This is a genomic window from Empedobacter brevis (genome assembly GCF_965118635.1).
GTDB lineage: Bacteria > Bacteroidota > Bacteroidia > Flavobacteriales > Weeksellaceae > Empedobacter > Empedobacter brevis_A.
The window spans coordinates 288,358-331,654 of record NZ_CBCPHV010000004.1 but is presented as its reverse complement, the minus strand read 5'-3'; the positions used below and the strand labels follow the sequence as shown (position 1 = coordinate 331,654).

Sequence of the window (43,297 nt, the reverse complement as noted above, 5' to 3'; positions counted from 1 at the left end):
GCCTAACTTACTGGTATAACGCAAAATATTTTTTAAACTTTTTTAGTTTAATTCCTTTTATAAGCCTTTTTAAAGCGAAAATGCTCTTCTATATAATGGAAAAGTGGGAGATGTTTTCTGAAGAAAGGAGCTATTATATGTCTTTGTTATCTCTTTCAAGTATTTTATCAATGCTATGTTTGATTAGTCAAACCTGTTTTTAGAAAATATTCTTACTATAAAGTATAGGCTTTACATTTTTAATAAAATTTATTAAAGAAAACTTATTAATCATTTTTTATATACTCGACAGATTCAATACAATGATTAAATAACTTCAGCTACTACGAACGTACTTCCTCCTATATAAATCATATCATTTTTTGCTGCATTTGCCTTTGCTGCAATTAATGCTTTCTCTACAGAATCAAAAAAATGTTTGTCCTTGATACCTTCTGGAATGATTTTATACAATTCATCAATATCATATTTTCTAGGAACATCTGGTTGACAAAAATAATATGTAGCTTTTTTAGGAAAGAAATTAAGAATTGATAAAATATCTTTATCATTTACAAATCCTAAAACCAAATGCAATTGATTATAAGGTTGTTCGTCTATTTGTTTTGAAACTTCTACTAAACCATGTGGATTATGCGCCGTGTCTGCAACAATTAATGGATGTTCACCTAGAACATCCCAACGACCACGAAGGTTTGTATTTTTTACAACGTTCAATAATCCATTTGTAATATTTTCTGAAGATATTGTCCAGTCTTGTCTTTGTAATTGCTCGATTACGGTTAAAACAGTACGTTTATTTTTAATTTGATAAGATCCTTTCAAATCTGAAGGTAAATCTTGAAAGTGTTTTTCCTCTGCAAAAATAATTTCTGCATTTTTTTCTTTCGCAACTTCTTCAAAAACTGGTTTTGTTTCTGCGGTTGTTTCCCCAATTACAACCGCTGTGTTCGGTTTTATGATTCCTGCTTTTTCAAATGCAATCTTATCTAATGTATCACCTAAAAATTGTGTATGATCTAAACCTATATTAGTAATAATAGAAAGTTCTGGCGAAATAATATTCGTAGAATCTAATCGTCCTCCCAAACCAGTTTCAATAATCGCAACATCTACTTTTTGTTGTGCAAAATATTCAAAAGCCATTGCTATTGCTATTTCGAAGAAAGAAGCTTTTTGATCAATAATTTTTTGCTCGTGTTTATATACAAAATCAATTATAAAATCTTCTTCAGCCATTATTCCATTTACACGAATACGTTCGCGGAAGTCTTTGAGATGTGGTGAGGTTGTTAACCCTGTTTTATATCCTGCTTCTTGAAAAATGGAAGCTAACATATGAGATGTACTTCCTTTACCATTTGTACCAGCAATATGAATTGACTTAAACTTTTTTTGAGGATTTCCTAAATATTCGCACAATGCTGTGATATTCGTTAAATCTGCTTTCATTGCTGATGCTCCTACTCGTTGAAACATTGGTAAATTTGTAAACAACCAATCGATTGTTTCTTGATACGTTCTCATTTATTCAAAAAATTTATACGAATATACAACGCCTGAATATAAAAAAATCGAATTCTTCCGAAGAAAAATTCGATTCTATTCTATCTTATATCATTTATATAAAATGATTTTATTAATCTGAATAATCTTGTTTTGCTGTCAATAAGATTTTTAATACTATAAAACCTACAATCGCCGCGGTTAACGAAGCTACTAAAATCATTAATTTTGCTTCGTTGATATAACTTGGATCTTTGAAAGCTAACATGGAAACAAATATTGACATTGTAAATCCAATTCCTCCAAGAATACCAACTCCGAAAACGCGTTTGAAATTAACCGCTGTAGGTAATTCGCACAAGCCTAGCTTAACCGCTATCCAAGTAAATAATGTAATCCCTACTGGCTTTCCAACAACTAAGCCTAAGAAAATACCTGAAGCTAAAGGAATACTAAAATGTGCTAATCCACCTCCTTCTATCGTGATTGCTGTATTTGCCAATGCAAATAATGGTAAGATAACAAAAGCAACAGGAATATGTAAAGCATGCTCCATTTTTGCAGAAAGAGATTTTGAATCGTCTTTATCAAATGGAATTGTAAAAGCCACCAAAACTCCAGCTATTGTAGCATGAATACCAGAATGTAACATAAACCACCAAACAGCTATTCCTCCTATAATATATAAGATCATCGATTTTACTTTTAGTTTATTCAATGCAAAAAGACCTAACAAAATAGCGATTGCGATACCAAATTGTGTAAAATCTAAAGGTAAATCTGGGTTTGGATAAAACAATGCAATAACTATAATTGCCCCTAAATCGTCTATTACAGCTAATGCTGTTAAAAATACTTTCAGTGATAATGGAACTCTTTTCCCTAACATTGTTATAATAGCTACAGCAAATGCAATATCTGTTGCCATTGGTATTCCAAATCCATGAATAGTATCTGTTCCTCTGTTTGTTAAAAAGAAAATAAATGCTGGAGCTAACATCCCGCCTAATGCTGCGAAAACAGGTAAAATAGCTTTTTTGGTATCTGATAATTCGCCAACAAAAACTTCTCGTTTCAATTCTAAACCAATTAAGAAAAAGAAAACAGCCATTAAACCATCATTAATCCAATGTGCAAAAGAATGACCAAACATATCTGTTAGCCAAATACCATCGTAAGATTCTGCAAATGGAGAATTAGCTAGTAATAGAGAGAACGCAGTACAGAAAATTAGTAGTATTCCGCCTGAGGTTTGGCTATGAAAAAATTTATTAAAAAGTTTAGAAACAATCATTATATTTTTTTTAGAATCGTAAAAATAATGAACTCGTTTTTAACCACCTAATTATCCTTTAAGAATCAGAACAAATTTTAGGTTTAAAGAATTCAGCGTTATATTATTATAAAAGTTCAAAAATTACACCAGAAGAATGATCTTTGCTCGCTCCTGTAACAGAAGATAAGCTGTTAATTTTATTCTGAACACGACGAAATCCTAAGAAAGCAAAAATTAAAGCTTCTTTAAAATCGATTAAATTATCATTTGGAATAATGATTTCAACAGAAGTCAATGCTCGTAAACGATTGATAAAAAATACATTTCGAACGCCTCCTCCAGTTATCAACACATTGTTAATATCATAAAAAGAAAAGATCTTCTGCATTTGATGCGCAAAATGTTCTATACAACTACACAGTTTATCTTGTACAGAAATATCATACTTATCAACAATTGTTAAAAACTCAGCTTCTACCCATTCAAATCCTAATGACTTTGGGAAAGATTGTTTATAAAACTCAAGCGAATCCAATTCCTTTACTAGTTCAATATTTATCTTTCCTTGTGCTGCAAAATCACCATTCTCATCATATTCCTTTCCCAATTGTTTCGAATAATGATTCAACACAATATTAATCGGGCAAATATCAAATGCAATTCTTTTTCCTTCTCTATTCAGCGAAATATTCGAAAATCCACCAAGATTCAAACAAGCATCATATTCATTAAACAACAACTCATCGCCTATAGGAACCAACGGAGCGCCTTGTCCACCAAGAACAACATCTTGCGTACGGAAGTCGGAAACAACCTTTTGTCCGCAACGCGAAGCAATTGCCGCTCCATTTCCTATTTGCAAGGTAAAGAACTTTTGAGGCTGATGAAAGATCGTTTGCCCATGAGAAGCAACAAAATCTAATTGTTCTATCCTATATTTTGCAATAAAATCCTGCACTTGTTCACCAAGAAAATAGCCAAATTCTACATCCAATTCGCATAAATCCATCGCAGAATATGCATAAGCTTTTGCTAACTTATTTCGCCATTCGTCTGAATAATCAATTGTTTCTGCTTGTAAAATCTCGAAATGTTGATCATCATCAAATCGAACATAACAAATATCTAAACCATCTAAAGAAGTTCCAGACATTAAACCTATGCAAAAAGTAGAATTTATCATGCTGTAAATGTAAAGAAAATAGAAAAAGAAATTATCTTTCAAAAAGCAGCTTTCTAACATTTTAAATCTTGTCCGAAAATCTTATATTTGGCTTATTATAAATACAAACAAAACATGACAACAAATGTAATCTTCGATTTGATTGAAGAAGAAAAAGAAAGACAATTAAACGGAATTGAATTAATTGCATCAGAAAACTTTGTTTCTGACAATGTAATGCGTGCAATGGGTTCTGTTTTAACAAATAAATACGCAGAAGGTTATCCTGGAAAACGCTATTATGGAGGATGCGAAATAGTAGACGAAATAGAAACAATTGCTATAGATCGCTTAAAAGCATTATTTAATGCTGAATATGCAAACGTGCAACCTCACTCAGGTTCACAAGCAAATGCAGCAGTTTACTTAGCATGTCTAAAACCAGGAGACAAGATCTTAGGATTCGATTTATCGCACGGAGGACACCTTACACACGGTTCTCCTGTTAATTTCTCTGGGTTAACTTACCAAACTTCATTCTATGGAGTAAACCAAGAAACCGGGACAATTGACTACGAAGCTATGGCAGAAACTGCTCGAAAAGAAAAGCCTCAAATGATTGTTTGTGGTGCTTCTGCATACTCAAGAGACATAGATTATGCTAAATTTCGCGAAGTAGCTGAAGAAGTTGGTGCATTGCTTTTAGCAGATATCTCACATCCTGCTGGGTTAATTGCCCGCGGAATCCTAAACGATCCTATGCCTCATTGTCACATTGTTACCACTACAACTCACAAAACATTACGTGGACCTCGAGGAGGAGTGATTATGATGGGGAAAGACTTTGAGAACCCATTTGGAGCAAAAACACCAAAAGGTGAAACAAAAATGATGTCTCAATTATTAAATGCAGCTGTATTCCCAGGAACACAAGGTGGGCCATTAGAACACGTAATCGCCGCTAAAGCTGTTGCTTTCGAAGAAGCATTGTCTGACGGTTATATGGACTATATTGTACAAGTCGTGAAAAATGCGAAGGCATTAGCTGCGGCATTAGTTGCAAAACAATACAACATTGTATCTGGAGGAACAGATAATCACTGTATGTTAATCGACTTGCGCAACAAAGGTATTTCTGGTAAACAAGCAGAAAACGCATTAGTTTTAGCAGAAATCACTTGTAACAAAAATATGGTTCCTTTCGATGATAAATCACCTTTCGTTACATCTGGTATCCGTTTAGGTACGGCAGCTATCACAACACGTGGTTTGGTTGAAGAAGATATGCAAACAGTTGCTGATTTGATTGACGAAGTATTAATGAACATAGAAAACGAAGATGTTATCGAAATGATTGCAGATCGTGTAAACGACTTCATGTCTTCACGTCCATTATTTCAAATGAAATAAATAGAAACTAAGTTTCTTTAATAATAGAATAAAAGTCCTAAGTAATCTTAGGACTTTTATTATGCTATAAAATGTCAAGACGTTTTTATTAAAACCTCTGCATCTTTTTACTAAAACCTTTCGAGGTTTTTGGATAAACCTCTTGAGGAAATAATTCCTTCTATTTTAAAATTTAATTTATTAATCAAATTATCATTCTAATCATGATATAACCTACAGAAAAAATCAAGAAAGATAATCTAAAAGTAATTTTAATTAAACGATCAAATCTCCTTGATAAGATTTAATTTTCAATCAGTAATTTTATTTAATTTATTTAAAATAATAAGTTATAAATTCTAATGAAAATAAATACTTATACTTCTTAAAATTCATTAGAATTCATATCATAAAAAAAGCAACCTCGAGATGAAGTTGCTTCTATATTTAAAATAAGATAAATCTTTTTTCTTATGCATTCAATGCTTCGGCACCACCAACGATCTCTAAGATCTCGTTTGTAATGGCAGCTTGACGAGCTTTGTTGTATTGGATCTTTAAGTTCTTTTGTAACTCGGTTGCGTTGTCCGTTGCTTTATGCATTGCAGTCATACGTGCTCCGTGCTCAGAAGCGTTTGCATCTAATACAGCTTTGAATAATTGAGTTTTCAATGTTTGAGGGATTAAGTCTTTTAGAATCTCTTCTTTCGAAGGGTTAAAGATATAATCTAACTCTGCTGAATTGTTTGCTTCTTCTTTAGTTTTATCTAAAACAACTGGTAAGAATTGTTCGTTTTGAACGATTTGTACAGCAGCATTTTGAAATTGATTGTAGATAATTCTGATTTGATCAAATTGACCTTCTTCAAATTTAGCAACTAAATCGTCTGCAATTTCAGCTACATCTGCAAAATTAACATTATCCCAAATGCTTGACGCATTTTTGTAGATAGTTTGTGTTTTACTAAAAGTATCGTATGCCTTTTTACCAATTGTTAAAAGTTCTACTTGTTTACCAGCTAATTCTCCAGCTAATAAAGCATTTACTTTTTTGATAATGCTTGAATTGTATCCTCCACATAAACCTCTGTTAGAGTTAATAACGACTAAAAGTACTTTATTAACTTCGCGCTCTTCTGTTAATGCACCTCCTACTTCAGCTTCTAAAGTAGAACTTACATTTTGTAAAAGTTCACGTAATTTATCTGCATAAGGACGTAACTGAACGATAGAATCTGTAGCACGCTTCAACTTTGCAGCAGAGACCAATTTCATAGCACTTGTAATCTGCATTGTAGAACCTACAGAAGTAATTCGGTTACGTATATCTTTTAAATTTGCCATAATTATTTTTGAGATGAAGGATTAAAAGAAACTTGAAGATTGGAAACACCTTCAAGTTTCATTTATATATTTCTTAGTACTTAGAAGTCGTTTCTGTAATAACTTTCTTCAATACATCCATAATTTCATCAGTCCATTTACCTAAACGGATAGATGTTAAAGTTTCTGCATATTTATTGCGCATTAACTCAATAAAATCTGCTTGCCACTCTTTCACTTTATTAACAGGAACGTCTTTCAACATACCGTTAGTACCCGCATAAATAACTGCTACTTGTTCTTCTACTGGAATTGGAGAGTTTACACCTTGTTTTAATAACTCTACGTTACGTTCTCCTTTTCCAATTACACTCATTGTAGCTGCATCTAAATCAGAACCAAATTTAGCGAAAGCTTCTAACTCACGGTATTGTGCTTGGTCTAATTTTAATGTACCAGATACTTTTTTCATTGGTTTTGTTTGTGCAGAACCACCAACACGAGATACAGAGATACCTACGTTAATCGCTGGACGAACTCCTGAGTTGAATAAATCTGACTCTAAGAAGATTTGTCCATCTGTAATCGAAATTACGTTAGTTGGGATATATGCAGAAACGTCACCAGCTTGAGTTTCGATAATAGGTAATGCAGTTAAAGAACCACCACCTTTTACGATACCTTTCATAGATTCTGGTAAATCGTTCATTTGAGATGCAATTGCATCATCTTTGATTACTTTTGCAGCACGCTCTAATAAACGAGAGTGTAAGTAGAAAACGTCTCCAGGGTATGCTTCACGTCCTGGTGGGCGACGTAATAATAAAGACACCTCACGGTATGCAACAGCTTGTTTAGATAAATCATCATAAACAATTAATGCTGGGCGACCAGAGTCACGGAAGAATTCTCCGATTGCAGCACCTGCCATTGGAGCATATACTTGCATTGGAGCAGGATCAGATGCATTCGCAGCAACGACTACTGTATATTTGTCTGCACCGTGGTCTTGTAATGTTTTCATAATTCCAGCAACTGTAGAACCTTTTTGTCCTACTGCAACATAGATACAGAAAACTGTTTCACCTCTATCGTAAAATTCTTTTTGATTTAAGATTGCATCTAAAGCAACAGAAGTTTTACCTGTTTGACGGTCACCAATGATTAACTCACGTTGTCCACGTCCAATCGGAATCATCGAGTCAATAGAAACGATTCCTGTTTGTAATGGTTCGTTTACTGGTTGACGGTAGATAACTCCAGGAGCTTTACGCTCGATAGGCATTTCATATAATTGTCCTTCGATAGGTCCTTTACCATCGATAGGATTTCCTAACATATCAACAACACGTCCTAACATTCCTTCACCAACATTGATAGAAGCAATTTTGTTCGTACGTTTTACTGTGTCACCTTCTTTAATACCTTTTGAAGGTCCGAAAAGTACAATACCTACGTTATCTTCTTCAAGGTTTTGTACCATTCCTTCTAACCCGTTTGAGAATTCTACTAATTCTCCGTATTGAGCATTGTCTAACCCGTAAACACGAGCAATACCATCCCCAACAGTTAGAACGGTTCCTACTTCTGCTAATTCAACTGCTGAATCAAAGCTTGTAAGTTGTTGTTTTAAAATAGCTGAAACTTCAGCTGGATTTATTTCTGGCATTTCTGAAATATTTAAAATTTAGGAATGTATTCGTTTTTCGAAAAATCTTTTTTTAATGTAGCTAACTTTGTTTTGATAGATGAGTCTACTTGATTGTTTCCGATTTTTAATACGAAACCTCCAATTAAAGAAGCATCAACTTTGTTTTCTACTTTTACTTGACTATTTGTAGCTAAAGTTTGTTTTGCTTTTGCTATAATATTATCAATTGTATTTTGATCTAATTGTACTGCCGAAGTAATTTCTGCTGTTACAATATTATTTGCTTGATCGTATAATGAAATAAACTGATCTGCAATTTTAGACAAGATATTCTCTCTACCATGTCTTACGACTAATGAAATGAATGTTAGAGTAGTTCTTGATAAAGATTTGAAAATCTCGTTCAAAGCAACTTCTTTTTTCTTCGCGTCAATCACTGGAGAATTTAAGAAGATTCTTAAATCATCATTCTCTTTAATGACTTTGCGAACATCATTCATTTCAGCATATACTAAGTCTGTTTGGTTTGCTTCATTTGCAAATTCCATCAAACCTTTAGCATATCTATGTGCTGCTCTGAATCCTGCCATGATTAATTGAATTTAACTTGATCAATAACATCATTCACTAAAGCTTCTTGAGCAGATTTATCTGTCAATTCTTTAGTTAAGATTTTTTCAGCAATTTCTATTGACAACTGTCCTACTTGATTTTTGATATCAGCCATAGCTGATGCTTTTTCATTTTGGATAGCTGTTTTAGCATTTTCAATTAATTTGTTTGCTTCTACAGTTGCAGAATTTTTTGCTTCGTTGATGATATTTTCTTTCATTTCACGCGCTTCTTTCAAGATTGCATCACGTTCAGCACGAGCTTCTTTCATGATTTTCTCGTTTTGAGCGTTTAATAAAGCCATCTCTTCTTTTGCTTTTTTAGCTGCGTTTAATGCATCTTCGATAGATTGTTCTCTTTCTTTAACTGCAGATAAAATTGGTTTCCAAGCTAATGATCTTAACAATACTAATAAGATGATAAATACGACCGCAGTCCAAAAAATAAGACCAACTGAAGGTGTAATTAAATCCATTGTGTGTATGTATTAAATTTTATTTTTTACTAATTAATTTTTTAATGAATTAGCTTCAACAACCAACCGTTATTGAAGCTAATTTTTAATTCAAATATTATCCGTTACCTAATAACGCAACTACGATACCGAATAAACCTGCACCCTCGATTAAGGCTGCTGCGATAATCATAGCTGTTTGAATTTTTGAAGCCGCTTCTGGTTGTCTTGCGATTCCTTCCATAGCTGATCCACCGATTTTACCGATACCTAAACCAACTCCTAAAACTGCTAAACCAGCTCCGATTGCTGCAATACTTCCTGTCATGATAATTGTATTTAATTATTAAAAAATTATTTCTTGTTTATTTTCTATTTTTAATGGCTATCGTGTTCTGCTACTGCTGTTCCAATAAATAATGAAACTAACATTGTGAATACGAAAGCTTGTAAAGCCGCTACTAACAACTCTAAACAGTAGATAAATAATGCTAACGGAATAGATCCTGCAGACATTGCTTCTGTTTGGAAGATGAAAATTAATGAAATTAACGACATGATGATGATATGTCCTGCTGTAATGTTCGCAAATAAACGAATCATTAAGGCAAATGGTTTCGTAATAATACCAACTAACTCAATTGGAGCTAAGATTAACTTTACTGGAACCGGAACACCTGGCATCCATAACATATGTCCCCAGTAACCTTTGTTCCCTGAGAAATTAATTACAATTAAAGCGATTAATGCTAATACAAATGTAACGGCGATATTACCTGTAACGTTCGCTGCACCTGGTAACAATCCTAATAAATTGTTTATCCAGATAAAGAAAAATAACGTTAATAAATAAGGCATATATTTCGCATATTTTTTCTCCCCAATATTTGGAATCGCTACTTCGTCACGAACAAAAATAATAATTGGCTCAATGAATCCTGCGATACCTTTAGGTACCATATTTCCTTTTTTGTAGTTTGATGCAACAGCAGAGAAAACTAAGATCAAAATCACGAAAGATAATAACATTGATGCTACGTTTTTCGTAATAGAAAAATCGAATGGTTTTGCATTTTCTAAATGAAGAGCACCTTTTTCATCAACATGTGGAGTTATTGCTCCTTGTGCATCTGTTTTGTAGATTTTTTCGTGAAAGTTAATGTAGTAGTTACCGTTACTTTCAACAATTGCTTCATTGTGGTGAAATTTAGAAGACATAAAAACATTCAACCCATTGTCGTCCCATAAAATAACAGGTAATGGAATTGTAACACTTTTTTCACCTTCTCCCCATAAATGCCAATCGTGAGCATCAGCAATATGATGCATAATAACTGGAACTGGGTTAAATGTAGATTCGCCAGATTTCACTTTAGCAGCTTCCTCTTGACTCTTTGTTTGCTCACTTTTGATTAACTCCTCAAATGTTTTTGGAAGATTCTCATGCGGAACCGCTGTAGAGGCGAATCCGAAATTGAAAAGTAACAAAAACGCTAATAACGCTGAAAATTTCATGTATAATTCCTTTGTTTCTAAATTGCGTGCAAAATTATAGTAAATTAACCACTTACCAAAGTCAAATGCTAAAAATCATTAAACTTTTTTTAACTTTAAATTAATTAAGCGAATAAACACTAAAACTTCGGCAAACAAAATTACAAAATAGCTTATAATTAATTGCACAACATTTGATTTAATTTCTTGATTAACAACAACCAAAGCTAAAACAACTGCCATCTTCGCAATCATCCCGCCCATAAAGGCAAAACCAACGTACTCAGGGAACTTTATCTTCACAAAAAAGCCTACTTGTAAAATCATCAATGTAAGTAAACCTATTATTAAATAAATTTTTGGCACAATTAGCGGATTTTCGCTAAAATGATAATGTGCTACAATTCCATAATGAATTGCACAAAAAAGTACAAGTATGGCGATAAAAGTTATTGCTAAAAGAAGAAATTTCTTAATCATTAAAATTATTTTTTTGGTAATTGCTTCAACATCAAATATAAACTTGCAAAAACACCTAGCAAAGATAAGCCAGCCGTCCATAATGGTTTATCTGTTTCTAATTTTTTATCCAAAAAAGTTCCTAACCAAGCAAATAAAGCTATCGTAACTGCCATCTGTATTCCCATGGCAGAAAACTGTAAATATTGATTTACACTTTCTGACTTTCCTTTTTCTTTCATAAGTTTTATGTAATTTTGCAAAAAATTATTTCGTGGTAAAGATAGGAAACATAGAATTACCAGACTTCCCTTTATTGCTTGCACCAATGGAAGATGTGAGTGATCCTCCATTTCGTCGTTTATGCAAAATGCATGGTGCAGACTTGATGTATACAGAGTTTATTTCTTCTGAAGGATTGATTCGTGATGCAATAAAAAGTCGTCAAAAATTAGATATTTTTGATTACGAACGCCCAATTGGTATTCAAATTTTTGGTGGAGATGAAGAAGCAATGGCCATGTCAGCCAAAATTGTCGAAACAGTTCAACCTGATATTGTTGATATTAACTTTGGATGTCCTGTAAAAAAAGTTGTTTGTAAAGGCGCTGGAGCTGGAGTATTAAAAGATATAGATTTAATGGTACGTTTAACAAAATCAGTTGTTGAAAGTACACATTTGCCTGTTACAGTAAAAACACGTTTGGGTTGGGATTCTGACTCAATTAATATTTACGAAGTGGCAGAACGTTTACAAGAAACCGGAATCAAAGCATTGTCTATTCACGGTAGAACGCGTACACAAATGTACAAAGGACAAGCTAATTGGGAACCGATTGCCAAAGTAAAAGCTAATCCTAACATCGAAATTCCTATTTTTGGAAATGGAGATATTGATTCGCCACAAAAAGCAGTTGAATATAAAGAAAAATATGGCGTAGATGGCGTAATGATTGGTCGTGCTGCAATTGGTTATCCATGGATTTTTGAACAAATAAAGCATTATCGTGAAACTGGAGAATTATTGCCTGAGCCAACAATCTTAGAAAGAATGGAAGCTGCCAAAAACCATTTAAAATGGGCCGTTGAATGGAAAGGTGAACGTACCGGAATTTTGGAAACACGCATGCATTATACCAATTATTTCAAAGGTGTTCCTAATTTCAAACCATTTCGAACAAAATTAGTAACTCAAGATAATCTTACTGATTTAACTCAAACATTTGAAGAAATAGAAAAAGAATTTATTTCGAATTTAGAAGTAAAATAGTTTCTTTACATCATATAAAAATCCACCAATTTCTTGGTGGATTTTTTATTTAAACTTAGGACTATAAATTAGTTACAACTATTCACAAGCAGCACTTCTTCTGGATTCAGTGTATCATATTTCATTAATACAATTTCATCCACATCTGCTCTCGATCGTAATGTAACTTCATAAACTTCTTCATTCACAGGATATTGTATTGTCGCTTTTGGACGCTTAAATGTTCCACTTGTTTCTACTACAACTCCTTCTACACATTTTCCAGTTTTAGCCAATTGATCTTCCAATTGATTTTTTTGATATTGACTAAATCCAAATGCCATAACTCCTAAAACACCGACGATGATATAAAAATATTTTTTCATAGAATTAACTTTTAAGTTTCTTATTGGTTTTTATTAGAAACAAATTTAAAAGCAATTCTACCCGAACAAAATCCCTATTATTAGCTAATTTTCTGTTTCGTGCTTCGTTTTCAAAGCATAAAGCGCAAAAGTTCCCAACCAATGACTTCCCATATAATCGTCATTAGAAATATTATTAAACGAGTAATTAAAATGATGATTCGCCCAATCTTTCAAATAACTTAATTCTGGTAATTTTGCAGAAATCTGATATAAAGCTGTAGCACGACTAAAATTTAATCCATCCAAATGCACCAAATGTCCATCAGTTCTATCTGAAACAATTCCTGGTTTCAACTCATGTTTCTTATCAAATAATTGAGGCAAAAATGATTTTAACCATTTTTTATATTCATTATTCGGCTGAATTTTCGACATTAATAAAGCCTCTTCCAAACAAGCCGACAAAAAATCAGATCCACTTGGCTCGAAAGCAATGTTACATTTTTCGTCCTTTTCATATAAACGATTTGCATTGTCTATAATTATTTTTTCGAACAATTTATCATTCACAGAACGTGCATAATCTATTGCCAAGCTCAATCCAAAAGCTGTATTATCATGCGTTCCTGTTCTTATTGGATAAACTAATTTTGGCAAATATTCTTTATAACGAACAATAATCAAATCACTTAAAGGTTGTAAATTTTTAGCCCAAACTTGCGCATCTTTATCTTGCCAATTGTTCAATTCCATTTGCAATTGTAACAACCAAGCCCAACCATAAGTACGCTCAAAACTTTTGTTATTTTTATCATTGAAAAAAGCCATTTCAACCGCAACATTCTCTGTTGTAATTAATTGATTTAATTCATTTCTAACAACATTATTCTGATCCAATTCAGGAAAATCTTTCATCAATTTTACAATCGACCAAAATCCATGTACAGAAGAATGCCAATCGAAACAGCCATAAAAAATTGGTCGAAATTGTTTTGGTGTTTTCAGATCTTGTTCACTTCCCAAAACATTTCCCAACTTATTTGGATACTCAATTTTGATGCAATGAGTCGGTAATTCAAATATTTTTTTTGCTTGATCGATTTGTAATTCTTGCGCAAAAGAAATTGTTGTAAAAAGAGTTGTAAAAAAGAAGATTTTTTTCATCGAAATATTTTTATCAAATTACTAATTTTTATTTGATTCTAATATTTTTTTCAATTCTTCTTTTGCTTGCAAACTTTCTGGAAAATTTTTAGCATTTTGTTCATAAAACTGCTTTGCCAATTCGTATTTCTTTTGTTTTACAAGATAATTTGCTACATTGTTAATGTATGTTTCTGTTGGTTGAAATGGATAATTCAACTTTTTTGAAATCGCTTCAAAAGAATCTTTCACTAAATTCGGTTGATTCGGAATAGCTTTAATATTCACGCGATATCCATCAAATTGCCAACGCAAATAATCAATAGATCCAATCATTGGAACTGAACCATGTTCTTCATCTGCATATTGTTTGTAATAATAATTCAACGATTTATTCTTTGAAGATTTCAAACGTTCATCTACTTTTTTGATACTTTGATAATGATCGCGTAAATGATCTGTATTTTGACTTTCTCCAACTTGAGTAATCATCAAAAAACGATTCTCAAAATTATGATTTTCCAAATTTTGATATACATTCAACAATTCTTTATCATTAAACCAAATACTTGGATCATGAGCAACATATCCATTAAAAATTTTCGGATGATTATACAACGTTTTCAATGCAAAATATCCACCTAAAGAATGTCCAATTAACAATCTAAAATCATTTACTCGGTAATTTTTTTGTACAAATGGAAATAATTCTTTTTCAATAAAATTTAGGAAATTAACATCATTTACATGAGTAAAATCCTTTGCTCTATCTCCATTTTTATTCGTTATTCCAACAATTATCGATTCTGGCATTTCTGGATAAAATCCCGATTCAAACTTATTAATAACTCCTGTTAAAAACGTAAAATTTGATTCGGCATCTAACAAATAAATCACAGGATAATTTACTTTTTGAAGTTTAGAATTATGATAAGATTCTGGAAGATTGATCAAAATTTCTCGTTCTGATCCTAATATTTTTGAATTGATTTTTTGTATTTCACCAATTGATAATTTCTCTTGAGAAAAACCTATTTGTGCGAAAATTAAACAAAATAGAAATAGTAATTTTTTCATGTATAAATTTTTTCTAAAAATAACTATTTAGAATAATTCTACACAAATGATTTTAGACAGAAAAAACGACCTCATCATGAAGTCGTTTTTCTATATAATTTGTAATTTTTTAACTAAAAATATTCCATTTCAAACCAAGTTGAAATTTGAAATCTCGGTACGGAACATTTGGTGCAGCAAAATAATCAGGTTGTTTTGTAAACGATGCATTAAAATGCTCGCCTCGAATGTAAAAACGCATATTACGAACCTTGAAGTTAATAAAAAGATCCAAAACCGGATAACCTCCAATCTCTTGTACTTTTGTAGGATCTTGCAATGCAAATTCATTCAGAATTGGGATATAACGCAAACCATTGTATTTAGTAAAATAAGTTGCATTAATACCAGCTTGCAATTGTGCATTTTTATTAAATAATTCGCCTTGCCAATATAATGTTTCACGAATTAAGAAATCTGGCAAAGGCATAATTTCTTCGTTTTTCGTAACTTTCTGATATTGTGCAGTCGAAACCAAATTTATTTTTCCGAAACGTAGATGATTTTCTCCTTTTATCTTAAAATAATTGATATTATCTGCCAATTGTTTATAAGTTAAATCAGAATCTAAATAAACTTTGTTATCAAGATTATAAATCGAAGCTTCTAAAGTTGTATTGACTTTGTCGAGCTTTAATTTTGCAAAAATATTTTGAACATTTTCGGTTTCAAATTTATTCGCATAATTAAAATTCACAAAGAAACTTTGATTATAAATAGCATTCAACGACGGAATTTTTGACTGAATAACTCCTCCCGCACTCAATGTATATCCTTCTATTGGTGTAATATCTAAAACAGCATCTACATTATAAACACTATTATAATTATCAGATTGCAGAAACTCTACATTACCGTAAAGTTTCAGTTTTTCATTCCAATCAAAATCTACTTTTCCAACAACTCCAAAAAGATTTTCTTTTATTTCTTTAGGATTGTAAATATTTTTGATCACTAGATTCTCATAATTTGGATTCATTATAGGATAATTTAAAGGTTGATCAGAAAAAACCCTTAAACTTTGCATTTTTATCCCTGCTTCTATTTTTACACGATCTGTCCACTGAAAACCAGCCGTTGTTGTATTTGATAAATCGGTAAAACTTTTTTTGTTTTTATAAGACAATCCTGCAACAATTGGCGTAGAATATAATGTTCCATTTGGATTAGAATCTTCGTATCGATATTTTTGTTTTTCGTAAGAGAATTTATTTTTCAATTCAATAGGATTATAAAAAGTTGAATCTTTAACATTCATCTTTTTTAAGATTCCATACGAAGCATTTACCTCAACTCTTCGAGCATCAAATTCGGATTTTGCGCTTATAGAATTAACTGGAATATTACGAACATTCGTCATTCTACGATCATCTTGAAAAATAAAATCGTTGATATCTTTTATTCCTCCGTTTTCGTTATTTTTAAAATTTTGCGCTGCATAATTCCACCATAATTTAAAACGTTCTGTTTTGTTTTTATAATTTGATGAAAAAACAAATGTATTATTCTGAGCTTTTTCGTTCTTATAACGACCTTCAGAAATTAATCCACGGTAATGAAACGTATAATTGAATTGCTTATTAATGTTATGCGAAAATGTAGAAGATAAAAAGTTCCCTTCTTTTACTCCATTCTCGTAAATAAACTCTGTATATGGCGTTTTGACATCATAGTATTTGATATCATTGGCGTAATAATAATTGTATTTTTTACCAGTTGGCAACATCGACGGATTGAATGGCGAATTTTGATATTCTAAATCGACCACTACTCCACCAACATTCGGGAAAAATAATTTTCCGAAAGCATCGCGTCTAATAAAATTTTGGTTGTAATAGTTTTTGATACTCAATGTTGTATCCAATACTTCTGGCTTTCTGCCATTTGTCCAAAATTTATAATCGCTTATTTTGGTTTTAAAATATGTAACCGAATCATTTGCTGATGATCCTTTTAATGGTTTTAAAATTTTTACCGAATCTTCCTGAGCTTGTGCTATTACAGCTCCTAATAAAAATAAACCAATGATTGTTTTTTTCATCCTGTTGAATAAATCCTTACAAAAGTAATCTAAAATTAAGAGATACAAAAAACCCACTTATTTCTAAGTGGGTAAATATTTTATAATCTTTTCTTAAAACGTGAAAGTTGTTCCATCAGTTCCGTCTTTCAATTGGATACCTAATTCGCTTAATTGATCACGAATTTGATCAGATAATGCCCAATTTTTATCAACACGCGCTTGTTTACGCATTTCGATTAGCATTTTTACAACACCATCTAATTTGTCGGAACTTTCATTTACTGCTTCTGTATCCAAACCTAAAACATCGTGAACAAAACCATTCATAATAGCTTTTAGGCGTTCTAAATCTTCAGCTGTAATATTTTCGAAGCTATCTTTGATTGAATTAATCATTTTCACAGCATCAAATAAATGTGCAATCAATATTGGTGTATTGAAATCATCATCCATTGCGCTGTATAATTTTGCTTCTAATTCATCAATATTAACAGTAGAAGTTTTCTTTGGAGTGATTGTTTCTAATGTTTTTAATGCTTCGACCAAACGATTATACCCTTTTTCAGAAGCTAACATTGCATCATTCGAAATATCTAAAACACTACGATAATGCGCTTGTAAGAAACAAAAACGCACAACAGCTGGATGAAATGGTTTTTCGAAGAAATCATTCTCGCCAGTTACTAATTGCATTGGCAAAATATAATTTCCTGTCGATTTGCTCATACGCTGACCATTCATAGTTAACATATTTGCATGCATCCAATATTTTACTGGTTCGTGTCCATTAGAACCTTTTGCTTGCGCAATTTCACATTCGTGATGAGGAAATTTAAGATCCATTCCTCCTCCATGAATATCGAAATAATCACCAAGATATTTTGTACTCATCACTGTACATTCTAAATGCCATCCTGGGAAACCATCGCCCCAAGGTGAAGCCCAACGCATAATGTGAGCAGGTGAAGCGTTTTTCCAAAGTGCAAAATCTACAGGATTTTTCTTCTCGCCTTGTCCGTCTAAATCTCTTGTATTATTGATTAATTCTTCGATATTACGGTTGCTCAATTCTCCATAATCAAGTCCTTTTTTGTTGTATGCTTCCACATCAAAATAAACTGATCCATTTACTTCATAAGCAAATCCTAGATCGATTAATTTTTCTGCTAAAGCAATTTGTTCTAAAATATGTCCTGTTGCTGTAGGCTCGATTGTCGGAGGTAGTAAATTAAATTTCTCTAAAACTTTATGAAAATCAACCGTGTACTTTTGTACAATTTCCATTGGTTCTAGTTTTTCTAATTTAGATTGTTTTACAAAACGATCATTTTCTACATTTCCGTCATCTGTTAAATGTCCCGCATCAGTAATATTACGAACGTAACGAACTTTGTAACCCAAAAATTTTAGGTAACGATAAATCATATCAAAAGACATAAATGTACGTACATTTCCTAAATGCACATTACTATAAACGGTAGGTCCACAAACATACATTCCAACATTATCTTGATTAATTGGTACGAATATGTCTTTTTGTCCCGTTAAGGAATTATGTAATTTTAATTGATTTTCTTTTACCATTTTATAGGATTTATAATTTAAACATTGAAAGGAGTTTTCATTCCGATATACGAAATAAACTCTTTTCTTAATTGCTCACTTTCTTTAAAAGCTCCTCCAAATTCAGCTGTAACTGTACTTGATTCGATATCTTTGATTCCGCGCGAATTTACACATAAATGTTTCGCATCAATAATACATGCAACATCGTCTGTACCTAATGCTTCTTGCATTGCTTTTACAATTTGCATTGTCAAACGCTCTTGTACTTGCGGACGTTTTGCATAATATTCTACAATACGATTCATTTTAGACAATCCGATTACTTTCCCTTTCGAGATATAACCAACATGTGCACGTCCAACAATTGGTAAAAAGTGATGTTCGCAAGTCGAATAAACTACGATATCCTTTTCAACCAACATTTGATTGTAGTTGTATTTATTTTCAAAAGTTGACATTCCAGGCTTACGCTCTGGCAATAAACCACCAAAAATTTCTTTTACGAACATTTTCGCAACACGTTTTGGCGTTCCTTTCAAACTATCATCTGTTAAATCTAAGCCTAAAGTTTCCATGATGTTACGGAAATCCGCTTCTATCTTTTCCACTTTTTCTTCAGCAGACAACTCAAATGCATCAGCTCTCAAAGGCGTTTCTAAGTTTGCTGACATATGGTCGTCCCCCATTTCGTCATGAAGATGTTTATCACACATTACATAAAAATTTTAGCAAATTTATAAAAGATAGTGTTATAAAACCTTATCAAATATCAATTATTACAATTGAAATGATTACTATCTTTTATCAAATCAATGAAAAGGTTATCTTTGATGTATCACAAATTAAAAAAATGATGAAAAAAACTTACGGTATCGATTTTCTTTCCTTTGAGGATTACAAAGGAATCAAAGAAGGAAAAATTGAAATTGAACTTAGCGAAGCAAGTAAACAACAAATTTTAAAATCGCAACAAAATGTTGCTAAAATTGTTGCTTCTGGACAAACTGTTTATGGAATTAATACTGGTTTTGGACCTCTTTGCGATACAAAAATATCTGAAGAAGAAACACGTCAACTTCAACATAATTTGTTAATAAGTCACGCTGTTGGTGTTGGAAATCCTATCAAAAAGGAAATTTCTAAAACTATGCTAATCGCAAAAGCACATGCTTTATCAAAAGGATATTCGGGTGTAACGCTAGATGTAGTAGAACGAATTTTATTAATGGTTGAAAAAGATATTATTCCTGTTGTTCCAGAAAAAGGTTCTGTAGGTGCTTCGGGAGATTTAGCTCCTTTATCCCACTTATTTTTACCTTTAATTGGAGAAGGAAAAGTTTGGGATGGCGATACAATTATTTCGACTAAAGAAGCTCTAGCAAAACACAATTTGCAACCTTTACAACTTTCAGCAAAAGAAGGATTAGGATTAATAAATGGAACACAATTCATTTTATCTCATGCTTTAAATGGATTAGAAAAATTCGAATATCTATTGAATTTAGCTGACGTTGCAGGAGCTTTATCTTTGGAAGCTTACGAAGGTTCTCCTCGTCCATTCGAAGAAGAATTGCATAAAGTTCGTCCATTCAAAGGAACATTATTAGTTGCTGAACGCATGCGAAATTTATTAAAAGGTTCTGAAATCGCTTTTTCTCATGCAGAATGTGGTCGTGTACAAGATCCTTATTCGTTACGTTGTATGCCACAAGTTCATGGTGCATCTCGAAATGCATTTTTTCATTTACAAGAATTGGCTGAAATTGAATTAAATTCTGTTACAGATAATCCAATCGTTGTTTCGGACGAAGAAGCTATTTCAGGAGGAAACTTCCATGGACAACCATTAGCAATGGTTTTGGATTATGCAACAATTGCGGCTTCAGAATTAGGAAATATTTCTGATCGTCGTCAATATTTATTAATCGAAGGAAAATATGGTTTGCCTAAATTATTAACTGAAAGTTCTGGTTTAAATTCTGGTTACATGATTCCTCAATATACTTCAGCTGCACTTTGTACAGAAAACAAAACATTATGTTTCCCTGCTTCTGCAGATAGTATTCCAACTTCTTTAGGACAAGAAGATCATGTTTCTATGGGAAGTATTTCTGGACGAAAATTCAATCAAGTCTTAGATAATGTAGAACGTATTTTAGCAATCGAGTTAATGTATGCTTGTCAAGGATTAGAATTTAGAAGACCACGTAAAACAAGTCCTTTCTTGGAAGAAGTTTTTACGAAAGTTCGTTCTGTTTGTCCAAAATTAGAAGACGATCGTTTAATTGGAGATGATATTAACAATATTATCGATTTATTACAAACTGATGATTTCAAGAAATTAATTCTAAGTTTTTAATTTCTTTTGTATTCAAATCTCTAAAACCTATAAAATATAAATGTTCAAATTCGATAAAAAATCATTCATCATTGCAATTATAATTTTCTTGATAGAAGTTATCATTGCTTTATACATCAAAGACAAAATCATTCGCCCTTTCGTGGGAGATATTTTAGTTGTTATTTTTATGTATTATTTCATCAAAGCATTTATCAACACAAAAGCCATTTACATTGCTATTTTCACATTAATATTTTCTTTTATTGTAGAAATTCTTCAATATTTCAATTTTGTAGAGCTGATTGGTTTAGGACATAATAAAGCTGCTCGAATAATCATCGGAACATCATTTTCATGGATCGATTTATTATGTTATTTCATAGGTTTTATCCTATTATTTTTGATCGATAAAGATTTAAAAAAGACAAAAGTTTAATTTTAAATCATTCAGAATTTATATTTTTATAAAAAACACAAAAAATGACTTTTCAAGAACAAATAAAACAAGGAATCCCTTCTGTTTTACCTCAAAAAAAAGACAGAGATCCTAATATAAGTCACGCGCCAAAGCGTAAAGAAATATTATCAGAAGACGAAAAAAAATTAGCATTAAAAAATGCTTTACGTTATTTCGATCCAAAAGATCATGCAGAATTAATTCCTGAATTTAAACAAGAATTAGAAGATTACGGAAGAATTTACATGTATCGATTGATGCCTGATTACAAAATTTTCGCACGTCCAATTACAGATTATCCAGGAAATTCTGAACAAGCAAAAGCTATTCAATTAATGATTCAGAATAATCTAGATCATGCTGTTGCTCAGCATCCAGAAGAATTAATTACATATGGTGGAAATGGTGCTGTTTTTCAAAACTGGGCACAATATCTATTAACGATGAAATATCTGTCTGAAATGACAGACGAACAAACCTTGGTAATGTATTCTGGGCATCCAATGGGATTATTTCCTTCGCACAAAAATGCTCCGCGCGTTGTTGTTACAAATGGAATGGTGATTCCTAATTATTCGAAACCAGATGATTGGGAAAAGATGAACGCTTTAGGCGTTTCTCAATATGGACAAATGACTGCAGGAAGTTATATGTACATTGGTCCTCAAGGAATTGTTCATGGAACAACAATTACAGTTTTGAATGGTTGTCGTAAAATTGATAACGAAGGTACTGCTGGAAAACTATTTGTAACTGCCGGACTTGGTGGAATGTCTGGAGCACAGCCAAAAGCTGGAAATATAGCAGGAGTTGTTTCTGTTACAGCTGAAGTAAATCCTGCTGCAACTTACAAAAGACACGAACAAGGCTGGGTAGATGAAGTCATTACAGATTTAGATGAATTGGTTGATCGTGTTCGTAAAGCCAAAGAAAATAAAGAAGTTGTTTCAATCGCTTATGATGGAAATGTAGTAGATGTTTGGGAAAAATTTGACCAAGAAAATCTATACATCGATTTAGGTTCAGATCAAACATCATTGCATAATCCTTGGGCTGGTGGTTATTATCCTGTTGGTTTATCATTTGAAGAAGCCAATGAAATGATGGCAAATAATCCAGAATTATTCAAAGAAAAAGTACAAGAATCATTACGTCGTCATGCAGAATCTGTGAACAAGCATACCAAAAAAGGAACTTATTTCTTCGATTATGGAAATGCTTTTTTATTAGAAGCTTCTCGTGCTGGCGCTGATGTAATGGCTGATAATAATATTGATTTCAAATATCCTTCATATGTTCAAGATATTATGGGACCAATGTGTTTCGATTTCGGATTCGGACCTTTCCGTTGGGTTTGTACATCTGGAAAACCAGAAGATTTACAAAGAACAGATGAAATTGCTTGTCAAGTTTTAGAGGAAATCATGCAACATTCCCCAAAAGAAATTCAGCAACAAATGCAAGATAATATTACGTGGATAAAAGGTGCACAAGAAAACAAATTAGTTGTTGGTTCGCAAGCTCGTATTTTATATGCTGATGCAGAAGGAAGAATGAAAATTGCGAAAGCTTTTAATGAAGCAATTGCGAAAGGAGAAATCGGACCAGTTGTTTTAGGACGCGATCATCATGATGTTTCAGGAACAGATTCTCCTTTCAGAGAAACATCTAACATTTATGATGGTTCAAAATTTACAGCTGATATGGCAATTCATAATGTTATTGGAGATAGTTTCCGTGGAGCAACTTGGGTTTCTATTCACAACGGCGGTGGCGTTGGTTGGGGAGAAGTTATTAACGGTGGATTCGGAATGTTATTAGATGGTTCTTTTGATGCTGAACAACGATTAAAATCAATGTTGCATTGGGATGTAAATAACGGAATCGCTCGTCGCTCTTGGGCAAGAAACGAAGAAGCTATTTTTGCAATAAAACGCGCAATGGAAAACGAACCTTTGTTAAAGGTTACATTGCCTAATCTAGTTGATGAAGATTTATTGTAAATATCAACTTTAAATATTAAAAGACTAAAAGCATCTCAATTGAGATGCTTTTAGTCTTTATTTAGTAAACTTCTTCTCATTAACTCTCAATCACTTCTTAACTTACATCAATATAATCAAGTATTTAGCTTCGTAAATTTGTATAACAAAAGAAAAAATTATTATGAATACAAAAAATATAGAAGTTATAATTGCACCAAGAGAACCTCATTTTGTAGGAGATGGATTTCGAGTTCACAATTTTATTCCAAGTGGTTATCATTTAGATATGAAAAGAATGGATCCATTTATAATGTTGGATTATAGTTCTAAATTTAATTTTCCTCCAACTGATAAACCAAAAGGTGTTGGTGTTCATCCTCATCGTGGTTTCGAAACTGTAACAATTTCTTACGAAGGAAGCGTTTCTCATCAAGATAGTTCTGGAGGAGGAGGAACAATTCATCAAGGTGATGTACAATGGATGACGGCTGCTTCGGGAGTTTTACACAAAGAATATCATGCTGAAGAATTTTATAAAAAAGGCGGAATATTTCAAATGGTTCAATTGTGGGTAAATCTACCTTCGAAAGATAAAATGAGTTCGCCAAAATATCAAGCTATTGAGCATAATTCTATTCCGATTGTTGAAGTAGAAAATGGTTTTGTAGAAGTTATTGCTGGTGAATATAATCAAACAAAAGGTGCAGCTTCTACGTTTTCACCAATTCATATGTTGAATGCTAAATTGAATGAAGGCGGAAAAGCTAATTTTAGTTTTCCTGCGAATTATAACACATTTTTATTAGTTATCGAAGGCGAAATAAAAGTGAATGAGCAAGAAATAGTTCCGACAGATCATTTATTATTGTTCGAAAACGAAGGAGAAGATTTTACAATAGAAGCAACTGAAAAAAGCGTGGTATTAATTTTGAGCGGAGAACCTCTTAATGAACCAATCGCATCTTACGGACCTTTTGTAATGAATACACAAGAAGAAATCCGTCAAGCTTTTGAAGATTTTAATAACGGAAAATTTGGTACTTTAGAAGATTAATCATTTTCATAAAAAATAAAAACTGATGGAAATTAAACAAATAGATGATAAAAAAAATGGTGCTTTTATCGTTTTAGATGGCGATAAAAAAGCTGGAGAAATGACATATGTTTGGGCTAGTAATGATAAAATAATTATTGATCATACAGAAGTTGATGAAGCATATGGCGGACAAGGTGTTGGCAAAAAAGCATTATTAAGCTTGGTTGATTGGGTTCGAAAAGAAAACATAAAAGTTATTCCTTTGTGTCCATTTGCGAAAGCTCAGTTTGATAAAAACACAGAAATTAAAGACGTTTTATCTTAAAAATAAAAGGCTATTCAAAATATGAATAGCCTTTTTTATTATTAATATCCCACAGCTTTGTCATCTCCTCTTGGATCTGCTCCTGCTTGATATGTTCCGTCTTTGTTAACCAATATTCCTTCTACTTTACCATAAGGTTTGCGTTCTTTCAAAACATAACCTTTTTTCTTTAAAGATTCTCGAACGTTTTCAGAAATAGCAGTTGGTTCGTAATCGATTTGATCTGGTAACCATTGATGATGAAATCTTGGTGCAGCAACAGCTTCTTGCATTGTCATTCCGAAATCAACTACATTCAAAATTGCCTGAAAAACTGATGTAATAATCGTAGAACCTCCTGGAGTTCCAACAACCATAAACAATTTTCCATCTTTCTCTAAAATAGAAGGTGTCATCGAACTTAACATTCTTTTCGAAGGTTGTATTGCATTTGCTTTTCCTCCAACTAATCCATATAAATTTGGCGTTCCTGGTTTTACCGAAAAATCATCCATTTGATCATTCAACAAAAATCCTGCTCCATCTACAACAACCAAAGATCCGTACGAATTATTAAGCGTTGTTGTAACAGAAGCAGCATTTCCATCTTTATCAACAATTACATAATGCGTAGTTTCCATTGATTCTTTTCCTATAACTTCTCCTGGTTTTATTGCAGAACTCAAAGTTGCTTTATCAAACGAAAAATCTTTCATTCGATTAACATTATAATTTTTATCCAACAATTGTTTTTGCGGAACTTTTATAAAATCTGGATCACCTAAATGTTCAGCACGATCAGCATAAACACGACGTTCTGCTTCAACCATTACTTGAATTGTAGAATCTGACTGAAATCCCCATTTGTTAATTGGATAATCTTCGATTGATTGAAACAATGAAATCAATGCAATTCCTCCACTTGAAGGCGGTGGCATCGAAATAACTTTATAACCTTTATAATTTCCTGAAACTGGAGTTCTCCAAACAGATTGATAATCTTTCAAATCTTTATATGAAATAATTCCATTTCCACGTTTCATTTCATTCACAATCAAATCAGCAGTTTTTCCTTCATAAAAACCTGCTCGACCTTTTTTCTGAATTAATTTTAATGTTTTTGCTAAATCTTTTTGAACTAATAAATCACCTTCATTCCAAGTAGCTTTAGAAGTTAAAGCATTTGTTTTCGAATTGTATTTAACAAAATCATTGTGTTTATTTGTTAATTCAGTTGCTTGTCTTTTTGTAATTTTGAATCCTTTTTGAGCTAAATTAATTGCAGGTTGCACTAATTCTTTCCAATTCAATTTTCCGTATTTTTCATGTGCTTTCACCATTCCATCTACAGTTCCTGGAACTCCAGCCGAAAATTGTCCGTATAAACTAAGCTCTTTTATTGCATTTCCGTCTTTATCCCAATACATATCTTCGGATGCTTTCAAAGGTGCTTTTTCACGATAATCCAATGCATCTATTTTTCCTTTTGCATCGCGATAAACTAAAAATCCACCGCCACCAATATTTCCTGCATTTGGATAAACAACAGCCAAAGCAAACTGAACGGCGATTGAAGCATCAATTGCATTCCCTCCTTTTTGTAAAATTTCAACTCCAACTTTTGAAGCTTCGGGATGAGCTGTTACAACAACTCCATTTTTATATGATTCTTGAGCACTTAAATTAATAATTGCGAAGAATGATAATATTACGAATGATATTTTTTTCATAAAATATGATTTAAAACAAAATTACCAAACCTCTATCAAAAGCGATAAAGATTTGGTAAAAAAATTATATATTATTTCGATTATAAATTCAATGATAAACGAGCGAAAGCAAATCTTCCTCCTGTTCCAAATTGTTGTCCAGTACGTGAATATACAAAATATCCAGCTCCTCTATTTCCTCCAATTTTGGTTTGATCTGGATAGATGTCAAATAAATTATTTGCACCAATTGTTAATGAAATATTTTTATTGAAAGCATAACCCAAACTTAAATCAGTTACAACTTTTGCGCTAAATGTTTGTGCATCGGCAATTGTATTTGTTGCCGCATCAACTTGTCCGAAATATACATTTCTCAAATAAACATTCCATTTATCAAGTGAATAATTGAAAGATAAATTAATTTTTGTACGAGGAACGGCAGATTCTAAATATATACGGCTTGAACGATCAAAATAAGTTGATTCTTTTCCTTTCAACAAATCTGAAGCATGAACACCTCCAACCGCACTTGTTTTACTAAATGTTGCAGATAAATCTCCACGTAATTTTCCTCTTCCTAATCGATCTTGATAAGTTAAAACAACATCTAAACCTTTTGTTTCTGTATCAATTGCATTGGCAAAGAAACGTGCAGAAGTTGCATTTGCTTGTTGTAATAATTCATAAATTTCTTTATCTTGAGCAGAAGCTGTTGGCGAATTGCTTCCTGTGAATGCTCCTGTATAAATTATTCGATCGTCAATTCTAATGAAATATCCGTCAACGCTTAATTTAAATTTTCCCCAATTTGCTGTAACACCAGCCGAAACACTTTTTGATTTTTCTTCGTTTAATTGTGGAATTCCTAACAATTTTGCAGCTCGGCTATCATTTGTAAATGTTCCTGAATTTGAAATAACTCCTTCTTGAAAAACACTTGATGTTGCACTAAAATATAATTGATGCAAAGATGGCGCTCTGAAACCTGTACTTGCTGCTGCTCTTAGCACATAGTTTCCTAATTTATATCGTGTTGAAATCTTTCCATTTAATGTTGAACCAAAATCTGAATAATCTTCATATCGTACAGCAGCAGCTACTAAAAAGTCTTTTGTAAAATTGAATTCTGTATCTAAATATGCTGCTACTGAATGACGACTTGCATTCACTTCATTTGCTGGTAAAAAACCAGGAAAAGCTTGTGCTCCTCCTCCTAAAGCTGTTCCGTTTGCAGCAAATAAAGTATTTATGTTTCCATTAAAATCTTGTACATAGATTGGTTTTCCATTTCCATCTACTCCAATCTGACGAGCTTTACCATAATTTGCATAAGAAGCTTCTTCACCACCTACGATTTGATAATCTTCGTAACGGAATTCTGCTCCAAAAGCAACATTAATTCCTGCTAAAGCATCATCAAAAAATCGTGTAAAATCTAAATTTGTCGTATTTTGAGTAAAACGATATCCGCCCGCTTCAAAAGAAGTTGGAGAAGAATCTTTCATTGATGCATTTACTGTATTTTTAACTCCAAAATCGATTGTATTATTTCCATAAGTATTCGAAAAATCAACTTTCCATCCATTAATTTCACTACGAATTCCTGCTGATAAAGAACGATCGTAATTGTTTGTTTGGATTAATGGCAAATATCCATTCGGATAAATTGATGCAACTGTTTGATGCAATTGAGCTGGCTGACGACGAAAAGCTGCTGATTCTCCTAAACGATAATTTAATCCTCCAAAAGCATAAATTTCTGTTTTATCTGAAACTGGAAAAAGTGAATTAATAAAAATTGCTCCTCCTTCATTTTTCGATTGTCCGATACGAGATACATAATCTGAACGCGTTTCTCCACGACGAGCTAATTCTTCTTCTGTAATATCTTTTCCTGTTGGATTTGGATATAAATCAGGGCGATTATAATCAGAGAAAATTGTTCCTGTAAATTCTTTTTGACGATTGAATGGTTCGCGTTTATCATAAGAACCTGCAACATTTACAAATCCTCCTTTTTCACCAACTTTTACACCATAATTTACATTTGCTTGAAATGTTTCTCCATCAAAATTATCTTTTGCATTTCTAGAAAGATTTCCTCCATACGAAATAGATGCGCGCAATTTATCTGTAGAATCTTCTAAAACAATATTTATAACACCTGCAATTGCATCAGATCCGTATTGTGCAGCTGCACCATCGCGAAGAATTTCTATTCTTTTGATTGCCGAAGTTGGAATGGCATTCAAATCTGTTCCTACAGATCCTTTACCAAACGATCCATTGATATTTACCAATGATGTTGTATGACGACGTTTTCCATTAATCAAAACTAAAACTTGATCAGGACCTAAACCTCTTAAAGAAGCAGGATCAATATGATCTGTTCCATCTGAAATAACTTGTGTATTCGAACTAAATGAAGGCGCAACATAATTTAAGATTTGATTCAAAGAAACTTGTCCTACATCTTTTGTTACATCTTTGATATCGATAACATCTATTGGTGTTGAAGAATCTAATTGTGTTCGTCCAACGCTACGAGAACCAATTAAAACAACCTCACTTAAATCCGTTTCTGAATTAATTGGTTGTAAAAAGAAATCTAAAGAAACTTCATTTTCATCAATCACATTAACAGTTTGTGTTTGTGAAGGTTCTCCAATTTTTGAAACAATTATTTCGTACTTTCCTGGCTCAAGAGTTAACTGATACAATCCGTTTTCATCTGTAGTCGTTGTTATATTCGTACCTTTTACATTAACTGTTGCTAAATCAATTGGTCCATTTACATCTTCTACTGTTCCTGTAACTTTTGTTTGAGCAAATAAAAATGTACCACCGAATAATGTAGAAAGTAAAAATATCTTTTTGAGCGAGTCAAGTTTCTTGTTCATTTTTTATCAATTTTAAAGTCTATCAAATTTATAGACTTTATAGAATATAAAACAAATTTATTTTAAATAAAATAGAAGAAAACTTTAAATAAGTGTTAAAAACGAATATTATTCTGAAGAATAATTGAATAATAAATTTTAATTCTACCAAAATACTATAGTTTAATAATTGATAGAATTTATTTCATAAAAAAAGGAGCTCATAAATGAGCTCCTTTTAAATTATTTATTCAAAATTGATTATTTCAATTTCTTTTTAACTTCTACAGTTTCGTAAGCTTCAATAATGTCACCTACTTGAATATCGTTAAAGTTTTTAATGTTAAGACCACATTCGTAACCTTTGTTCACTTCTTTCACGTCATCTTTGAAACGTTTCAATGAAGCTAATTCACCATCGTGTATAACAACTCCGTCACGGATTATACGGATTTTTGAGTTTCTGAAAACTTTACCATCCAATACCATACATCCTGCAATAGTACCTACTTTCGTTACTTTGAATGTTTCACGAACTTCGATATTACCTGTAACTTGTTCTTTCAACTCTGGAGATAACATTCCTTCCATCGCTTCTTTAATCTCCTCGATCGCAGCATAGATGATAGAATAAGTTCTAATTTCAACTTCTTCTTTTTCTGCAATTTCACGAGCAGATCCTCCAGGACGAACATTAAATCCGATAATGATTGCATCAGATGCAGATGCTAATAATACATCAGATTCTGTAATTTGCCCAACACCTTTGTGTAAGATATTAACAATAATTTCTTCTGTCGAAAGTTTTTGTAATGAATCTGTTAATGCTTCTACAGAACCATCTACATCCCCTTTCAAGATAATATTTAATTCTTTAAAGTCTCCTAAAGCAATACGACGTCCAATTTCATCAAGTGTAATATGTTTTTGCGTACGAATTGTTTGCTCACGTTGTAATTGATCTCTACGAGTTGCAATTTGTTTCGCCTCGCGTTCGTCTTCATATACTTTAAACTTATCACCTGCTGTTGGTGCACCTGCTAAACCTAATATTGTAACTGGTGTTGATGGACCTGCAACTTTTACGTTGTTACCACGTTCATCTAACATTGCACGTACTTTACCATGGTGAGATCCTGCTAATACATAATCTCCAATATGTAATGTACCTGTTTGTACAATAATTGTTGAAACATATCCACGTCCTTTATCTAATGCAGCTTCTACAACTGTACCAGATGCTTTACGTTTTGGATTAGCTTTAAGATCTAATACCTCAGCTTCTAATAATACTTTTTCTAATAAATCTTCTACTCCTAAACCAGATTTAGCTGAGATTTCTTGAGATTGGTAAGTACCACCCCAATCCTCTACTAATAAGTTCATTTGAGCTAATTGCTCTTTTACTTTTTCTGGATTAGCTGCTGGTTTATCAACTTTATTAATTGCAAATATCATTGGAACTCCTGCTGCTTGTGCGTGAGAGATTGCCTCACGAGTTTGTGGCATGATTTGATCATCGGCAGCAATCACAATAATTGCAATATCTGTTACTTGAGCACCACGAGCACGCATCGCTGTAAAGGCTTCGTGACCTGGAGTATCTAAGAATGCTACACGTTTACCACTTGGCAATGTTACATTGTATGCACCAATATGTTGTGTAATACCTCCTGATTCACCTGCAATTACATTTGCTTTACGAATATAATCTAATAAAGATGTTTTACCGTGGTCAACGTGTCCCATTACAGTTACAATTGGCGCACGAGTTATTAAATCTTCTTCGTTATCGATTTCTTCTTCTTCAGTTGAGATTTCTTCTTCAGCATTAGCAAATACTGCTTCATATCCGAAATCATCTGCAACTAATTGAATAGTATCAGCTTCTAGACGTTGGTTCATGGTAACCATGATTCCCAATGACATACACGCAGAAATAATTTCTGTAACAGAAACATCCATTAACGAAGCTAATTCGTTAACCGTTACAAATTCTGTTACTTGTAAAGTTTTGTCCATGTCCATTGCTTCTTGCTCTTGCTCAGCAAATTCACGACGTTCTTTACGTTTATCTCTTCTATGTTTTGCTCCTTTAGATCCTTTACCTTTATTTGTAAGTTTATCTAAAGTATCTTTAATTTGTTTTTTAACATCTTCGTCAGAAAGTTCTACCTGAGGAACTCTTGGACCTCTGTTATTACCTCCTCTAAAGTTTCCACCACCTTGGCGATTTCCACCACCTTGACGATTTCCTCCGCCTTGACGGTTGTTGTTATTTCCTCCACCATGGTTATTACCACCTCCTTGACGGTTGTTATTATTCCCACCTCCGTGGTTATTGTTTCCTCCTTGGCGGTTGTTGTTTCCTCCGTTTTCTCCAGTTTTTGCTACATCTTCTGGTTTAACGTTCTTCTGGATACGTTTACGCTTTTTCTTGTCAGCAGCATTATTGGCTCCTTTCTGATTTCCTTTTTTATCATCAGGCTTTTTCTTATCAAATTTTGATAAGTCAATTTTTGCACCTGTAAAATTAGGACCGTCTAATTTTGTATAAACAGTTTCAATTTTTTGAGGTTCAACTGCTGCTACTTCTTCAATTTCTTCTTTCTTCACTTCAGGCTTCGCTTCCGTTTTTATTTCAGGCTTTTTAACCTCTTCCGCCTTTTTAGCTTCTTCTTTCTTCACCTCTTTTTTAACTTCCGCCTTTTTAACTTCCGCCTTTTTAGGTTCTGCTTGCTCTTTTTTAGGAGCCGGAGAATCTTGCTTTTTAGGTTTACCCGTATTATTTATTTTATCAAGATCAATCACTTTTATCACTTTCGGACCTTTAGTTTCCTCTTTTGATTCAGTTTTAGGCTCAGCTTTTGGTGCTTCCTCTTTCTTGATTTCTTCTTTTTTTACCTCTGTTTTTACCGCAGGTTTTTCTACCTTGGCTTTAGGTTTTAAAGCATCTAAGTCTATTTTTCCAACAGTCTTTGGTCCTTCTAGTTCAACTTTCGTCGTTTCAATGATTTCAGGTTTCTTTTCGACTGGTTTTTCTGTTGCAGCTTTTGCTTCTGCTTCTTTTTTCTCAGCGGCTTTAATATCTGAAATTTTGTTAATGACTACTTCACCGGAAGCTTGCTTTTGTTTAGCATCAGATCGGAACTCATTAACTAAAATATCGTAAGTTGGCACATCGATTTTAGAGTTCGGATTTTTTTCTACTGTTGTACCCTTTCCTTCTAAAAAATCAACAGCTCTATCTATTGATATATTTAATTCTTTTAATACTTTACTTAATCTTATTGTTTCCGACATATGAAGCTAATCTCTTATTTTAATGTTTGCAAATGTATGAATTGTTTATGACTTGAGTATGAATTAATCTTCAAACTCTTCTTTTAATACACGGATAACTTCTAAGATTGTCTCTTCTTCTAAATCCGTACGTTTAATTAAATCATCAACATCTTGTTCTAAGATACTCTTGGCTGTATCTAGCCCGATAGCACTAAATGCTTCGATTACCCATCCATCGATTTCGTCTGAGAATTCTGATAATTCTACGTCTTCATCTTGGGCTCCTTCTCTGAAAATATCAATTTCCATTCCAACTAATTTTGAAGCTAAACGAACATTGTAACCTCCTTTACCAATTGCTTTCGATACTTCGTCTGCATTTACATAAACTAAGGCTTTGTTTTCTTCTTCATTAATTTCGATATTCGAAATTTTAGCTGGGCTTAAAGCACGTTGAATGAATAAACTTTGGTTGTTTGTGTAGTTAATTACGTCAATATTTTCATTACGTAATTCACGTACAATTGAATGGATACGGGATCCTTTCATTCCGACACAAGCTCCTACTGGATCGATACGATCATCGTAAGATTCTACTGCAACTTTTGCTTTATCTCCAGGAATACGAACTACATTTTTAATTGTAATTAATCCGTCTAAAATTTCTGGAATTTCTTGTTCAAATAATTTCTCTAAGAATTTTGGTGATGTTCTTGACAAAATAATTTGAGGTTTTGCTCCTCTTAATTTTACATCGTCAACTACGGCACGCAATGTATCTCCTTTCCTGAAAAAATCTGAAGGTATTTGATTTTCTTTTGGTAAAATCATTTCGTTTTGTTCGTCATCTATGATAATCACTTGTTTGTGACGTACATAATGAATCTCTCCCGTTACAACTTCTCCAATTAATCCTTTAAATTTCTCGTATAAGTTAGAGTTATCATGCTCCATTACTTTAGATACCAATGTTTGGCGTAATGTTAAAATAGCACGACGACCTAATGCTTCGATCGGAATTTTTTCCGATACTTCTTCACCTACTTCGAAATCTGGCTCTATTTTACGTGCTTCAGATAATTCGATATCTGTTGCATCGTCTTCTGAGAATCCATCTTCTACAACAATACGATTGTGCCAAATCTCTAAGTCTCCTTTATCAGGATTTACAATAATATCAAAGTTATCATCTGTACCATATTTCTTTTTCAAAACACTTTTTAGTGTTTCTTCTAAGATTGCCATAAGCGTGATACGGTCGATATTTTTATCGTCTTTAAAATCTCCAAAAGACTCGATTAATGCAAGATTGTCCATTAAACTTTAATTTTTTTAAAAGGTGACTTTTATAATCGCTTTCTTAATGTCAGCGTAATTTATTTTTTCTTCGTGTTCTACTGTAATTTTTCCTTTTCCTAAAGGTTTCGGTTCGCGAGCTTCCCAAAAAATTGTGACACCTTCTTCATCGGCTTCTACAATTTCACCTTCCATCACTTTGTCTTCTAGTGTAGCTTCTAAAGTTCTACCTATATTTTTCACAAATTGACGTGGCATTGTTAAGTTACTACCTACCCCAGGAGAAGAAACCTCTAATGCAAAATCACACTCTTCTCTATCAAGATTGTTTTCTACATATCGGCTTATTCTTACAATTTCTTCGACTGAAAGACCTTCGTCTCCATCTGCTAGAATAATAATTTTATCATCTGGAGTGATTTTCCAATCGATAAGAAACAATGACGGATTTTCCGCTATTGCTTCGTCTATGAGCTGTTTTACTTTACTTGAATCCATATACAACGAAAAAGAGAGCTATAACCAGCCCTCCTCCATTTACTTCTTTAAATTCTTTGCAAATATAGGTAAATATTTTTTAATGACCTAATTTCAATCATTTAATCTGATTAATTCATTAATTGATAAACAAATATTCCGATAAATATTAATGTTAATATAATATCGTAACCTGTTGTTAAAATAAATCCTACGAATGATCCAAATGCTGATTTTAGTCCTGCTTTTGGTTCTGCAGAACTAAAAATTAATTCTCCTAATAATGCCCCAATAAATGGGCCAACTATAAAACCAATTGGAGGAAAAAATAATCCGATAATCAATCCGATAACAGATCCCCAAATTCCGTATTTTGTTCCGCCTAATTTTTTGGTCATATAAGCAGGAAGGAAATAATCAAGAAGTGCGCCTAATAATACAAAAAGTCCTGCAATAATTAATGTTCCCCAAGTATAACTACAATCTCCACTGAATTTAAAAATCAATAATCCTAACAATGCTAATGATGCTCCAGGTAAAATAGGTAAGACAGTTCCTATCAAACCTACAACCAACAAAATTCCACTTATAAGATTTAGTATACTATCGTTATCCATTATTTTAGTATTTTAAAAACTGTAACTTTGCATTAATAAATCGATCAAATCTAATTTAAAACTCAATAACAGCTTATGCAAGATAAATCTTTTTATAAAGAATTTTCTGAAGGTGTGAAATTTTTTTTCGACCAAAATTTCAAAATCGATATATCTGAAAATCTTTTTATTTTTCTAGAGATTATTGCTTGGATAGCTATTCTTTTTATTTTAGATTTTGTACTAAGAGCAATTATTCTACCACTTCTGAAAAAATTAAGGAATTTTACTGAAAATGATTGGTTAAAATTTTTGTATAAAAATAAAGTATTTGTTTCTTCGATTCATCTTCTTCCAATCAGCTTTGCCTTAAGCATGAATGTTATTTTATTCGAAAGTGAAGGCAGTATTTTTCATCTTGTTCAGCGTATAACGCAACTTATTTTCTTAATTGTTTTTACGCAACTTATTTTCAGAGTTATCAATACGATTATTGATGTTTACAACGAGGAGAATAGTTATACAACTATTGGTGTGCGAACTTTTGGGCAAATGTTGAAGTTTGTTATTACATTTTTTGCTATTATTTCTGGAATAATGATTTTGTTTACGGTTGATAAAAACACGATTATTACTGTTCTCGGAGCTTTAACAGCAGCTGTTTTATTGATTTTTCGTGATGCAATTTTCGGATTTGTTTCTGGTTTGCAAATTTCTTATTCAAAAATTGTAAAAGTTGGCGATTGGATTACCGTTTCCAAAGGAGATATAGAAGGAACGGTAAAAGAAATTAATATCAACTTGGTGAAGATTGAAAAATTTGATAAATCTATTGCAACAGTTCCTACTGTAGATTTGGTAACATCGCAAGTCACAAATCATATGGCAATGTTAGCAACTGGAACGCGCCAAATAAAACGTTCTGTTTCATTTAATGTTAATTCATTTCAGTTTTGCAATGAAGAAATGCTAAATCGTTTCGAAGATATTACCTTAATTCATCAATATATTCAGCAAAAAAGACAAGAAATATCAATTTATAATCAAAATATTCAAAATTCGGATCTTGATATTAATGGTAAAAACTTGACAAATATTGGTGTTTTTAGAATTTATGTTGAACATTATTTGAAAAGCTTGAAAACTGTTTCATTAAACGATCCAATCATTGTAAAACAATTACCCGTTTCTCCACTTGGAATGCCTTTAGAAATTGGTTGTTTTACAACTTCAGCAAGTAATTTAGAATTTGAGCGAATTCAATCTGATATTTTCGATCATTTGTTAACAGCTTGTCGTAAATTTGACTTAGAAATTATGCAAAGTATTTCACTTTCTGATATTAAAAAATTATAATATAAAATCATGACTAAATTAAGTGTTAATATAAATAAAATTGCCACTATTCGTAATGCGCGTGGTGGAAATACGCCAAATCTTGTAGAAGCGGCAATCAAAATTCAGGAATTTGGAGGACAAGGAATTACCATTCATCCTCGTCCAGATGAACGTCATATTCGTTATCAAGATGTATATGATTTAAAACCTGTTGTAACAACAGAATTTAATATCGAAGGAAAACCAATTGATAGTTTTATAGAATTGGTTCTAAAATCGAAACCAGAACAAGTTACATTAGTTCCTGACGCTGAAGATGCAATAACATCTAATGCTGGTTGGGATACAATAAAACATCAAGATTATTTAACGGATGTGATTAAAACTTTTAAAGATGCAGGAATCAGAACATCTATTTTTTTAGATCCAAATCCTGATTTAGTAGAAGCTGCTGCTAAAACGGGAGCCGATAGAATAGAATTGTATACAGAAGAATTTGCAACACAATATGGTTTGGGAAATCTTCAAGCAATCGATCCATACAAAGTAACTGCTAAATTAGCTATTGAAAATGGTTTGGCTGTAAATGCTGGGCATGATTTGAGTCTAGATAATATTGAATTTTTCATTCGAGAAATTCCAACAATTGCAGAAGTTTCAATTGGTCATGCATTAATTTCTGAAGCATTGTATTTAGGTTTAGAAAATACAATACAAGCTTATTTACGTAAAATTGAATTAGCAAATTTGTAAAAAATGACAGAAATATTACATAGTAAAATTATTGGTTCTGGAGAAAAGCACTTATTGATTTTTCATGGATTGTTTGGTCAATTGGATAACTGGAGCACATTAGGAAAACATTTTGGCGAATATTTTACAACACATTTAATAGATTTGCGCAATCATGGACGCAGTTTTCATAACGAAGATTCTTCTTTGGCTGCAATGACACAAGATATTGTAAATTATATGGATGCTAATTCTATCGAAAAAGCACATCTTTTAGGTCATTCTCTTGGTGGAAGAATTGTAATTGATTTCGCGATGATTCATCAAAATAGATTAGATCATTTAATTGTTGCTGATATGGCTCCAAAAGCATATCAACCTCATCACAATGCAATTTTTAAAGCATTGAAATCTGTAGATTTTGACAAAGTTGAAACGCGAAAAGATGTGGAAACTACATTAGAACAATATATTCCTGAAATTGGTGTACGACAATTTTTATTGAAAAACGTTTATCATGCCGATAATGGAAAATATGCTTTCCGATTTAATTTAGCTGTTTTAGATAAATTTTATCAAGAAATGATTGGTTCTGAATTGTTGAAAGGAGAATTTGATGGACCAACTTTATTTTTAGGCGGTGCAAAATCAAATTATATTATGCCAGAAGATGAAATGATTATCAAAGAACGTTTTCCAAATGCAGAAATCAAGAAAATTGCAAATGCAGGACATTGGTTACATGCAGAAAACCCAAAAGATTTTACAGCAGAAGTTTTAAATTTCTTGTTGAATAAATAAAAATTAAAAAGCGAAATTCATCTTAAGAATTTCGCTTTTATTTTTTTCAACTCAATCTATTTTCTCTTAATAATGACCAATAAATTGTTGTAGAATCTCTGTCTATTTCAGTAAAATTTAATCTTTTCAAAAGTTTGATTGAATCTATATTCTCTATCAAACAACAAGCTGTAATTTCTTCTAACGTTTCTTTCGAAAAAGCCCAATTTATCAACTCTGCAGCTGCTTCACTCGCAAAACCTTTTTTTCGCTCTGCTTCTATAATTCCGTAACCAATATCACAACTTCTAGTAACGAAATTATATCCTTTAAAACCAACATCTCCAATTACTTCTCGTGACGATTTCTTAACAATCATCCATGATTCGAAACCTGTTAAATAATCAATTTTTGATAAATTATTCATAATACGAGGCAACGTTTCAACCATATCTTCATCTGGCCAACCATTTCCTCTTACTAAATTTAATTGCTCTAAATCTGTATAATTATTTTCTAAAATATTCTTGCAAATGGAAATCGTAAACGGAATCAAAATCAATCGTTCGCTACACAATTCCTTTAGCTGTAAACTGTCTAAATACATAATTGATGAAATTTTAAAACTTCAAAATGAATCAATTCATCTTTCATTAATTTTTGAGAAGAATAAGCAAGTAGCTCAATATTTTTGAATGTAAATCGAACCAAATAATCTCTTCCTTGAAATTTTGAAGAAATTACTTTTCCTTCGAATTTACCATCTTCTGAAATTTTGATTTCTTCTGGATAAACAATAATTCTTAAAGAATCTATTCCCAATTCTTCACAATTATCTAAGACATTTACATAACCAAAAAGCTTTGCTACATAAGCTGAAACAGGAAAATTTCTCACATTTTCTACTTCATCAAACTGAATCATATTTCCTTGTTGCAAAACTAAAATTTTATCCGAAGTATAAAAAGCATCATTCAAATCATGTGTTGTAAAAATCACTGTAATTTGATGTGCCTTGCACCAATCAATAATTTTTTCTCGGATTGTTAATTTTAATGTTTGATCTAAATTAGAAAAAGGCTCATCTAACAATAAAATTTCTGGTTGTTGTGCCAAAGCTCGTGCTATAGCAACGCGTTGTCGCTGTCCTCCGCTTAATTTATTCGGAAAAATATGTTTATATTCTAACATTTCAACAACCGTTAATGCTTCATCAATTTGTTGTTGTTTTAATTCCAAATCAAAATTACTTAAGAATTTTCCTACATTTTCACCAACTGTTACAAAATCTAACAAATCATAATCTTGTGCGACATATTTCATCATTTTATGACCTGGAATCAAATTATATGCAGGACCACGCAATTTCTTCGTGTGATAAAAAATTTCTCCTTCATTAAAATCCAATAAACCATAAATCAATTTCAGTAAAGTTGATTTTCCACTTCCACTTTCTCCTATAATACTCACAATTTCCCCTTTGTTAACAACAAAACTGATATTGTTAAGTACTTTATTTTCGAAATCGAGATAATTATAACTGAGTTGATTTACATTTAGCACTATTGAATAATTTTTCTTATGTTTGGCTAAGGTATTAGAATTATTCAATATGAAATAATTGTTTAATTATTTCATTTATTGATATAAATCAATATCAACTATCAATTTATATTATAATTTTGTAAACGAACAAATTAAAAAAAACGATATGAAAAAATTATTTTTATCATTAGCTGTTGTTTCTGCTGTTGCATTAACATCTTGTGGAGGTAACACTGAAACGAAAGCTGCAACTGAAGCTAAAGATGGAGCAACAGCAACTGAAGGTGCTGCAGAATATGCTGTTGACACAACTGCATCTGTTGTAAATTGGAAAGGCGGAAAAACTTTTGATGATATTAACAAACCAGAAGAAGGTCATTACGGAGTAGTAAAATTAAAAGAAGGTTCTGTACAAGTAAACAATGGAGTTTTAGAATCTGGAAAATTCGTTGCTGATTTTTCTTCTTTCGAATCTAAAGATTTAGATGCAGATGCAGATAGCAAAGGAAAATTAGACGGGCACTTAAAATCTGCTGATTTCTTAGATGTTGAAAAGTTCCCAACTGCAACTTTCGAAATTACAGGAGTTAAAGCTTTAGAAGGAGGTGATTATAATTCAGAAATTTCTGGAAACTTAGATTTCCGTGGAGTTCCTAAAAATGTTACTTTCAAAGCTAACGTAACAGTTGATTCGAATGGTGTTTCAATCAAATCTGAAGAATTTGGAATTAACCGTAAAGATTTCGGAATTACTTTTACTGGAGCTGGAGGTTCTATCGTAAAAGACGAAGTTTTATTACAAGTAGATTTATCTGCAAAACCAGTTACAGAAGAAGCTGCAAAATAATTGATATAAATTATTATCATACAAAGCTATACACAAAAGTGTATAGCTTTTTTTTATTTAAAATATTGAAAAACATAATTTCTAGTAATTTTTTTGTGATAATTAATTGAACTTAATTATATTCGTACTCATAATTAATAACATACATTAACAAAACAATGAAAACAATTAAGTTCTTCCATCCGGATGAAACATTTAATTATCATATTGAAAAATCGCTATGTAAATTGGTATTTCAAGGAAATAAAAAATGTTTGTTGGTAGAAATACATTCGACTGATGACTTAGAACATGTAGAAGGAGATTCTTTGCAAAATGATTTTCCTCAACTTTCTTTATTTATCGATGATTTTCCTTTAGACGTAGAAAATTTAGAGGAATTAAATGGTAAAAAAGTTTCTATTCCTTACGGCTTTGTCGAGGAAGAGGATGAAGAAGGTGAACTTGTAGAAGTATATTACACAACCTTGAATGTTTCGGAAGAAGACTACGAAACTGTCAATAACGAATTAACTTTTAGTGTAAACGACAAAGGAATTTTGACATTGAATTGGAAAGGTGAAGTACAGGATTTTGTGGAAGAATCTGATAAAGATATTCCATTTGAAATAGAATGTACATTCGAAGAATTCGAATTTGACGAAGATGATTTTGAATAAATATAAACAAAAAACGGCTCAGATTACTGAGCCGTTTTTCTATTTAAACAATTGATATATTTTTTCTTTCTCGTAACCAATTAAGTTTACTTTTTGTTCTGTTTGATAAAAAGTATATTCTCTTCTATTATTAGTAGCTATAATATAATTCGGAAAAGATTTGTTCGGACTTTTCATTCTTACTTCTTTAAGATTTTTTCGATCCTTGTTAGATATCAAAAAAGTCTTTTTATCAAGAATTAAAAAATAGTATTCTTTTTGTAACGAATAATATCCACTTGACGATTTCACAGTTAAGATTAATTTATTATTCTTTACTTGATAAGTTCCTTCTGCAAAACTATAATCAGCATTATTAATTTCTTTACCGTTTATATCTAACTCTACAATACAACTAAAAAAAACTGATTTATATTTGAATTGATTATTGTTAAACAATTTCAATTCAAAGTTGTCATGCTCAAAGATAAGAGGCGTAGTTAACACTAATTTATCTTGCGCTTTTATATTAATTGCAAGTAAAAATAATAACCCAACTAACAGTTTTTTTCGTAAATCCATATAACTGATTAACAATTATATAAATTTAAACAAAATTATTTTCCTTTCATAAAAATCCAAGCTAATAAAGCCCAACCAATAATCATAAATAATCCTCCAAGCGGCGTTATTGGTCCTAGAAATTTTAAATTCGTATTCCAATGTTCTGCGAATGACAACAAATAGATACTTACAGAAAAAACAAATGTTCCTGCGATTAAACACCAAACTGCAGAGCGTTCTAATCCGCTATTAAATTGGAAATAAAGCCCAACTGCCAACAAAACAATTGCATGATACATTTGATAACGAACACCAACTTCAAAACTTGCTAATTTTTCGGCAGGTAATATTTTCTTAAAAGCATGAGCTCCGAAAGCACCTAATATAACCGCTGTCATTCCATATAATGAAGCGATTGTCAACACAAGATTTTTCATAATTATCTTTTTTTATTTTATTCAGATTTCTTTTTTCCAGCTACAAAATCTTTCAAATAATATGGCTCGAAATACGCAACATCTTCAAATGATTTTTGATTATATTTTTCTTCTGCAACGCGAATCATATTTTTCGCCGATGGAAAAGTTTGGACAAATGTAGCATCCAAATACGCTAAAACTTCTTGACATTTTTCTGCTCCATCACCAACAAAAATAATTTTCTTTCCTTTCAAATCTTCAAAAGATGTTTCATCGATTATTTTGGCTTCTGTTTCTGTTAGCTGATTTCCTTGCTTATCGAACAAAGCGGTATACACTTCCATTCGGCGCGCATCGATCATTGGAATGATATAATCAACTTCTTGATTTAATTGTGATTCAGCCAAAATTTGCAATGAATTAATTGCTATTAAAGGAATATCAGAACCATATGCAAAACCTTTCGCAGAAGAAACACCAATACGTAAACCTGTGTAAGAACCTGGGCCTTTTGATACACAAACTGCCTCGATATCTTTCCAATTTATTTCCGCTCCTTCCACGCACCAATTCACAAACTGATTTAGTTTTTCGCCATGTGCATAATTTTCATCACTTTCTTCAACCAAACATAGTTGAACGCCATCTTTAGCAATCGAAACTGAACAATTTTTTGTTGAAGTTTCTAAATTTAAGATTGTTGCCATGCTGCAAAGATACATCACGAAAGTTAGATGATTTATGTCTGATTAAATGATTTTCTAGCAGAAATGAAGAAAAATTTATTTTGATTCCAAGGTAATTGGAACGCCAGCGTAGAAATCTAATACTTTCTGTTTAAAAATGTAGTTATATTTTGCTTGCAACATTCGTGATTCTGCTATCATCATATCATTGCGAGATCGATTGAAATCATATAGATTAATAACGCCAGCATTATAAGATTTCTGTGCAAAATCGTACGAAATCTTCGCATATTTTACGGCTTCTTTTGACGAATCGTAAGATGCATAAGAACTATTCACTTCGAAATATGCAGATTGAACATTTTTCAACACCTCTTGTTTCGATTGTAAAAGTCCAACTTTTGTTAAATCTTCGTTGATTAATGCTTTCTGAATATTAATTTTATATGAATATTGATTCCAAATTGGAATGGTAACTCCAACACCAAAAACACCAGTTACATTATGCCCAAATTGTTCTAAAAATGCATCTTGATGTAATTTTTTATTAAAATATTGTATATAATTTGTTCCGAAATTAAAACTTCCT

General features: G+C 32.1%; 41 protein-coding genes (1 of these 41 cut by a window edge). 12 read left to right on the top strand and 29 right to left on the bottom strand.

The genetic code is table 11. The features are described 5' to 3' along the window. Nucleotides 1-306: 306 nt before the first annotated feature. The 3 genes from ACMHJW_RS07920 to ACMHJW_RS07910 all read right to left on the bottom strand — a co-directional run bounded on the left by ACMHJW_RS07920 (nt 307) and on the right by ACMHJW_RS07910 (nt 3,965). The gene (locus ACMHJW_RS07920; RefSeq protein ID WP_413532868.1) at nt 307-1,527 is read right to left on the bottom strand and encodes a bifunctional folylpolyglutamate synthase/dihydrofolate synthase; all 1,221 of its coding nucleotides are present in this window, start codon (nt 1,525-1,527) and stop codon (nt 307-309) included. 112 nt (nt 1,528-1,639) lie between these two features. Next, nucleotides 1,640-2,800: a Na+/H+ antiporter NhaA gene (nhaA, locus tag ACMHJW_RS07915; protein ID WP_413532867.1), complete on the bottom strand. Its 1,161-nt coding sequence runs from the start codon at nt 2,798-2,800 to the stop codon at nt 1,640-1,642. Nucleotides 2,801-2,906: 106 nt separating this feature from the next. After that, nucleotides 2,907-3,965 (bottom strand): anhydro-N-acetylmuramic acid kinase, encoded by a 1,059-nt coding sequence (locus tag ACMHJW_RS07910; protein WP_413532866.1) that lies wholly within the window; start codon nt 3,963-3,965, stop codon nt 2,907-2,909. Between the two features lie 114 nt (nt 3,966-4,079). On the opposite strand from ACMHJW_RS07910, the gene glyA reads away from it, so the two are divergent. Next, nucleotides 4,080-5,354: a serine hydroxymethyltransferase gene (glyA, locus tag ACMHJW_RS07905; protein ID WP_413532865.1), complete on the top strand. Its 1,275-nt coding sequence runs from the start codon at nt 4,080-4,082 to the stop codon at nt 5,352-5,354. Nucleotides 5,355-5,804: 450 nt separating this feature from the next. Here the strand turns inward: glyA and atpG are convergent, their stop codons facing one another. The 8 genes from atpG to ACMHJW_RS07865 all read right to left on the bottom strand — a co-directional run bounded on the left by atpG (nt 5,805) and on the right by ACMHJW_RS07865 (nt 11,589). Further along, nucleotides 5,805-6,677 carry an ATP synthase F1 subunit gamma gene (atpG, locus tag ACMHJW_RS07900; protein WP_413532864.1) on the bottom strand — a complete coding sequence of 291 codons (873 nt, stop codon included), beginning with the start codon at nt 6,675-6,677 and terminating at the stop codon, nt 5,805-5,807. Between the two features lie 73 nt (nt 6,678-6,750). Then, a complete protein-coding gene (atpA, locus tag ACMHJW_RS07895; RefSeq protein WP_413532863.1) occupies nt 6,751-8,325 on the bottom strand; it encodes a F0F1 ATP synthase subunit alpha in 1,575 nt (524 codons plus the stop codon). A gap of 11 nt (nt 8,326-8,336) precedes the next feature. Further along, nucleotides 8,337-8,897, bottom strand: coding sequence for an ATP synthase F1 subunit delta (atpH, locus tag ACMHJW_RS07890; protein ID WP_413532862.1), 561 nt, complete (start codon nt 8,895-8,897; stop codon nt 8,337-8,339). A gap of 2 nt (nt 8,898-8,899) precedes the next feature. After that, a complete protein-coding gene (locus ACMHJW_RS07885) occupies nt 8,900-9,394 on the bottom strand; it encodes a F0F1 ATP synthase subunit B (RefSeq protein ID WP_413532861.1) in 495 nt (164 codons plus the stop codon). 97 nt (nt 9,395-9,491) lie between these two features. Continuing rightward, nucleotides 9,492-9,701, bottom strand: coding sequence for an ATP synthase F0 subunit C (gene atpE, locus ACMHJW_RS07880; protein ID WP_013598300.1), 210 nt, complete (start codon nt 9,699-9,701; stop codon nt 9,492-9,494). Nucleotides 9,702-9,751: 50 nt separating this feature from the next. Further along, complete coding sequence (gene atpB / locus ACMHJW_RS07875) at nt 9,752-10,888, bottom strand: F0F1 ATP synthase subunit A (RefSeq protein WP_413532860.1); 1,137 nt, start codon at nt 10,886-10,888, stop codon at nt 9,752-9,754. Between the two features lie 78 nt (nt 10,889-10,966). Beyond that, entirely contained in the window at nt 10,967-11,347 is a 381-nt protein-coding gene (locus ACMHJW_RS07870) for a hypothetical protein (RefSeq protein WP_413532859.1), read from the bottom strand. 5 nt (nt 11,348-11,352) lie between these two features. Next, nucleotides 11,353-11,589, bottom strand: a complete 237-nt coding sequence (locus ACMHJW_RS07865) for an AtpZ/AtpI family protein (RefSeq protein ID WP_413532858.1) — start codon at nt 11,587-11,589, stop codon at nt 11,353-11,355. Between the two features lie 11 nt (nt 11,590-11,600). Here ACMHJW_RS07865 and dusB point away from each other — a divergent pair, with 11 nt between their 5' ends. Next, the gene (gene dusB / locus ACMHJW_RS07860; RefSeq protein ID WP_413532857.1) at nt 11,601-12,596 is read left to right on the top strand and encodes a tRNA dihydrouridine synthase DusB; all 996 of its coding nucleotides are present in this window, start codon (nt 11,601-11,603) and stop codon (nt 12,594-12,596) included. Nucleotides 12,597-12,664: 68 nt separating this feature from the next. Here the strand turns inward: dusB and ACMHJW_RS07855 are convergent, their stop codons facing one another. The 6 genes from ACMHJW_RS07855 to folE all read right to left on the bottom strand — a co-directional run bounded on the left by ACMHJW_RS07855 (nt 12,665) and on the right by folE (nt 19,504). Then, the gene (locus ACMHJW_RS07855; RefSeq protein ID WP_413532856.1) at nt 12,665-12,961 is read right to left on the bottom strand and encodes a hypothetical protein; all 297 of its coding nucleotides are present in this window, start codon (nt 12,959-12,961) and stop codon (nt 12,665-12,667) included. An 84-nt stretch (nt 12,962-13,045) separates the two neighbouring features. Next, entirely contained in the window at nt 13,046-14,107 is a 1,062-nt protein-coding gene (locus tag ACMHJW_RS07850; protein WP_413532855.1) for a DUF2891 domain-containing protein, read from the bottom strand. Between the two features lie 21 nt (nt 14,108-14,128). Then, on the bottom strand, nt 14,129-15,163 hold the full coding sequence (locus ACMHJW_RS07845; protein ID WP_413532854.1) for an alpha/beta hydrolase: 1,035 nt from the start codon (nt 15,161-15,163) through the stop codon (nt 14,129-14,131). A gap of 109 nt (nt 15,164-15,272) precedes the next feature. Continuing rightward, entirely contained in the window at nt 15,273-17,243 is a 1,971-nt protein-coding gene (locus tag ACMHJW_RS07840) for a putative porin (protein ID WP_413532853.1), read from the bottom strand. A 93-nt stretch (nt 17,244-17,336) separates the two neighbouring features. Beyond that, nucleotides 17,337-18,809 (bottom strand): cysteine--tRNA ligase, encoded by a 1,473-nt coding sequence (cysS, locus tag ACMHJW_RS07835; RefSeq protein WP_413532852.1) that lies wholly within the window; start codon nt 18,807-18,809, stop codon nt 17,337-17,339. Nucleotides 18,810-18,826: 17 nt separating this feature from the next. Beyond that, a complete protein-coding gene (gene folE / locus ACMHJW_RS07830) occupies nt 18,827-19,504 on the bottom strand; it encodes a GTP cyclohydrolase I FolE (protein ID WP_219033828.1) in 678 nt (225 codons plus the stop codon). 140 nt (nt 19,505-19,644) lie between these two features. Here folE and hutH point away from each other — a divergent pair, with 140 nt between their 5' ends. The 5 genes from hutH (at nt 19,645) to ACMHJW_RS07805 (ending at nt 24,935) form a co-directional block, all read left to right on the top strand. Then, nucleotides 19,645-21,150, top strand: coding sequence for a histidine ammonia-lyase (gene hutH / locus ACMHJW_RS07825; RefSeq protein ID WP_413532851.1), 1,506 nt, complete (start codon nt 19,645-19,647; stop codon nt 21,148-21,150). Between the two features lie 40 nt (nt 21,151-21,190). Further along, nucleotides 21,191-21,568, top strand: coding sequence for a DUF2809 domain-containing protein (locus tag ACMHJW_RS07820; protein WP_413532850.1), 378 nt, complete (start codon nt 21,191-21,193; stop codon nt 21,566-21,568). A gap of 44 nt (nt 21,569-21,612) precedes the next feature. Next, nucleotides 21,613-23,592: a urocanate hydratase gene (locus tag ACMHJW_RS07815; protein WP_413532849.1), complete on the top strand. Its 1,980-nt coding sequence runs from the start codon at nt 21,613-21,615 to the stop codon at nt 23,590-23,592. Between the two features lie 163 nt (nt 23,593-23,755). Further along, nucleotides 23,756-24,628 carry a pirin family protein gene (locus tag ACMHJW_RS07810; protein ID WP_413532848.1) on the top strand — a complete coding sequence of 291 codons (873 nt, stop codon included), beginning with the start codon at nt 23,756-23,758 and terminating at the stop codon, nt 24,626-24,628. A gap of 25 nt (nt 24,629-24,653) precedes the next feature. Next, on the top strand, nt 24,654-24,935 hold the full coding sequence (locus ACMHJW_RS07805) for a GNAT family N-acetyltransferase (protein WP_413532847.1): 282 nt from the start codon (nt 24,654-24,656) through the stop codon (nt 24,933-24,935). A gap of 41 nt (nt 24,936-24,976) precedes the next feature. Here the strand turns inward: ACMHJW_RS07805 and ggt are convergent, their stop codons facing one another. The 6 genes from ggt to ACMHJW_RS07775 all read right to left on the bottom strand — a co-directional run bounded on the left by ggt (nt 24,977) and on the right by ACMHJW_RS07775 (nt 35,180). Next, entirely contained in the window at nt 24,977-26,644 is a 1,668-nt protein-coding gene (gene ggt, locus ACMHJW_RS07800; protein WP_413532846.1) for a gamma-glutamyltransferase, read from the bottom strand. Nucleotides 26,645-26,724: 80 nt separating this feature from the next. After that, nucleotides 26,725-29,526, bottom strand: a complete 2,802-nt coding sequence (locus ACMHJW_RS07795) for a TonB-dependent receptor (RefSeq protein WP_413532845.1) — start codon at nt 29,524-29,526, stop codon at nt 26,725-26,727. Between the two features lie 240 nt (nt 29,527-29,766). Beyond that, entirely contained in the window at nt 29,767-32,808 is a 3,042-nt protein-coding gene (gene infB, locus ACMHJW_RS07790; RefSeq protein WP_413532844.1) for a translation initiation factor IF-2, read from the bottom strand. Between the two features lie 63 nt (nt 32,809-32,871). Continuing rightward, on the bottom strand, nt 32,872-34,107 hold the full coding sequence (nusA, locus tag ACMHJW_RS07785; RefSeq protein ID WP_413532843.1) for a transcription termination factor NusA: 1,236 nt from the start codon (nt 34,105-34,107) through the stop codon (nt 32,872-32,874). Nucleotides 34,108-34,122: 15 nt separating this feature from the next. Further along, nucleotides 34,123-34,584: a ribosome assembly cofactor RimP gene (gene rimP, locus ACMHJW_RS07780; RefSeq protein WP_413532842.1), complete on the bottom strand. Its 462-nt coding sequence runs from the start codon at nt 34,582-34,584 to the stop codon at nt 34,123-34,125. A gap of 110 nt (nt 34,585-34,694) precedes the next feature. Beyond that, nucleotides 34,695-35,180, bottom strand: coding sequence for a DUF456 domain-containing protein (locus tag ACMHJW_RS07775; protein WP_413532841.1), 486 nt, complete (start codon nt 35,178-35,180; stop codon nt 34,695-34,697). Nucleotides 35,181-35,255: 75 nt separating this feature from the next. Between ACMHJW_RS07775 and ACMHJW_RS07770 the strand changes: the two genes are divergently transcribed. The 3 genes from ACMHJW_RS07770 to ACMHJW_RS07760 are packed head-to-tail and all read left to right on the top strand — an operon-like array spanning nt 35,256 to nt 38,030. Continuing rightward, the gene (locus ACMHJW_RS07770; RefSeq protein ID WP_413532840.1) at nt 35,256-36,515 is read left to right on the top strand and encodes a mechanosensitive ion channel family protein; all 1,260 of its coding nucleotides are present in this window, start codon (nt 35,256-35,258) and stop codon (nt 36,513-36,515) included. Between the two features lie 9 nt (nt 36,516-36,524). Beyond that, entirely contained in the window at nt 36,525-37,250 is a 726-nt protein-coding gene (locus ACMHJW_RS07765; RefSeq protein WP_413532839.1) for a pyridoxine 5'-phosphate synthase, read from the top strand. A gap of 3 nt (nt 37,251-37,253) precedes the next feature. Further along, nucleotides 37,254-38,030 carry an alpha/beta fold hydrolase gene (locus tag ACMHJW_RS07760; RefSeq protein ID WP_413532838.1) on the top strand — a complete coding sequence of 259 codons (777 nt, stop codon included), beginning with the start codon at nt 37,254-37,256 and terminating at the stop codon, nt 38,028-38,030. Between the two features lie 46 nt (nt 38,031-38,076). Here the strand turns inward: ACMHJW_RS07760 and ACMHJW_RS07755 are convergent, their stop codons facing one another. Together ACMHJW_RS07755 and ACMHJW_RS07750 are read right to left on the bottom strand one after the other, a co-directional pair. Further along, nucleotides 38,077-38,616: a GNAT family N-acetyltransferase gene (locus ACMHJW_RS07755; RefSeq protein WP_413532837.1), complete on the bottom strand. Its 540-nt coding sequence runs from the start codon at nt 38,614-38,616 to the stop codon at nt 38,077-38,079. After that, entirely contained in the window at nt 38,607-39,572 is a 966-nt protein-coding gene (locus tag ACMHJW_RS07750; RefSeq protein ID WP_413532871.1) for an ABC transporter ATP-binding protein, read from the bottom strand. Before ACMHJW_RS07750 ends, ACMHJW_RS07755 begins: the two co-directional genes overlap by 10 nt. Before the next feature lie 148 nt (nt 39,573-39,720). Between ACMHJW_RS07750 and ACMHJW_RS07745 the strand changes: the two genes are divergently transcribed. Together ACMHJW_RS07745 and ACMHJW_RS07740 are read left to right on the top strand one after the other, a co-directional pair. Next, nucleotides 39,721-40,401: a YceI family protein gene (locus tag ACMHJW_RS07745; RefSeq protein ID WP_413532836.1), complete on the top strand. Its 681-nt coding sequence runs from the start codon at nt 39,721-39,723 to the stop codon at nt 40,399-40,401. A 158-nt stretch (nt 40,402-40,559) separates the two neighbouring features. Beyond that, a complete protein-coding gene (locus ACMHJW_RS07740; RefSeq protein WP_413532835.1) occupies nt 40,560-41,060 on the top strand; it encodes a hypothetical protein in 501 nt (166 codons plus the stop codon). 39 nt (nt 41,061-41,099) lie between these two features. Here ACMHJW_RS07740 and ACMHJW_RS07735 read toward each other — a convergent pair whose 3' ends face one another. The 4 genes from ACMHJW_RS07735 to ACMHJW_RS07720 all read right to left on the bottom strand — a co-directional run. Continuing rightward, nucleotides 41,100-41,621 (bottom strand): hypothetical protein, encoded by a 522-nt coding sequence (locus ACMHJW_RS07735; RefSeq protein WP_413532834.1) that lies wholly within the window; start codon nt 41,619-41,621, stop codon nt 41,100-41,102. A gap of 35 nt (nt 41,622-41,656) precedes the next feature. Further along, a complete protein-coding gene (locus ACMHJW_RS07730) occupies nt 41,657-42,040 on the bottom strand; it encodes a DUF423 domain-containing protein (RefSeq protein ID WP_413532833.1) in 384 nt (127 codons plus the stop codon). Between the two features lie 17 nt (nt 42,041-42,057). Next, nucleotides 42,058-42,729: a tRNA (adenosine(37)-N6)-threonylcarbamoyltransferase complex dimerization subunit type 1 TsaB gene (tsaB, locus tag ACMHJW_RS07725; RefSeq protein WP_413532832.1), complete on the bottom strand. Its 672-nt coding sequence runs from the start codon at nt 42,727-42,729 to the stop codon at nt 42,058-42,060. Between the two features lie 75 nt (nt 42,730-42,804). Continuing rightward, nucleotides 42,805-43,297 carry the final stretch of a TolC family protein gene (locus tag ACMHJW_RS07720; RefSeq protein ID WP_413532831.1) on the bottom strand. 830 nt of this gene lie beyond the right edge of the window, so the window shows 493 of its 1,323 coding nt (coding positions 831-1,323); its start codon lies off the right edge, out of view — the gene reads right to left on this strand; its stop codon occupies nt 42,805-42,807.

Bases quoted from the DNA above. Each gene is read 5' to 3' on its own strand.
- ACMHJW_RS07920 (WP_413532868.1), bottom strand. From the start codon at position 1,527: ATGAGAACGTATCAAGAAACAATCGATTGGTTGTTTACAAATTTACCA.
- nhaA (WP_413532867.1), bottom strand. From the start codon at position 2,800: ATGATTGTTTCTAAACTTTTTAATAAATTTTTTCATAGCCAAACCTCA.
- ACMHJW_RS07910 (WP_413532866.1), bottom strand. From the start codon at position 3,965: ATGATAAATTCTACTTTTTGCATAGGTTTAATGTCTGGAACTTCTTTA.
- glyA (WP_413532865.1), top strand. From the start codon at position 4,080: ATGACAACAAATGTAATCTTCGATTTGATTGAAGAAGAAAAAGAAAGA.
- atpG (WP_413532864.1), bottom strand. From the start codon at position 6,677: ATGGCAAATTTAAAAGATATACGTAACCGAATTACTTCTGTAGGTTCT.
- atpA (WP_413532863.1), bottom strand. From the start codon at position 8,325: ATGCCAGAAATAAATCCAGCTGAAGTTTCAGCTATTTTAAAACAACAA.
- atpH (WP_413532862.1), bottom strand. From the start codon at position 8,897: ATGGCAGGATTCAGAGCAGCACATAGATATGCTAAAGGTTTGATGGAA.
- ACMHJW_RS07885 (WP_413532861.1), bottom strand. From the start codon at position 9,394: ATGGATTTAATTACACCTTCAGTTGGTCTTATTTTTTGGACTGCGGTC.
- atpE (WP_013598300.1), bottom strand. From the start codon at position 9,701: ATGACAGGAAGTATTGCAGCAATCGGAGCTGGTTTAGCAGTTTTAGGA.
- atpB (WP_413532860.1), bottom strand. From the start codon at position 10,888: ATGAAATTTTCAGCGTTATTAGCGTTTTTGTTACTTTTCAATTTCGGA.
- ACMHJW_RS07870 (WP_413532859.1), bottom strand. From the start codon at position 11,347: ATGATTAAGAAATTTCTTCTTTTAGCAATAACTTTTATCGCCATACTT.
- ACMHJW_RS07855 (WP_413532856.1), bottom strand. From the start codon at position 12,961: ATGAAAAAATATTTTTATATCATCGTCGGTGTTTTAGGAGTTATGGCA.
- ACMHJW_RS07850 (WP_413532855.1), bottom strand. From the start codon at position 14,107: ATGAAAAAAATCTTCTTTTTTACAACTCTTTTTACAACAATTTCTTTT.
- ACMHJW_RS07845 (WP_413532854.1), bottom strand. From the start codon at position 15,163: ATGAAAAAATTACTATTTCTATTTTGTTTAATTTTCGCACAAATAGGT.
- ACMHJW_RS07840 (WP_413532853.1), bottom strand. From the start codon at position 17,243: ATGAAAAAAACAATCATTGGTTTATTTTTATTAGGAGCTGTAATAGCA.
- cysS (WP_413532852.1), bottom strand. From the start codon at position 18,809: ATGGTAAAAGAAAATCAATTAAAATTACATAATTCCTTAACGGGACAA.
- folE (WP_219033828.1), bottom strand. From the start codon at position 19,504: ATGTGTGATAAACATCTTCATGACGAAATGGGGGACGACCATATGTCA.
- hutH (WP_413532851.1), top strand. From the start codon at position 19,645: ATGAAAAAAACTTACGGTATCGATTTTCTTTCCTTTGAGGATTACAAA.
- ACMHJW_RS07820 (WP_413532850.1), top strand. From the start codon at position 21,191: ATGTTCAAATTCGATAAAAAATCATTCATCATTGCAATTATAATTTTC.
- ACMHJW_RS07815 (WP_413532849.1), top strand. From the start codon at position 21,613: ATGACTTTTCAAGAACAAATAAAACAAGGAATCCCTTCTGTTTTACCT.
- ACMHJW_RS07810 (WP_413532848.1), top strand. From the start codon at position 23,756: ATGAATACAAAAAATATAGAAGTTATAATTGCACCAAGAGAACCTCAT.
- ACMHJW_RS07805 (WP_413532847.1), top strand. From the start codon at position 24,654: ATGGAAATTAAACAAATAGATGATAAAAAAAATGGTGCTTTTATCGTT.
- ggt (WP_413532846.1), bottom strand. From the start codon at position 26,644: ATGAAAAAAATATCATTCGTAATATTATCATTCTTCGCAATTATTAAT.
- ACMHJW_RS07795 (WP_413532845.1), bottom strand. From the start codon at position 29,526: ATGAACAAGAAACTTGACTCGCTCAAAAAGATATTTTTACTTTCTACA.
- infB (WP_413532844.1), bottom strand. From the start codon at position 32,808: ATGTCGGAAACAATAAGATTAAGTAAAGTATTAAAAGAATTAAATATA.
- nusA (WP_413532843.1), bottom strand. From the start codon at position 34,107: ATGGACAATCTTGCATTAATCGAGTCTTTTGGAGATTTTAAAGACGAT.
- rimP (WP_413532842.1), bottom strand. From the start codon at position 34,584: ATGGATTCAAGTAAAGTAAAACAGCTCATAGACGAAGCAATAGCGGAA.
- ACMHJW_RS07775 (WP_413532841.1), bottom strand. From the start codon at position 35,180: ATGGATAACGATAGTATACTAAATCTTATAAGTGGAATTTTGTTGGTT.
- ACMHJW_RS07770 (WP_413532840.1), top strand. From the start codon at position 35,256: ATGCAAGATAAATCTTTTTATAAAGAATTTTCTGAAGGTGTGAAATTT.
- ACMHJW_RS07765 (WP_413532839.1), top strand. From the start codon at position 36,525: ATGACTAAATTAAGTGTTAATATAAATAAAATTGCCACTATTCGTAAT.
- ACMHJW_RS07760 (WP_413532838.1), top strand. From the start codon at position 37,254: ATGACAGAAATATTACATAGTAAAATTATTGGTTCTGGAGAAAAGCAC.
- ACMHJW_RS07755 (WP_413532837.1), bottom strand. From the start codon at position 38,616: ATGTATTTAGACAGTTTACAGCTAAAGGAATTGTGTAGCGAACGATTG.
- ACMHJW_RS07745 (WP_413532836.1), top strand. From the start codon at position 39,721: ATGAAAAAATTATTTTTATCATTAGCTGTTGTTTCTGCTGTTGCATTA.
- ACMHJW_RS07740 (WP_413532835.1), top strand. From the start codon at position 40,560: ATGAAAACAATTAAGTTCTTCCATCCGGATGAAACATTTAATTATCAT.
- ACMHJW_RS07735 (WP_413532834.1), bottom strand. From the start codon at position 41,621: ATGGATTTACGAAAAAAACTGTTAGTTGGGTTATTATTTTTACTTGCA.
- ACMHJW_RS07730 (WP_413532833.1), bottom strand. From the start codon at position 42,040: ATGAAAAATCTTGTGTTGACAATCGCTTCATTATATGGAATGACAGCG.
- tsaB (WP_413532832.1), bottom strand. From the start codon at position 42,729: ATGGCAACAATCTTAAATTTAGAAACTTCAACAAAAAATTGTTCAGTT.